51 protein-coding genes (2 of these 51 cut by a window edge) are annotated in these 56,902 nt (G+C 67.5%); 41 read left to right on the top strand and 10 right to left on the bottom strand.

The window, feature by feature from the left end:
• Positions 1–934, bottom strand: the 5' portion of a protein-coding gene (locus ABUE31_RS15330; protein WP_367724528.1) for an RNA polymerase sigma factor. It extends 350 nt beyond the left edge of the window; only the first 934 of its 1,284 coding nucleotides appear in the window; it begins with the start codon at positions 932–934; its stop codon lies beyond the left edge, outside the window.
• Entirely contained in the window at positions 931–1,305 is a 375-nt protein-coding gene (locus ABUE31_RS15325) for a YciI family protein (RefSeq protein ID WP_367724527.1), read from the bottom strand. The genes ABUE31_RS15330 and ABUE31_RS15325 overlap by 4 nt, the downstream gene beginning before the upstream one ends.
• 194 nt (positions 1,306–1,499) lie before the next feature.
• On the opposite strand from ABUE31_RS15325, the gene pcaF reads away from it, so the two are divergent.
• From pcaF to ABUE31_RS15310, 3 genes are all read left to right on the top strand, one after another.
• Complete coding sequence (pcaF, locus tag ABUE31_RS15320; RefSeq protein WP_367724526.1) at positions 1,500–2,702, top strand: 3-oxoadipyl-CoA thiolase; 1,203 nt, start codon at positions 1,500–1,502, stop codon at positions 2,700–2,702.
• Between the two features lie 345 nt (positions 2,703–3,047).
• Complete coding sequence (locus ABUE31_RS15315) at positions 3,048–5,030, top strand: hypothetical protein (protein WP_367724525.1); 1,983 nt, start codon at positions 3,048–3,050, stop codon at positions 5,028–5,030.
• Between the two features lie 11 nt (positions 5,031–5,041).
• A complete protein-coding gene (locus tag ABUE31_RS15310; RefSeq protein WP_367724524.1) occupies positions 5,042–8,725 on the top strand; it encodes a DUF7929 domain-containing protein in 3,684 nt (1,227 codons plus the stop codon).
• A gap of 73 nt (positions 8,726–8,798) precedes the next feature.
• Here the strand turns inward: ABUE31_RS15310 and nagA are convergent, their stop codons facing one another.
• Genes nagA through ABUE31_RS15290 form a run of 4 tightly spaced genes read right to left on the bottom strand, consistent with a single transcriptional unit; the run spans position 8,799 to position 12,631 of the window.
• A complete protein-coding gene (gene nagA / locus ABUE31_RS15305; RefSeq protein WP_367724523.1) occupies positions 8,799–9,950 on the bottom strand; it encodes an N-acetylglucosamine-6-phosphate deacetylase in 1,152 nt (383 codons plus the stop codon).
• Complete coding sequence (locus ABUE31_RS15300) at positions 9,947–10,957, bottom strand: SIS domain-containing protein (protein WP_367724637.1); 1,011 nt, start codon at positions 10,955–10,957, stop codon at positions 9,947–9,949. The genes nagA and ABUE31_RS15300 overlap by 4 nt, the downstream gene beginning before the upstream one ends.
• Positions 10,958–10,968: 11 nt before the next feature.
• Positions 10,969–11,754 (bottom strand): GntR family transcriptional regulator, encoded by a 786-nt coding sequence (locus ABUE31_RS15295; protein ID WP_367724522.1) that lies wholly within the window; start codon positions 11,752–11,754, stop codon positions 10,969–10,971.
• Positions 11,747–12,631 carry a glucosamine kinase nucleotide-binding domain-containing protein gene (locus ABUE31_RS15290; protein WP_367724521.1) on the bottom strand — a complete coding sequence of 295 codons (885 nt, stop codon included), beginning with the start codon at positions 12,629–12,631 and terminating at the stop codon, positions 11,747–11,749. Before ABUE31_RS15290 ends, ABUE31_RS15295 begins: the two co-directional genes overlap by 8 nt.
• Before the next feature lie 199 nt (positions 12,632–12,830).
• Here ABUE31_RS15290 and ABUE31_RS15285 point away from each other — a divergent pair, with 199 nt between their 5' ends.
• The 12 genes from ABUE31_RS15285 (at position 12,831) to ABUE31_RS15230 (ending at position 24,677) form a co-directional block, all read left to right on the top strand.
• Positions 12,831–13,751 carry an N-acetylmuramic acid 6-phosphate etherase gene (locus tag ABUE31_RS15285; protein ID WP_367724520.1) on the top strand — a complete coding sequence of 307 codons (921 nt, stop codon included), beginning with the start codon at positions 12,831–12,833 and terminating at the stop codon, positions 13,749–13,751.
• Positions 13,752–13,806: 55 nt separating this feature from the next.
• The gene (locus ABUE31_RS15280) at positions 13,807–15,066 is read left to right on the top strand and encodes an ABC transporter substrate-binding protein (protein ID WP_367724519.1); all 1,260 of its coding nucleotides are present in this window, start codon (positions 13,807–13,809) and stop codon (positions 15,064–15,066) included.
• Positions 15,067–15,316: 250 nt separating this feature from the next.
• Positions 15,317–16,240, top strand: a complete 924-nt coding sequence (locus ABUE31_RS15275; RefSeq protein ID WP_367724518.1) for a carbohydrate ABC transporter permease — start codon at positions 15,317–15,319, stop codon at positions 16,238–16,240.
• A 10-nt stretch (positions 16,241–16,250) separates the two neighbouring features.
• Complete coding sequence (locus ABUE31_RS15270) at positions 16,251–17,090, top strand: carbohydrate ABC transporter permease (RefSeq protein ID WP_367724517.1); 840 nt, start codon at positions 16,251–16,253, stop codon at positions 17,088–17,090.
• A gap of 31 nt (positions 17,091–17,121) precedes the next feature.
• Entirely contained in the window at positions 17,122–18,123 is a 1,002-nt protein-coding gene (locus tag ABUE31_RS15265) for an ABC transporter ATP-binding protein (RefSeq protein ID WP_367724516.1), read from the top strand.
• A 50-nt stretch (positions 18,124–18,173) separates the two neighbouring features.
• Positions 18,174–19,391, top strand: a complete 1,218-nt coding sequence (locus ABUE31_RS15260; RefSeq protein WP_367724636.1) for an adenylate/guanylate cyclase domain-containing protein — start codon at positions 18,174–18,176, stop codon at positions 19,389–19,391.
• A gap of 120 nt (positions 19,392–19,511) precedes the next feature.
• Positions 19,512–20,105, top strand: coding sequence for an urease accessory protein UreE (gene ureE / locus ABUE31_RS15255; RefSeq protein ID WP_367724515.1), 594 nt, complete (start codon positions 19,512–19,514; stop codon positions 20,103–20,105).
• Entirely contained in the window at positions 20,098–20,760 is a 663-nt protein-coding gene (locus tag ABUE31_RS15250) for an urease accessory protein UreF (RefSeq protein WP_367724635.1), read from the top strand. The genes ureE and ABUE31_RS15250 overlap by 8 nt, the downstream gene beginning before the upstream one ends.
• Complete coding sequence (locus ABUE31_RS15245; RefSeq protein WP_367724514.1) at positions 20,757–21,197, top strand: DUF3995 domain-containing protein; 441 nt, start codon at positions 20,757–20,759, stop codon at positions 21,195–21,197. The genes ABUE31_RS15250 and ABUE31_RS15245 overlap by 4 nt, the downstream gene beginning before the upstream one ends.
• The gene (gene ureG / locus ABUE31_RS15240; RefSeq protein ID WP_367724513.1) at positions 21,194–21,829 is read left to right on the top strand and encodes an urease accessory protein UreG; all 636 of its coding nucleotides are present in this window, start codon (positions 21,194–21,196) and stop codon (positions 21,827–21,829) included. The genes ABUE31_RS15245 and ureG overlap by 4 nt, the downstream gene beginning before the upstream one ends.
• 114 nt (positions 21,830–21,943) lie before the next feature.
• A complete protein-coding gene (locus tag ABUE31_RS15235; protein ID WP_367724512.1) occupies positions 21,944–22,714 on the top strand; it encodes a class II aldolase and adducin N-terminal domain-containing protein in 771 nt (256 codons plus the stop codon).
• 301 nt (positions 22,715–23,015) lie between these two features.
• A complete protein-coding gene (locus ABUE31_RS15230) occupies positions 23,016–24,677 on the top strand; it encodes a hypothetical protein (RefSeq protein WP_367724511.1) in 1,662 nt (553 codons plus the stop codon).
• A 47-nt stretch (positions 24,678–24,724) separates the two neighbouring features.
• Here the strand turns inward: ABUE31_RS15230 and ABUE31_RS15225 are convergent, their stop codons facing one another.
• Positions 24,725–25,360: an HAD family hydrolase gene (locus tag ABUE31_RS15225; RefSeq protein WP_367724510.1), complete on the bottom strand. Its 636-nt coding sequence runs from the start codon at positions 25,358–25,360 to the stop codon at positions 24,725–24,727.
• 254 nt (positions 25,361–25,614) lie between these two features.
• On the opposite strand from ABUE31_RS15225, the gene ABUE31_RS15220 reads away from it, so the two are divergent.
• Positions 25,615–26,580 carry a sugar-binding transcriptional regulator gene (locus tag ABUE31_RS15220; protein WP_367724509.1) on the top strand — a complete coding sequence of 322 codons (966 nt, stop codon included), beginning with the start codon at positions 25,615–25,617 and terminating at the stop codon, positions 26,578–26,580.
• Between the two features lie 36 nt (positions 26,581–26,616).
• Here the strand turns inward: ABUE31_RS15220 and ABUE31_RS15215 are convergent, their stop codons facing one another.
• Entirely contained in the window at positions 26,617–26,826 is a 210-nt protein-coding gene (locus ABUE31_RS15215) for a hypothetical protein (RefSeq protein WP_367724508.1), read from the bottom strand.
• A 102-nt stretch (positions 26,827–26,928) separates the two neighbouring features.
• Between ABUE31_RS15215 and ABUE31_RS15210 the strand changes: the two genes are divergently transcribed.
• The gene (locus tag ABUE31_RS15210) at positions 26,929–27,867 is read left to right on the top strand and encodes a LysR substrate-binding domain-containing protein (RefSeq protein WP_367724507.1); all 939 of its coding nucleotides are present in this window, start codon (positions 26,929–26,931) and stop codon (positions 27,865–27,867) included.
• Here the strand turns inward: ABUE31_RS15210 and ABUE31_RS15205 are convergent, their stop codons facing one another.
• The gene (locus tag ABUE31_RS15205; RefSeq protein WP_367724634.1) at positions 27,868–29,496 is read right to left on the bottom strand and encodes an adenylate/guanylate cyclase domain-containing protein; all 1,629 of its coding nucleotides are present in this window, start codon (positions 29,494–29,496) and stop codon (positions 27,868–27,870) included. It lies immediately after the preceding gene.
• 319 nt (positions 29,497–29,815) lie between these two features.
• On the opposite strand from ABUE31_RS15205, the gene ABUE31_RS15200 reads away from it, so the two are divergent.
• From ABUE31_RS15200 to ABUE31_RS15115, 18 genes are all read left to right on the top strand, one after another.
• Positions 29,816–31,126, top strand: a complete 1,311-nt coding sequence (locus ABUE31_RS15200; protein ID WP_367724506.1) for an ABC transporter substrate-binding protein — start codon at positions 29,816–29,818, stop codon at positions 31,124–31,126.
• 244 nt (positions 31,127–31,370) lie between these two features.
• Entirely contained in the window at positions 31,371–32,243 is an 873-nt protein-coding gene (locus ABUE31_RS15195) for a carbohydrate ABC transporter permease (protein ID WP_367724505.1), read from the top strand.
• A gap of 9 nt (positions 32,244–32,252) precedes the next feature.
• Complete coding sequence (locus ABUE31_RS15190) at positions 32,253–33,077, top strand: carbohydrate ABC transporter permease (protein WP_367724504.1); 825 nt, start codon at positions 32,253–32,255, stop codon at positions 33,075–33,077.
• A 14-nt stretch (positions 33,078–33,091) separates the two neighbouring features.
• Positions 33,092–34,093, top strand: coding sequence for an ABC transporter ATP-binding protein (locus ABUE31_RS15185; protein WP_367724502.1), 1,002 nt, complete (start codon positions 33,092–33,094; stop codon positions 34,091–34,093).
• Entirely contained in the window at positions 34,090–34,860 is a 771-nt protein-coding gene (locus ABUE31_RS15180) for an L-iditol 2-dehydrogenase (RefSeq protein ID WP_367724501.1), read from the top strand. The genes ABUE31_RS15185 and ABUE31_RS15180 overlap by 4 nt, the downstream gene beginning before the upstream one ends.
• A 4-nt stretch (positions 34,861–34,864) precedes the next feature.
• A complete protein-coding gene (locus ABUE31_RS15175; RefSeq protein WP_367724500.1) occupies positions 34,865–35,656 on the top strand; it encodes an SDR family NAD(P)-dependent oxidoreductase in 792 nt (263 codons plus the stop codon).
• An 11-nt stretch (positions 35,657–35,667) separates the two neighbouring features.
• Positions 35,668–37,143, top strand: coding sequence for a mannitol dehydrogenase family protein (locus ABUE31_RS15170; protein ID WP_367724499.1), 1,476 nt, complete (start codon positions 35,668–35,670; stop codon positions 37,141–37,143).
• A 19-nt stretch (positions 37,144–37,162) separates the two neighbouring features.
• Complete coding sequence (locus ABUE31_RS15165) at positions 37,163–37,858, top strand: HAD family hydrolase (RefSeq protein ID WP_367724498.1); 696 nt, start codon at positions 37,163–37,165, stop codon at positions 37,856–37,858.
• Complete coding sequence (locus ABUE31_RS15160) at positions 37,858–39,441, top strand: FGGY-family carbohydrate kinase (protein ID WP_367724497.1); 1,584 nt, start codon at positions 37,858–37,860, stop codon at positions 39,439–39,441. The genes ABUE31_RS15165 and ABUE31_RS15160 overlap by 1 nt, the downstream gene beginning before the upstream one ends.
• Before the next feature lie 195 nt (positions 39,442–39,636).
• Entirely contained in the window at positions 39,637–41,034 is a 1,398-nt protein-coding gene (locus tag ABUE31_RS15155) for an MATE family efflux transporter (protein WP_367724496.1), read from the top strand.
• A 124-nt stretch (positions 41,035–41,158) separates the two neighbouring features.
• Positions 41,159–41,632: a hypothetical protein gene (locus ABUE31_RS15150; protein ID WP_367724495.1), complete on the top strand. Its 474-nt coding sequence runs from the start codon at positions 41,159–41,161 to the stop codon at positions 41,630–41,632.
• A gap of 153 nt (positions 41,633–41,785) precedes the next feature.
• A complete protein-coding gene (gene pncB, locus ABUE31_RS15145; protein WP_367724494.1) occupies positions 41,786–43,090 on the top strand; it encodes a nicotinate phosphoribosyltransferase in 1,305 nt (434 codons plus the stop codon).
• Positions 43,091–43,176: 86 nt separating this feature from the next.
• A complete protein-coding gene (locus tag ABUE31_RS15140) occupies positions 43,177–44,562 on the top strand; it encodes a hypothetical protein (RefSeq protein ID WP_367724493.1) in 1,386 nt (461 codons plus the stop codon).
• A gap of 149 nt (positions 44,563–44,711) precedes the next feature.
• Positions 44,712–46,019 carry an ABC transporter substrate-binding protein gene (locus ABUE31_RS15135; RefSeq protein WP_367724492.1) on the top strand — a complete coding sequence of 436 codons (1,308 nt, stop codon included), beginning with the start codon at positions 44,712–44,714 and terminating at the stop codon, positions 46,017–46,019.
• A 53-nt stretch (positions 46,020–46,072) separates the two neighbouring features.
• Positions 46,073–46,954 (top strand): branched-chain amino acid ABC transporter permease, encoded by an 882-nt coding sequence (locus tag ABUE31_RS15130; protein WP_367724491.1) that lies wholly within the window; start codon positions 46,073–46,075, stop codon positions 46,952–46,954.
• A gap of 10 nt (positions 46,955–46,964) precedes the next feature.
• On the top strand, positions 46,965–47,930 hold the full coding sequence (locus ABUE31_RS15125) for a branched-chain amino acid ABC transporter permease (RefSeq protein ID WP_367724489.1): 966 nt from the start codon (positions 46,965–46,967) through the stop codon (positions 47,928–47,930).
• Positions 47,927–48,670: an ABC transporter ATP-binding protein gene (locus tag ABUE31_RS15120; RefSeq protein WP_367724488.1), complete on the top strand. Its 744-nt coding sequence runs from the start codon at positions 47,927–47,929 to the stop codon at positions 48,668–48,670. The genes ABUE31_RS15125 and ABUE31_RS15120 overlap by 4 nt, the downstream gene beginning before the upstream one ends.
• Positions 48,663–49,370 (top strand): ABC transporter ATP-binding protein, encoded by a 708-nt coding sequence (locus ABUE31_RS15115; protein ID WP_367724487.1) that lies wholly within the window; start codon positions 48,663–48,665, stop codon positions 49,368–49,370. Before ABUE31_RS15120 ends, ABUE31_RS15115 begins: the two co-directional genes overlap by 8 nt.
• Here the strand turns inward: ABUE31_RS15115 and pncA are convergent.
• Complete coding sequence (pncA, locus tag ABUE31_RS15110) at positions 49,352–49,972, bottom strand: bifunctional nicotinamidase/pyrazinamidase (protein WP_367724486.1); 621 nt, start codon at positions 49,970–49,972, stop codon at positions 49,352–49,354. The two genes, ABUE31_RS15115 and pncA, sit on opposite strands and share 19 nt — an antisense overlap.
• Positions 49,973–50,202: 230 nt before the next feature.
• Between pncA and ABUE31_RS15105 the strand changes: the two genes are divergently transcribed.
• The 6 genes in view from ABUE31_RS15105 to ABUE31_RS15080 are tightly spaced (at most 13 nt apart) and all read left to right on the top strand, a layout consistent with a single transcriptional unit that may run on beyond the window.
• Positions 50,203–51,063 carry an FAD binding domain-containing protein gene (locus ABUE31_RS15105; RefSeq protein WP_367724485.1) on the top strand — a complete coding sequence of 287 codons (861 nt, stop codon included), beginning with the start codon at positions 50,203–50,205 and terminating at the stop codon, positions 51,061–51,063.
• Positions 51,060–53,810 carry a molybdopterin-dependent oxidoreductase gene (locus ABUE31_RS15100; RefSeq protein WP_367724484.1) on the top strand — a complete coding sequence of 917 codons (2,751 nt, stop codon included), beginning with the start codon at positions 51,060–51,062 and terminating at the stop codon, positions 53,808–53,810. The genes ABUE31_RS15105 and ABUE31_RS15100 overlap by 4 nt, the downstream gene beginning before the upstream one ends.
• Positions 53,807–55,345, top strand: coding sequence for a 6-hydroxynicotinate reductase (locus ABUE31_RS15095; protein WP_367724483.1), 1,539 nt, complete (start codon positions 53,807–53,809; stop codon positions 55,343–55,345). The genes ABUE31_RS15100 and ABUE31_RS15095 overlap by 4 nt, the downstream gene beginning before the upstream one ends.
• Positions 55,345–56,274, top strand: a complete 930-nt coding sequence (locus ABUE31_RS15090) for a UPF0280 family protein (protein ID WP_367724482.1) — start codon at positions 55,345–55,347, stop codon at positions 56,272–56,274. The genes ABUE31_RS15095 and ABUE31_RS15090 overlap by 1 nt, the downstream gene beginning before the upstream one ends.
• Positions 56,267–56,851, top strand: coding sequence for an amino acid synthesis family protein (locus ABUE31_RS15085; RefSeq protein WP_367724481.1), 585 nt, complete (start codon positions 56,267–56,269; stop codon positions 56,849–56,851). Before ABUE31_RS15090 ends, ABUE31_RS15085 begins: the two co-directional genes overlap by 8 nt.
• A 13-nt stretch (positions 56,852–56,864) precedes the next feature.
• A protein-coding gene (locus tag ABUE31_RS15080) for a MarR family winged helix-turn-helix transcriptional regulator (RefSeq protein WP_367724480.1) crosses the window boundary here: on the top strand, positions 56,865–56,902 show its start. 418 nt of this gene lie beyond the right edge of the window; only the first 38 of its 456 coding nucleotides appear in the window; it begins with the start codon at positions 56,865–56,867; the stop codon falls past the right edge of the window.

Here is a 56,902-nt window from a genome sequence, read left to right as displayed (position 1 = left end):
CGGTATCCTCGGCCCGGGCCGCGCGGGCATGCAGCGCCGCGATCGCCGCCTGGATCTGGTAGGGTCCCGGGGCGCGGTGACGCATCGCCTTGTCGACCAGGGCGAGCCCCTCGGCGATGTCGTTGGCATTCCACGTCGCGCGGTCCTGGTCCTCGAGCAGGATCACCGAGCCGTCCGCGTCGAACCGCGCGTCGGCGCGCGCATGCTGCAGGAGGAGCAGCGCCGTCAGTCCCATGATTTCCGGTTCGGCGGGAAACAGGCGCAGCAGCAGCCGGGCCAGCCTGATCGCCTCGTCGCACAGCGGCAGGCGCATCGCGACGTCGCCGCCACTTGCCGAATAGCCCTCGTTGAAGACGAGGTAGATCATGGCCGCGACGGCGGCGAACCGCTCCGAGCGCTCGACCGGACCGGGCACGTCGAACGGCACGCCGGCATTGGCGATCTTCGCCTTGGCGCGGGTGATGCGCTGCTCCATGGCGCTTTCGCCGACGAGGAAGGCGCGGGCGATCTGCCTGACCGTCAGCCCGGACACGATGCGCAGCGCGAGCGCGATCTGCTGCGTTGCCGGCAGGTCCGGGTGGCAGCAGATGAACAGCAGCCGCAGGATATCGTCGCGGTAGTCCGCCCCGTCCAGCCGGTCGGCCATCGCGTCTTCCGCGTCGTCCAGGTCCGACAGCACCCTTTCGTCGGGCAGCGGCGCGTCCTTCGAGCGCCGTCTCACCCCGTCGATCGCACTGTTGCGGCCGACGAAGATCAGCCAGGCGGTCGGGTCGCGCGGCGGGCCGTTGCGCGGCCAGGTCCTGAGCGCACGCAGGCTGGCGTCCTGGAAGGCTTCCTCCGCCGTGTCGAGGTCGCGGAAGTAGCGCAGCAGCGCCGCAATCGCGCGGGGCCTCGCTCCGGCGAGCAGGGGACCTATCCAGGCGACATCGGTCATAGTGTGGGCGCGACGGGATTGAGGAGGCCGACCGGTCGGATCTCGTACGAGCCGCTGGCAGGATTGGCCTCGGAGAGTTCGCGCGCGAAGGCGACGGCCTCGTCGAGGTTCGCGCAGTCGATGGTGTAGAAGCCGAGCAGTTGTTCCTTGGTCTCGGCGAAGGGGCCGTCGAGGATCAGAGTCTCGTTCCCGGTCTTCCGCAGGGTCGTCGCCGCCGTCGTCGGCAGGAGCCTTGCGACCGGGCCGAGCCGGCCGGCTTGCGCATAGCGCTTCTGGATGGCGACGAGGTTGGCGATGACCTCGTCGTCCTTCTCCTTGCTCCAGGCGGCGACGGCATCTTCGGAAGCATAGCAGAGGACGGCATAGATCATGTGTCGGGTCTCCTTCATCGAGGACGAAAGAGTTAGGGCAACCCCGACAGGGCGTCGACAACAATTCGTCCTTCAGGCCGGCGAGCCTGTCCGAGACCGGACGCAACGGGACTTGCCGGCGTGCCCCCGGTGGCGCATGAGGGGGCACTGGAACCGCCGGACGACAGCCGGCCAGCCCCGGCAAGGACAGGATCATGCCCGAAGCATTCATCTGCGACTACATCCGCACGCCGATCGGCCGTTTCGGCGGTGCCCTCTCGCCAGTCCGGACGGATGACCTGGCAGCGATCCCCCTCAAGGCGCTGCTCGCCCGCAACGCCGGCGTGGACTGGGCCGCCGTCGACGATGTCGTCTACGGCTGCGCCAACCAGGCGGGAGAGGACAATCGCAACGTCGCGCGAATGGCGCTCCTGCTCGCCGGCCTGCCGAAGGACGTGCCGGGTTCGACGGTCAATCGCCTGTGCGGCTCGGGCATGGATGCGCTGACCATCGCCGCGCGCGCCATCAGGGCAGGCGAGGCCGAACTGATGATCGCCGGCGGCGTGGAGAGCATGTCGCGCGCGCCGTTCGTGATGCCGAAGGCGGATGCGGCGTTCTCGCGGCACGCCGAGATCCACGACACCACCATCGGCTGGCGTTTCGTGAACCCGCTGATGAAGCGGCAGTACGGCATCGATTCCATGCCGGAGACCGGAGAGAACGTGGCCGACCAGTTTTCGGTCTCGCGCGCCGACCAGGACGCCTTTGCCGTGCGGAGCCAGGCCAGGGCGGCCGCCGCGCAGGAAAACGGCCGGCTGGCGAAGGAAATCGTGCCGGTGACCATCCCCCAGCGAAAGGGCGAACCGGTCATCGTCGAAAAGGACGAGCATCCGCGCGCCACCAGCCTGGAGGCGCTGGCCAGGCTGCCGACGCCGTTCCGCGAAGGCGGCACGGTGACGGCCGGCAATGCATCGGGCGTCAATGACGGCGCGGCCGCTCTCATCGTCGCCTCCGAAGCCGCGGCCGGCAAATACGGACTGACGCCGATCGCCAGGATTCTCGGCGGCGCGGCGGCGGGCGTCGAGCCGCGCATCATGGGCATCGGCCCGGCGCCGGCAACGCGCAAGCTCTGCGCGCGGCTCGGGATCAAGCCCGCCGACTTCGACGTGATCGAGCTCAACGAGGCTTTTGCCTCGCAGGGCATCGCCGTGCTGCGCGAACTCGGCATCGCGGAGGACGCCGGGCATGTGAACCCCAACGGCGGTGCAATCGCGCTCGGCCATCCGCTCGGCATGTCGGGCGCGCGCATTTCCGGAACGGCGGCGCTGGAGCTCAGGGAGCGCGGCGGCAAGCTCGCGCTGGCCACGATGTGCATCGGCGTCGGCCAGGGCATCGCGCTTGCACTGGAGCGTGCATAGAGCCGTCAGCATCTTCGACGACATTGTGATGAACCTTTCCTCCTTCCGGCGCGACTGACGCCAAGGCGCCGCAATGGTGCGGCCCGGAATGGAGAAGGAAAGCCCATGACCAGACACACATTGTCGGGGTCAGCGGGAACATCCGGCATCCGGCGCGGGGGCCATCGGCCCGGCGCGGCGGATGCCGTCCCGATTCAATTGACCCAACGTAACGCACGGCCTATGCTCCCTTCGAGGGGTTCCGCAAGGAACTCAAAGGGCGAAAGTGCCGGCGCCGTGCGCTTAGCTCCTTGCCGCGCGTACCTGCAGGCAGTTTCGCCGACCCGCATGGGGAGGATGAGCATCATGCCACGCAGCCGCGGCGACCTGCGTTCGCTTGTTTGCAACCTGAAAATCGAAGGTCTCAGTGCAAGGCTGGCAGGCGGCAGCGCCCTGCTTGCGCTCGCGCTCGGCGCAAGCATGCTTGCGGCCGTGCCGGCGCGCGCGCAGGAAGGCCAGATCATCAATCCCGGCGCCATGGCCGTTACCGGTTTTTCCGGGACGATCATCCCCGGGATCGAGGAAGGCCTGCCTCCGGGCGTCGATCCGGTCGACGAGACCTTCATCGACACGCAGCGCGCGACGCTGCGCATCTTCGACGTGTCGGCGCTCGGCGGTCCGCCGTCGGGTCAACTGGTCTACACGCCGCAGCCCTTCGAGGTGCTGGCCAACCAGATCGGCCAGGTCTTTGCGCTGACCTATGACGACGGCGTACGCGACGGAACGCCTTCCGGCGTACCGGACCTCTTCGCCGGCGCGACCTCCCTGCACGGCATCCGCATTGTCACGCCCGACGCCGACGGCGACGGACGGCCGGAGCGGGAGCGCCGCGGCAAGGCAGGCGCCACCTTCATGGACGGGCAGTTCGCCGAGGCGAATGGCGGCTCGCCTGGCGCGATCTGGCGGATAGACGGCCAGACCGGCGCCGTGTCGCTGTTCACCACGATCGAGGGCAACAGCGGCCCCGGCATCGGCGACGTCAGCTTCGACAAGGTGCACCGCCAGTTCTTCGCCTCCGATCTCGACACCGGCCTCATCCACCGCATCGCGGCGGACGGAACGGTGCTCGACGCCTTCGACCATGGTGTCGACGGCCGGCCGACGCGGGGCCTCGCCGCCGTCGCCGACGATGGCGCGGTGATGGACATCCAGGGCGCCGCCTTCGACAGCGAGAACCCCGACACCTGGGGCATCACGCCGGAGGAGCGCGCCGTCTGGGGCGTCGGCGTGCATGGCGGCCGCGTCTACTACGCCGTCGGCGAGAAGGCCGAGATATGGTCGATCGGGATCGCGCCCGACGGCGACTTCGCGGGCGACCCGCGCTGGGAGCTGACGGTCGACGCGGAGGAGGATCTCGCCGTCACCGACATCGCGTTCGACGGCCAGGGCTTCATGTACCTGGCGCAGCGCGGCGAGATCGAGAACCGCTACGACTACTCGCAGTTCGCCGATTCCGGCGACGGCGAGGTGCTGCGCTACTGGCGCGAGAGCCCGGACGATCCGGCCACCGAATCGATCTGGGTGCCGGTGCCGCAGAAATACGCCATCGGCTTCCCGGAAGGGCATCGCCAGGCGGCCGGCGGTCTCGACCTGCAATACGGCTATGACAGCGAGGGATATTTCAATCCCAACGCCTGCTCGGCCACGCTGGTCGCCACCGGCGACAAGCTGCGTGACAATCCGGCGCTCGCCGACCAGCTCGCCGCGGGCGGACCGCTCGCTGTGCACGGCGTGCAGATCAACTCGACAATGCTGGTGCGGCCGCAGAACGAACCGCCCTTCGGGTCGTGGTTCGTCGACTTCGACGGGTTCTTCGAGGACCCGGAAGTCGAAGGCCATGTCGGCGACGTCGAGGTCTGGCGTCCCTGCGAAGGGCGCGCCGGTTACTATGACGGCATCCCCTATCCCGGCGACTATCCGGATCCGTACTGGCCTCCGGGCTTCCCGCCTCCGGGCAACTTTCCACCCTGCATCGACGTCGATGCGGTCGAGTACTACTGCACGCCGGCCGGGCTCGAGGCCGACATCTACCTCCGTGACGTTGCGGGCATCGGCGGCGACTCGATCAAGGCCGATTCCAGGACGCCGGGCGTTTTCGTCAGTCCGCTTCAGCAGACCCAGCCTCCGGGCGCTCCTTTCACCATCGGAATGAGCGGCTTCTTCCCGGGCGACAGGGTTGATGTCGGCCTCTGCTTCTACCGGCAGTCCGACGCGGACGCTGGCGGCTACTATCCTTGCTGCAAGGTTGTGGTCCCGCTCGATACGCCCTTCGAAAGCTGCGAGCCGTGAGGGAGGATGAGATGAACGCTCTTCACCATTCGCCGCTCGCGACGAGCGCAAACGCAACGTTCATGGAGACGATCATGCAACCCCTGTCATTCGCCAGGCGCCCGGCGCGCTGGCTGATGGCGGCCGGGCTCGCGCTCGCCGCCATGCAAGGCGTGCCGGCTGCGATGGCGCAACCGGCCGACGAGGGCCTCGACGTCGATCACGGCCCGACGGTCCATCCCGAACCGGGCGAGGCCGAACCGTTCTTCTGGAAGACCGGCGAGCAGCGCGACTGCGACTATGTCGTCTATCGCCTGCGCTTCGGCGCCCAGGGTGATCCGGCCAAGTTCCTCGACCCGGCCTTCACGGCCAATCTGCAGAATGTCCGGATGGACTTCCGCGACACGCTTCCGGCCGGCCTCGAGATCGTCGATGTCCAGGCATCCGGTGACGGCACCGACGCCGTCGGCGGCCCGTTGCCGACACCGACCGTCTCGACGGTCGCCAATCCGAACGACACGGCGGAGATCACCGACTTCCGCCTGACCACTGCCGACCTCGACGCCTCGGGCGAGCCCGACCGTCGCTACATCGACATCGTCATCACCGCGAAGATCGACCAGGCGGCGTTTCCGGCGCCGACGATGGTCGACAACCAGGGCTTCGTGACGATCACTCTCGGCCCTGACATCGGTTCGAAGGAGGTGCCCTCGCACGATCCGGCGCTGCCCGACGATGGCGACTTCGAGACCGGCGAGCCGACCTCGATCCTTATCGACGTCACCGACTGCGAACCGCCGCCTCCGCCTCCGCCGCCTCCCCCGGGTGGTGGCGAGGAGTGCTTCAAGGTCGAGATCGGCGAAGTCGACTGCGTTCCCGGTGGCGGCGCCTACATCTACCACATGCCTGTCGGCCCCGAGCTTGGCGGCAAGTGGGTGCAGGTGAGGACCACCACGCCCGGCATCGATGTCGCGCCGATGGCGCAGCTCGTGCCGATCGGCGGCGGGGTGCTCAACTGGACCATCACCGGCGGCCTGCCGGGCGATGTCATCCACCTCATCGTCACCGGCATCGAAACCTATGCCCGGCCTGCCGACGGCGTCGGACTCTGCTGCACGCAGGTTGTCGACATCGTCATTCCGGAGGATCTCGAATGCCCGCCGGAACGCGGCGAACCCGACATCGAGGTGCTCAAGCGGGCCGACGACGCCTTCTGCCTGCCTGAAGGCCCCTGCAACTTCACCATCCGGGTCACCAATGTCGGTGACGCCCCCTACAACGGGCCGATCGTGCTCGAAGAAGTGACGACGCCCGGCAACGCGCCGGTGGTTTCGGGGCCGAACGCGCCCTGGGCCTGCCCGCCGATGGTCAGCCCGATGGTCTGTACGCACCCTGCCACGACTCTCAACCCCGGCGAGTTTGTCGATCTCAAGCTCGGCTTCGCGCCCGGACCCGGTTGGGAAGCGCCCTATATCGGCAACTGCGCGGAGTATGACTACACGGCAAGCGGCTTCCCGGAAGTCTTCGGCTCGACCGAGAACGACAGGGATTGCGCGCGCATCCCGATCTGCCTCCCGGGCGATCCGAGATGCAACCCGCCGGTCGATGACAAGCGGCCCGACCTCCGTCTCGACAAGGAGGCGACGTCGCTGTCCTGTACGGCCGATGGCGTCTGCCATTTCGTCATCCGCATCTTCAACAACAGCGACGAAAACTATGTCGGTCCGCTGACGGTGATCGACACCTATCCTACGGGTGCGCCGGTCTCCTCGTCATTCGAGCCGACGCCGCCGTGGGTCTGCGGTCCGGACGGTCCGGCGCAGTTCCGCTGCGACAACGCTGGCGTTGTGATCCCTCCGGGCGGGTTCCTGGCGATCACCGTGACGGCGGTCGTTTCGGACAACTATCCGGGCGACCTCATCCGCAACTGCGCGGAAGTGCAGCCCATCCCGGACGAGACGGACCTCACCAACAACCGGGACTGCGCCGAAATGCGCATTCCCAACCGCGAGCCCGGCCAGCCGGCGCTGCGCATCCTGAAGACCTGCGAACAGGCCACGGCTCTCGGAGCTCCGGTGTCCTGCCGCATCACCGTCGTCAGCGTCGGCACCACCGCGCCGACCGGCCCGGTTCGCGTCCATGACGCGGCTACGGTCATCGGCTCGGGAACGCCTGTCCAGATCCTCACCGTCACGCCCGACGGCGCGGAGTGGACCTGCGGTCCGGTTCCGGCCAACACGCTGTCGTGCGAAATCCCTGGGGCGGTCATGACCCCCGGCACCAGCCGCCACTTCGACGTGACGGTGCAGGCGCCGACCTATGGCCGTTTCGAGAACTGCGCACGCGGCAACTGGGGGCCGGCCCCCGGCAATGACATCGTCTATCCGTTCGGCGAGGCCTGCGCGGAAGGCGGTGGCAATACCTCCGTCAACGTCGAGAAGACCGGCGACACGGAGTGCCGCATGGGCGAACCCTGCACGTTCGAGATCACGTTCGACGGCGGCGAGACCGGCTTCTCCGGCCCTGTCCGCATCGGCGATGCGATCGGCGTGGAGGGCCTCGGCCGTCTCGAGGGTGTGGAAATCGTCTCGATCGAGCCGCCGTTCGGCTGTTCGCCCGAGCCGACCACGCTGCCTATGTCCTGCGTCACCGACCTGACGCTGGGCGCCGGCGAATCCCGGGTCCACCACGTGACCGTGATCATTCCGGAGGGTGGCGCGCTGGCCAACGCGAAGGAACCGCTTTCGGCGCGCAATTGCGTCGGCGTGGTTCCGCCGAATACGCCGGTCGCCACCGCCGAACGGATGATGTCGGAAGCCCCGACGACGACCGGGCGGCCCAATGACGTGCCTTATGCGTGCCATCCCTTCACCATCTCCAACCCGGTGCAGGAATGCTCGCCCGGCTTCGTCATGAACGACGCTGGCCGCTGCGTGTGCCCGCAGGGCACGACCTACCGCAACGGGCAGTGCCGTCCGGTCGATGACGGCACGCCGCCCCCGCCGCCGCCTCCGCCGCCGCCGGTGGAGGAGTGCAGGCTGCTGCCGGGCCAGATCCGGACCCAGGACGGGCGCTGTGTCTGTCCGCGTGGGACGAGCCTGGTGCGCGGCGAATGCCGTCGGGACGAACCGGTGCAGTGCCGTCTGCTGCCGGGCCAGATCCGGACCAACGACGGGCGTTGCGTCTGCCCGCGGGGAACCCGCCTTGAGAAGGGCGAGTGCCGCAAGGTGGAGCCCCCGCAGTGCCGTCTGCTTCCGGGCCAGATCCGGACCAATGACGGGCGTTGCGTCTGCCCACGCGGTACCCGTCTTGAGAAGGGCGAGTGCCGCAAGGTGGAGCCCCCGCAGTGCCGTCTGCTTCCCGGCCAGATCCGGACCAATGACGGGCGTTGCGTCTGCCCACGCGGTACCCGTCTTGAGAAGGGCGAGTGCCGCAAGGTGGAGCCTCCGCAGTGCCGTCTGCTGCCGGGTCAGATCCGGACCAAGGACGGACGTTGCGTCTGCCCGCGGGGAACAAGCCTCGTCAACGGCGAGTGCCGCAAGCGGCAGGTCGAGTGCCCGAGAGGGACCATCCTGCGCAACGGCCGCTGCGTGAAGATCGAGGTTGAGCGTTGCCCGCGCGGCACGGTCGGCACGCCGCCGAACTGCCGCAAGCTGCAGATCAACCCGAACCTTCCCCAGTTGCTGGACCCCAAGCAGAGACAGACGATCCAGTAGGGACGACGTCTCGATGACAAAGGCCCCGCCGGTTCGCCGGCGGGGCCTCTTCTTTGCGGTATGCCGGTCTGCGTCAGGCCGGGTGTGTCCGGCTCCCGCCGATCCAGACGCTGCGGACCTCCAGGTCGTCCGACAGCGCAATCACGTCGGCGGCGGAGCCGCGCGCCAGGCGGCCCACCGGTCGGCCTATGATGCCAGCCGGATAGAGCGACGCCATGCGTAGGGTCTCGTCGAGACTGAGGCCGATCGTGCGATGCATGAAGCGGACGGCCGAGATCATGTCGAGGTCTGCGCCGGCGAGCGTGCCGTCGGCGAGCGTCAGCCTTCCGTCCTTGCGGTGGATGGTGCGCCCGTTCAGCGTGAAGCTGGTCATGTCCGTGCCGATCGTCGCCATGGCGTCGGTGACGAGCACGATGCGCCCGGGGCCGCGCTTGCCGCGCACGGCGATGGCGACGGTCGACGGATCGACATGGATGCCGTCGGCGATCAGTCCGGCCGACAGCCTGCCGTCGTCGAGCGCCGCGCCGGCCATGCCCGGCTCGCGATTGCCGATCTGGCTCATCGCGTTGAAAAGGTGCGTGGCCATGGCGGCGCCGGCCTCGGCATAGGCGCGCGCGGTGGCGCAGGTCGCGTCGGTATGTCCGAGGCTGACGACGACGCCCGCCCGGGTCAGCGCCGCAACCTGCTCAGGCGTGACCGATTCCGGGGCAACGGTCGTCAGCAGCGCGGGCAGGTTCGCGCGCGCCCTGATCAGCAGGGCAAGGTCGGCCTCCGTCATCGGCCGGATAAGCTTCGGGTCGTGCGCGCCCTTGCGGGCGATGGAAAGATGCGGCCCCTCGAGATGAAGGCCGGCGAAACCCGGCACCTTGCGGCGTGCGGCCTCGACGCCCGCCGCGATCGTCTCGGCGGTGATCTCGGGCGTGTCGGTAATCAGCGTCGGCAACAGGCCGGTGGTCCCGAACGGCGCATGCGCCCGGCAGATCGTCTCGATGCCGCCGACGTCGGGATGGTCGTTGAGCATCACGCCGCCGCCGCCGTTGACCTGGAGGTCGACGAAGCCGGGCACGAGCATCGCGCCCGCGTCGGAGACGGCAATGCTCTCCGGTATCTGTGTCCGCGGGACGACCGCCTCGACGGTGTCGCCATGGATGACGAGGGCGGCGTCCTTGTGCCAGCCTTCGCCGTCGAAGATGCGTTTTGCCGCGAGGGCGAGATCGGCGCTCATATCGTCTCCGTCACCTTGCGCAGGTTCGGCGGCTGGTCCGGATTGAGGCCGCGCTGCCTGGCGAACGCCTCCACGAAGCCGTAGAAGGACACGATCAGCGGCAGGGGATCGGTGAGCGGATGTCCGGTCGCCGCAAAGGGTAGCTTTGCCGCCTTCTCGGCCAGCGCCGACGTGATGAACGTCGATGCGCCCTTGCCGGTGAGAAGGTCGGCGGCCTCGGCCATCGACCGCTCCGACGCGTCGCGCGCCGCCAGCGCCACCACCGGGAAACCCGGCCCGACCAGCGCGAGGGGCCCGTGCATCACCTCGGCCGCGCTGTAGGCCTCGGCGTGCATGGAGCAGGTCTCCTTGAATTTCAGCGCCGCCTCGTTGGCGATCGCGGCCGACGGGCCTCTGCCGAGGAAGAACAGGGAGTTCTCGCCGGTCAGCGCCTTGGCGATGCCCATCCAGTCGCAGTCGACGGCGTTGCGAAGATGCTGCGGCAGGTTGCGCAAGGCCGCGTGCAGGGCGTCGTCGCCTGTCCAGTGCGCGAGCAGCAGCAGTCCGGCGACGGCCGAGTTGACGAAGCTTTTCGTGGCGGCGACGCTTTTCTCCTCGCCGGCCAGGATGTCGATTGCGTGGTCCGAGGCTTCGGCGAGCGGCGAACCGGCCGTGTTCGTGATCGCGATCGTCAGCGCGCCGCCGGCCCGCGCGGCCTGTGCCATTGCGACGATGTCGGGGCTCTTGCCCGACTGCGAGATGGTCAGGCAGGCGGTGCCGCCGACCTTCAGCTTCGCGCCGTAGATCGACGCGATGGACGGACCGACGGACGCAACGGGCACGCCGGCGGTCAGCTCCGTCGCGTATTTCAGGAAGGATGCTGCGTGATCCGACGAGCCGCGCGCAACCGTCGTCACAACGGGTGGCGAGAGCGCTCGCAGCTGGCGACCGGCCGCGGCGATCACGCCGTCGCCGGCGTCGAGCAGCCGCGCCGCTGCGTCGGGGATCTCCAGGATTTCCTGGCGCATATAGGTATCGGTCACGCTTGGTCTTTTCCTTCGGCCGTGTCGGCGAGCCTGAGCTCGACGACGAAATCATAGGCGTCGCCCCGGTAGACGGAGCGGGTGAACTCGACGACCTTGCCGGTCGCCAGATAGGAGATGCGCTCGATGTTCAGGCTCGCCGATCCGGGCGAGGCGCCGAGCAGCCGGGCTTCGGCTTCGCTCAGGTTCTTGGCCGAAAGCCGCTGGATCGCCCGCACGGGCCGGTGTGCGGTTTTCTCGAGCGCGGCATAGAGTGAATCGCCGATCGCCTCGGGGTCGGGCAGGATCGTGGCCGAAAGCGAGGCGCGTTCGATGGCGAGCGGCGTGTCGTCGGCGATGCGCAGGCGCGCCACCCGGGCGACCCGTTCGCTGGGCGAGAGACCGAGCGTCATCATTTCTTCGGGCGAGGGCGTATAGAGGCCGCGGTCGAGCCACTCGGAGCGCACCGTCATGCCGCGCCGCGCCATGTCCTCGGTGAACGACGTGAGGCGCGACAGCGGCTGCTCGACGCGGTTGACGCGCGGCGCGACGAAGGTGCCGGAGCCGTGCCGCTGCACTAGGATGCCGCCGCGCACCAGATCCTGCACGGCCTTGCGCACGGTGACGCGCGAAACGTCCGCCCTGATCGCGATATCGCGCTCGGAGGGCAGTGCGTCGCCGGGTCCGACGATGCCGGCATTCACGGCGTCCTCGATGCTCTTCCTCAACTGTACGTAGAGGGGCGCGCCCTTCTGCTGCGCGTTGCGCACTGCCTGGAAGATGCGCTCGGCCGCGTCAGACATCGGCGCGTTCCGTCCCGCCGAAGAGCCGGGCCGCCATTGCGACCGCACCGCCGAGCGCGTCGGTTCGGGGCTCCCTGAGCAGCGCCTGGTAACGCGGCGAGAGCCGTTTTGCATGCAGCGGCGCCAGCCCGCCGAGCAGGCAGAGCGGCATGCCCTCGTCGAGGTCGAGCGCCGCGAGCGACGCCTCGACGGCGGCCACCGCGCGCGCCAGGATCATCTCCGCAACCGGATCCCCCCTGGAGGCGTACTCGAAGACCTTGGGGGCGAACCCGCCGTAGTCGCCGGGGGATGCATTGATCGTGAACTCGACGACATCCTGCGGGTCGCCGCGGAATACGGCGAGGATCTCTGCGGTCAGGGGCGAGGCCGGCCTGATCCCGTCATGGGCCAGCAGCGTTTCCTCCAGCAGGTCGCGGCCGATGCGCCCGCCGCTGCCCTGGTCGCCGACCTGGAAACCCCATCCACCGACTGCGCGCGCCTTGCCGTTGCGGCGCACCAGATAGGCCGTGCCGGTGCCGAGGATCGCGATGGCGCCGTCGCGGCCTTCGCCGACGGCTCCATCGAGGGCGATCAGCGCGTCGTTGACCACGCGGCTCTGCGCGAAGGGAAGGATTGTTTCGAGTTGCTGCGCATAGGTGCCGACATTGGTGCCGGCAAGCCCCAGGACGGCGCCGGTGGAGGTGATCAGCGCAGGGTCGTGGCCGGCTTCCTTGAAGGCCTGCGTCGCCGCGTCCACGATGTTTTCCCGCGCACGTGAAAGGTCGGTTCGGATATTGGCCGGGCCGGCCTTGCCGCGCCCGACGATCTGGCCGGCCGCAGTCGCCAGCGCCGCCCGGCAACCGGTTCCGCCGCCATCGATGCCGACTACGAATTTCACGGGAAATCCTCCATGAAGAGGATAATACCAATAAAATACCAATAGCCAAGCCTTATTTTAGCGCTGGGGCAATCATGTGTCGTACTTTATTGAATTTGCTCGAATATTGCCCGATTGAATCGGTTGAAATCGACCAACTCGTTGACGGCGCTGGACAAGTGGTATTTTTTTGGTATTGTCGCCGAAGAGGAGGTGGCTGATGGCCGAAAAGCGGACGGAAGCGCTGCACGCGAATGCTGGAGGGCTGGACGAGCGCGAACCTGGCGCCGTGCTTGGCATTCTGGCAGACGCCCAGATCGAGGCGGCCGGTGCCGTCAAGGGCGCCATTCCCGCCATCGCCGCAGCCGCTTCGCTTGTCGCGGAAACGCTCGCCTCCGGCGGCCGGCTCGCCTATGCGGCGGCCGGTAGCTCTGGCCTCATGGCGCTGGCCGACGCGCTAGAACTTCCGGGCACCTACGGCATATCACGCGACCGCATCGTGATCCTGTTTGCCGGCGGCGCGGCGGCGTTGAACGACATGGCCGGTGCGCCCGAGGACGACGCGGCCGGGGCCGCCCGCGAGGTGGCCGATGCCGCGCTTGGCGCCGGCGACTGCCTGATCGCTCTTTCCGCCAGCGGCTCGACGCCCTATGCGCTGGGCGCGCTCAAGGCAGCGGCGGATCGTGGCGTGCGCACCATCGCCATCGCCAACAATGCCGGCTCGGAGCTGCTTTCGTTCGCTGAGATCCCGGTTCTGCTTTCCACCCCACCCGAGGTCATTGCCGGTTCGACCCGCATGGGCGCCGGCACGGCGCAGAAGATCGCGCTCAACATGATGTCCACGCTGGCCGGGGTCCATCTCGGCCATGTCCATGACGGCTACATGGTCAACCTTTTCGCCGACAACGCCAAGCTTCGCGGCCGCGCCGCGCGCATGGTCGCGTCGGTGACGGGCTGCGACGAAGCGACGGCGCTTGCCGCGCTCGGACAGACGGAAGGACGGGTCAAGCCGGCCGTCCTGATCGCAGCGGGCGCGGCGGACGCCGCCGCGGCCGAAGGACTGCTCGACAAGGCTGGCCGCAGGCTGCGTCCCGCTCCGTCGAGGCTGCATACTCTAGAGGGAAGCGGATCCAGGCCCTAGGCCGAACCCGCAGCCGCCAAAAGGAACCTGAGAAAGGTCAACAGGGAGACTGAAGATGACACGTGTTACGCTTACGGCTCTGCTTCTCGGCACGAGCATCCTGGGCACCGCCGGCATGGCCTTCGCCCAGGACACGACCCTCACCATCGAGAGCTGGCGCAACGATGACCTGCCGATCTGGCAGGAGAAGCTGATCCCAGCCTTCGAGGCCAAGAACCCCGGCATCAAGGTCGTGTTCTCGCCGTCCGCGCCGACCGAGTACAACGCCGCTCTGAACGCCAAGCTCGACGCCGGCTCGGCGGGCGATCTCATCACCTGCCGTCCGTTCGACGCGTCGCTCGAACTCTTCAACAAGGGCCATCTCGCCAGCCTGAACGACCTTGCCGGCATGGAGAACTTCTCCGACGTCGCCAAGTCCGCCTGGCAGACCGACGACGGCGCCACCACCTTCTGCGTGCCGATGGCGTCGGTCATCCACGGCTTCATCTACAACAAGGACGCCTTCGACCAGCTCGGCATCGCCGTGCCGACGACGGAAGCCGAGTTCTTCGCCGCGCTCGACAAGATCAAGGAAGACGGCACCTATATCCCGATGGCGATGGGCACCAAGGATCTCTGGGAAGCCGCGACCATGGGCTACCAGAACATCGGCCCGACGTACTGGAAGGGCGAGGAAGGCCGTCTGGCGCTGATCAAGGGCGAGCAGAAGCTGACCGACCCGCAGTGGGTCGAGCCGTTCGCCACGCTCGCCAAGTGGAAAGACTATCTCGGCGACGGCTTCGAGGCGCAATCCTATCCCGATAGCCAGAATCTCTTCACGCTCGGCCGCGCCGCGATCTACCCCTCGGGCTCGTGGGAGATCTCGGTGTTCAACCCGCAGGCGCAGTTCAAGATGGGCGCCTTCGCACCGCCGGTCAGGAATGCCGGCGACGCCTGCTACATTTCCGACCACAACGACATCGGCATCGGCCTGAACGCCAAGAGCGCCAATGCGGACGCGGCGAAGACCTTCCTCACCTGGGTTGCCTCGCCGGAATTCGCCTCCATCTACGCCAACGCGCTGCCGGGCTTCTTCAGCCTGAACTCCGCTCCCGTTCAGATGGAAGACCCCTTGGCGCAGGAGTTCGTCTCCTGGCGCGAGAAGTGCAAGCCGACCATCCGCTCGACCTACCAGATCCTGTCGCGCGGCACGCCGAACCTGGAAAACGAGACCTGGGTCAAGTCGGCCAACGTGATCAACGGCACGGAGACGCCGGAAGCCGCTGCGGCCGAACTGCAGAAGGGCCTCGACAGCTGGTACAAGCCGGCTAACTGACGATCCAGCCCGGGCCCTCCCCTTCGGGGGAGGGTTTTCTGGACTGAACGGGCGCGGGCATTGCCGCCCGCCCCCAATTTCGATTGCCGGCGCCGCCCCTCACCCTTACCCTCTCCTCTTGAAGTTCGGGGACGACGGGGCGCCGCCGTCGTGGCCTTTGTTCATCTCCCCGCCTCGTCGAAGCTGACGTCAGGCGGGCGAGGCGCAGTTTCTGACGATTGACGAAACCGGGAAGGCGCGAGAGACGCGCATGGCGACCGAAGCAAGAAAACCCGTCCGCTGGCATATCGCCGCGTTCCTCGCGCCGGCGGTGCTGGTCTACACGGCGGTGATGATCATCCCTCTTTTCGGCACGCTGCAGCTGTCGCTGTTCAACGCCGAGAACCAGCAGCGCTACTTCGCGGGCCTGCAGAACTTCCGCACGCTGTTCGGCGATCCGCGGTGGTCGGCCTCCTTCTGGAACGCGCTCTGGAACAACACCTGGTTCTTCATCATCCACATGGTGGTGCAGAACCCGATCGGCATCGCGCTGGCCGCCCTGCTGTCCAGTCCGCGACTGCGCTTCTCGGCCTTCTACCGCACCGCCATCTTCATCCCGACGATCCTCTCCTTCGTCATCGTCGGCTTCGCCTGGAAGCTCATCCTGTCGCCGCTCTGGGGCGTCGCGCCGAACCTGCTCGACCTTGTCGGGCTGAAAAGCCTGTTCACGCCCTGGCTCGGCAAGGAGGCGTATGCGCTGACCACGCTCGGCCTGATCTCGGTCTGGCAGTTCGTCGGCATCCCGATGATGCTGATCTACGCCGCCCTGCTGTCCATCCCCGACGAGGTCATCGAAGCAGCCGAGATGGACGGCATCACCGGCATGGCGCAGTTCTGGAAGATCAAGCTGCCGCTGATCCTGCCCTCGATCGGCATCATTTCGATCCTCACCTTCGTCGGCAATTTCAACGCCTTCGACCTGATCTATTCGGCGCAAGGCGCGCTCGCCGGGCCGAACTACTCGACCGACATCCTCGGTACCTTCCTCTACCGCACCTTCTTCGGCTTCCAGCTGCAGGCCGGCGACCCCTACATGGGTTCGACCATCGCCTCGATGATGTTCCTGATCATCCTGACTGGCGTCTGCATCTACCTGTTCACCATCCAGACGCGCCTGCGTCGGTACCAGTTCTGAGGGGGACAGGATGAGCCGCGCGACCTCCTCGCTTCCCCGCACGATCGGCGCCCATGCCGCGCTCATCGCCTACACGGCGATCGCGCTGTTCCCGGTCGTTGTCATCGTCATCAACTCGTTCAAGTCGCGCAATGCGATCTTCCGCACGCCGCTGTCGCCGCCGACGCCCGAGACCTTCGATCTCATCGGCTACACGACGGTGCTCAACCAGGGCGACTTCTTCCTCTATTTCCAGAACAGCCTGATCGTCACCGTTGCCTCGCTGTTCTTCGTGCTGCTGTTCGGGGCCATGGCGGCCTTCGCGCTCTCGGAGTACCGCTTTCGCGGCAACACGATGATGGGCCTCTACCTGGCGCTCGGCATCATGATCCCGATCCGCCTCGGCACCGTCGCCATCCTGCAGCTGATGGTGGCAAGCGGCCTGGTCAACACGCTGACGGCGCTCGTCCTCGTCTACACCGCACAGGGCTTGCCGCTCGCCGTCTTCATCCTGTCCGAGTTCATGAAGCAGGTGTCCGGCGACCTGAAGAACGCCGGCCGCATCGACGGGCTCAGCGAATACCGCATCTTCTTCCGCCTCGTGCTGCCGCTCGTGCGCCCGGCAATGGCGACGGTCGCGGTCTTTACAATGATCCCCATCTGGAACGACCTCTGGTTCCCGCTGATCCTCGCGCCGTCGGAGGCGACGAAGACGATCACCCTCGGCGCCCAGCTCTTCATCGGCCAGTACGTGACCAACTGGAACGCGGTGCTGGCGGCACTGTCGCTGGCCATCCTGCCGGTCTTGGTCCTCTACCTCATCTTCTCGCGTCAACTGATCCGCGGCATCACCTCCGGCGCCGTGAAATGAACGTTCCCGACAACAAAGAGCGGAGGCCGGTTTGGGCTCGCTGACCATCGACAACGTGAAGAAGAGCTTCGGCAAGGTCGACGTGCTGAAGGGCATCGACCTCGAGGTGAAGGACGGCGAATTTGTCGTCTTCGTCGGCCCGTCCGGCTGCGGCAAGTCCACGCTGCTCAGGATCGTGGCGGGGCTGGAGGACACGACGTCGGGCCGTGTGATGATCGACGGAGCCGACGTCACCGTGACGCCGCCGGCCAACCGCGGCATCGCCATGGTGTTCCAGACCTACGCGCTCTATCCGCATCTGACGGTCCGCGCCAATATGAGCCTCGGCCTGAAGCAGATCGGCACGCCCGCCCAAGAGATCGAAAAGCGGGTCGCCGCTGCCTCGGCCATGCTGTCGCTCGAGCCCTATCTGGAGCGCCGCCCGGCCGAGCTTTCGGGCGGCCAGCGCCAGCGCGTCGCGATCGGCCGCGCCGTGGTGCGCGAGCCGAAGCTGTTCCTTTTCGACGAGCCGCTGTCGAACCTCGATGCGGCGCTGCGCGTCAACACGCGCCTCGAAATCGCCCAGCTCCACCGCCGGCTGAAGGCGACGATGATCTACGTCACGCACGACCAGGTCGAGGCGATGACGCTGGCCGACAAGATCGTCGTCCTGAACGCCGGGCGCATCGAGCAGGTCGGCGCGCCGATGGACCTCTACAACAAGCCGGCGAACGAGTTCGTCGCCGGCTTCATCGGCTCGCCGAAGATGAACTTCATCGACGCGGCGAAGCTCGGGGAAGCGCAGGCCAAGACGGTCGGCGTCAGGCCCGAGCACCTGACGGTCGATACCGCATCCGGCGCGTGGAAGGGAACAGTCGTCCATGCCGAGCACCTCGGCGCCGATACCAATCTCTATGTGGATACGGAGATGGCGGGCCTGCTCACCGTGCGCATCTTCGGCGTCTACGATGCCGAGCCCGGTTCAACGCTCTACGTGACGCCCGATCCCGCCCGGACCTACCGTTTCGACGCCGACGGCCGCAGGCTGGCTTGAACGAAAATCTCCTCCATCGCATCCTGCGCGGGCCGGCTGCGAGGAACACGATGAACGACCCCGACATTGCCTCGATCACCGCATGGACTGTGGAGCGCGGGCTTGCCGGCGACGGCGAGATCGCCCTGCTCCATGGCTTCTGCGAACGCTGTGCGGCCGCCGGCCTGCCGGTCACGCGCGCCATCGCCATCATCGACACGCTTCACCCGGTCTACGAGGGGCGCGTCTTCTACTGGAGCGGCGACCGGCCTCTCGACACGCCGATGTCGCAATACGAGCCGAACAGCGGAGGCGACGGCGAGCCCGGCTGGCTGACCAGCCCCTTCTACCAGATGTTCAACAGCGGCGAGGGCGAAATGCGACGCCGGCTGCATCTCGGCGAGACGGCGGACTTCGCCGTGCTGGAGGACCTGCGACAGGAGGGCCAGACGGACTGGTTCGCCATGGTGCAGCGTTTCGACAAGGCGACCGCCATCGGCGAGATGGACTGTTTCATGTCGCGCTGGACCACGGCCCAGCCCGGCGGATTTTCCGATGCCGATATCACGGCGCTCCGCCGTCTGGTTCCCACGCTTGGCCTCGCCATCAAGTCGGCCTCGCTTGCCCGCGTCGCCCAATCGCTGGTGGAGGCCTATCTCGGCCGCGATCCCGGCCGCCGCGTGCTCAAGGGCAAGGTCTCGAGGGGCGCCGCCGAGCGCATCAATGCGGTGATCTGGTTCTCGGATCTGCAGGGCTACACCGCGCTCACCGAGCGCATCGGCAGCGACGAAATCATTCCGCTGCTGAACGACTATGCCGAGATCGTCATCACCTCGGTACACGCCGCCGGCGGCGATGTTCTGAAGCTGATGGCCGACGGCGTGCTCGCCATCTTCACCGCCGGCGACCCGGCGGCCGCCTGCGCCGCCGCGCTCGCCGCCGAAGCCAGCATGCGGCTGAAGCACGACGAGTTGAACGACCGGCGCGCGGCCGCCGGCCGTCCGGTTTCGTCGATCTATCTCGGCCTGCACATCGGCGACGTCTTCTACGGCAACATCGGCAGCAAGGACCGGCTTGATTTCACGGTCGTCGGCCAGGCCGTCAACGAGGCGAGCCGCATCGCCTCGATGTGCCGGTCGGTCGATCGCGAAGTGCTGTTCTCCTCCGCATTCAGGGAGTTCCTGCCGGAACCCGAACAGCACCGGCTCGTCTCGGTCGGGCGCTACGCGCTGCGCGGTGTCAGCCGGCCGGAGGAATTGTTCACCATCGATCCCGAGCGGCGCGGCTGACGCGCGCGGCCGCCGCCCTTGGGGCAGTTGCGACTCCGTGACACAATCGGCCGCGCGCACTTGGCAAGCCCCGGCAAATGCGCGCATGATCGTCCCGGAACAAGGACGACCGGACCCCGCATGAAGCTCTCCATGAACACCGATTTCACGAAATTTCCGCGTGCGGTATCGGTCGCGCCGGCCGGAAGCGCGGCAGGTCAGCCCGCCGGCAGGGCCGTGCTCGCCCATGACGAGCGGCATCTGCGCCGGCGCGCGATCGAACTCGTCGACGGCGCCAAGGTTCTGGTCGACCTGCCCGAAGCGGTGATGCTGGCCGACGGCGACCGGCTCGTGCTGGAGGACGGCGGGGAGGTCGAGATCGCGGCGGCGCCGGAAGAACTCTACGATGTCCGCGCCCGCGATTCCGTCCACCTTGCCGAACTCGCCTGGCACATCGGCAACCGGCATCTTGCAGCCGCGATATCGGCTGGTCGCATTCTCATCCTGCGCGACCACGTCATCAAGGCGATGCTCGAGGGGCTGGGCGCGACGGTCAGCGACGTCGTCGAGCCGTTCTCGCCGGTGCGCGGGGCCTATTCCGGCCATGCGCACGGGCATGACCACCATGGCCACGATCATCACGACCACCATCACGACCACCACCATGGCCATGGCGAGCGCGACGCTTACGGGCGCCTGCCCGGCGACCCGCACTACGGCCACAATCATGCCTGAAGCGGCGGCCACGCAGCTTCGTCTGATGGCCTTCCTCTCGCCGGCCTTCCCGGTCGGCGGCTTCTCCTACAGCCATGGCCTTGAGCGGGCCGCGCATGACGGCCGCCTGCCGGACGCCGAGGCACTGCGCGAATGGCTCTCCGACCTGATCGCCTTCGGTTCCGGCTGGAACGATGCCGTCCTGTTCGCCGAGGCGCATCGTCGTGCACGGGACGGCGACCTGCATGAACTCGCCCAACTCGCCGAGGCGCTGGCCGGATCGGCGGAACGCCATCGCGAGTCCATGCTGCAGGGCGCAGCCTTCGTCGCCGCCGCGTGCGCCTGGCCCCATGCGGTGCTCGACCGGCTGCCCGCCGACTGCCCCTATTGTGTCGCGGCAGGAGCGATCCTCGGTGCGCATGGCGTTGCGCTCGAAGCCGCGCTCGCCGCATGGCTCCAGGCGTTCTCGATAAATCTCATCCAGGCGGCGATCCGTCTCGGCGTCACCGGCCAGCAGGGCGCGATGGCCGTCGTCGCGGCGCTGGAGCCTGTGACGCTCGACGCGGCGCGGCGCGCGAATGGGTCCACGCTGGACGACCTCGGCTCCGCGTCGCTTTTGTCCGAGATCGCGGCGATGAAGCATGAGACGCAATCCTCGAGGCTGTTCCGCTCATGACCGCGTTGGCCGTGGCGCTCGCTTGCGTGCTGCTGGTTCTCGCCGGATTGCATGCCTATTGGGGGCTGGGCGGCATCTGGCCAGGAAACGACGCCGCCTCCTGCGCGCGCACCGTCGCCGGTTTTCAAGGGGTCGACGCCATGCCCGGTCCGATTGCCAGCTTTGCCGTCGCCGCTGCGCTCTGCTTTTCGGCGACCGTGGCGCTCGTGCTCGGCGGCGTGATCGCAAGCCCATTTCCGTTCTTCGTCCTCGGCCCGGCGGCGCTCTTCATCACGCTGGTGTTCCTCGGACGAGGCGTTGTCGGCTTCACTCCGGCCTGGCGGCGCCTGACGCCCGAAATGCCATTCGCCCGCCTCGACAGGTTCTACTATTCGCCGTTGTGCCTGCTCATCGGCGCGGCGTTCTTCACGCTTGGCATCAGGGGATTTTCCGCATGACATCGAAGAACGGTCCACTTCGTATCGGCATCGGAGGCCCCGTCGGCTCCGGCAAGACGACGCTCACCGAAAAGCTCTGCAAGGCGCTGAGCGGCCGCTATTCCATCGCCGTCGTCACCAACGACATCTACACCCGCGAGGACGCGATGATGCTCGCCCGCCTCCAGGCGCTGCCCGAGGAGCGCATCATGGGCGTCGAGACCGGCGGCTGCCCGCACACAGCAATCCGCGAGGACGCCTCGATCAACCTCCAGGCGATCGCCGAGATGAACAGGAAGTTCCCCGACCTCGACATCGTCTTCATCGAATCCGGCGGGGACAACCTTGCCGCCACCTTCTCGCCGGACCTTGCCGACCTGACCCTCTACGTCATCTCGGTCTGCCAGGGCGAGGAGATCCCGAGGAAGGGGGGGCCGGGCATCACGCGCTCCGACTACCTCGTCATCAACAAGAGCGACCTCGCGCCCTATGTGAACGTCAACCTCGACGTGATGGAGCGTGACGCCGCGCGCCAGCGGGGCAAGCGTCCCTTCGGCTTCACCGATCTCTCGCGCGGCAAGGGCCTCGACGAAGTCATCGGCTTCATCGTCGAAAATGGCGGGCTGGCCGCGCCGCGCGAGGCCGCCGAATAGAGGCCGTCCACAGCCGTCCCGCGCCGTCGCCGAACGCGCGTATCAGGCTATCGAATCCAGTTGCCCCGGCGCTGAAGCCTGGGGCATCCTCGACCCAACACGGAGGAACGCGTCATGACCGTCGCCCATCTGAAGTCAGGCAAGCTCACCAACATGCCCTTCCACGAGGAGCGGGTCGATCTCGCGGCGGCGTTTCGCTGGACCGCCAGGCTGAACATGCACGAGGCGGTGGCGAACCACTTCTCGCTGTCGGTCAGCGACGACGGCACGAAGTTTCTGATGAACCCGAACCAGGTCCATTTCTCGCGTGTGCGTGCGAGCGACCTGCTGATGATCGACGCCAACGATCCCGAGACGTTGTCCGGCCCGAACGCCCCCGACCCGACGGCCTGGGGGCTGCATGGCTCGATCCACCGCGCCGTGCCGCATGCGCGCTGCGTCATGCACGTGCATTCGGTGCATGCCACCGTGCTGGCATCGCTTGCCGATTCCAGGCTCCCGCCGGTCGACCAGAACTCGACCATGTTCTATGGCCCGCGCCAGGTGATCGACGGCAACTATGGCGGGCTTGCCTTCGAGGAGGAGGGCGAACGCTGCGCCAAGCTGCTCGCCGACCCCCGCGTCCAGGTCATGATCATGGGCAACCACGGCATCCTGGTCATCGGCCAGAGCGTCGCGGAAACCTTCAACCGCATGTACTATTTCGAGCGCGCCGCCGAGACCTACATCAAGGCGCTGTGGACCGGCCGTCCGCTGCGCATGCTCTCCGACGAGATCGCCGAGAGGACGGCCGCCGAACTCGACAACTATCCGGGACAGGCCGACCGTCACCTTGCCGAGCTCAAGGCCATCCTCGACGAGCAAGAGCCGGCCTACCGGAACTGAGAATTCCGGCCCGGGGACGTACCGACCCACCGGAGTGTATTCCCGATTGGCCGTGAGCCTTGCCGTGTAGCGCGGCGGTTATCCCTGACTTTTCAATGCTCGCTCCGATTTGGCAGCGGCGAGCGCATCGGTTCGCAAGAATTTTAGCGATTATCCGCATGTTGACATGAAATCCCGTTACGGGTGATCGTCTCCACGTTGCTCATCGTTGGCGAAGATTTCTTCGCCTGCATCTGGCATTTCTGACCGGAACGTCATCTTTTTGGGGGCGATACTGGCAGACGACGAGGATACGCATCCGATGACGGACAGGCCGGTACTGAAGGACTTCGGCAATACGATCGAGGTCCGGACCCTTGACGACTACGCCACGGGCGGTGGCTACGACGCACTCAAGTTCACGCGCTCGGCCAGCGCGCTCGAGCCGGTGAGCCCCCAAAGGGGCGGCCGCGACTTCGGCTACTGCAAGGTCTGGGCGGCGATGTCGGCACGCCAGTTGATGGACGAACTGGCGGCGGAGCTAGATCTGCGCGCCGCCTATCTCGGCGCCGAGGCCGGGGTTGCCGCCAGGCTGGTCAACTCCTTCAGCTACAACGAGACGTCCTTCGTCATCATCGCCAAGCAGACGGTCGAGGCAGGCAACCTGACGATCGCCAACGATACGGCGGCCCTGCATCTGTCCAAGGAAGCGCGCGAGAAGCTCGCAAACGACCTCGACGGGTTCCACCGCAAGTTCGGCGGCTACTACTGCCACACGGTGGTTCTGGGTGGCGAGGTCTATGTCGCCTACCAGTGCACCATGTCGACCAAGGCCCGGGCGCAGGACGTCAGCGCCGAGATCAGCGGCACCTATCCGGACCTCGGCTCGCTGATGGTCAAGGTCTCGAAGGTGATGAGCGAAACCAGCTCGGAGTCCCAGTGGCGGATGACGGCGCAAACGCTGGGCGCCGGCGGAACGCTCGATCCCTTCGATCCTGAAAAGCCGGAGACGGTGCGGGCGGCCGTCATGAAGTTCCTCAGGGATTTCGAGGCGAACGTCCGCAAGAACCCGCAGCCCTATTACGGCCGCTACGACGGATACTGGCGCTTCTTCGACGAGGCTGCCGACCTCAAGGGGCGGGTCTATGAAACGAGCCTGATTGTCGATGCGCTGAGCGACTGGGCAACCGGCTACGCCGACGTGCTGGCGACGATCCATGCCTTCCTCGATCCCGCCAACCGCGAGGGCTATCACGTCGACAGCGAAAGCCGGACCAGGCTGCTCGCCATGGAGCGCGAGATCCTTGCCGCCTGGAAGATACTGAAGGGTCGCTATTCGGTGATGGAGATGTTCGGCGACTTCGTGCCGCCGGAGCAGATCGAGGGCATCGGCGACCACCCGCCGGCGGGCTACCGCGAGGCGGTCGAGGCGATGCGCACCCAGTTGCGCACGCAGATGTTCCATGGCCAGCGGGTCTACATGCGCTTCCCGGCGAGCGCGCTCAATGTCGGCAAGGCCAGCATGACCATTCCTGCCGAAGAGCAGGGCGAGGAGATCCCCGGCAAGACCGGCCTCGACGGCGAGTCCTGGCCCTATGTCAGGCTCTCGGCTTCCCAGAAGCAGACCTACATCCTGCGCCCGGTGAACAAGAAGGACGGCGACCAGCTGTGCCACGGCGACAAGGTCAGGATCGAGCAGGTGGAGCCGGCCTACAAGGGGCAGCAGCTCTACATGCCGGACAGGTGGCGGGTCTGCACCGTCTGGACGGCGATCTACAAGGGAACCGAAAGCAAGAAGTACGAGTGGACGGTCACCATCGACGGCTGCGCCGACGCGACCCGCGTGGTGTCGACTGACGATACGATTCGCCTGACCAACATGAACGATGCGAACTGGTTCATGTGCCCGGTCTGGACCGACTACCTCGGCGTGACCAAAGACGTCGGCGACGACTGGAAGATGAATTTCGCCCACAGTCCCTGACCGGCGGGCAGTCGTGGACGGTCAGGTCCAGAGCCGGGGCGGCAGGTTCAGAGCATGCCGAGCAGCTGTCTCACGTCCTCGGCGGTGCTGGCGACATGCGCGCCGTCCGGCCCGGTCGCCGGCCGTTCCGGCCAGAAGATCGTCCGCATGCCCGCCGCCAGCCCGGCGCGCGAGCCGGTCGCGCTGTCCTCCATCACGACCGTGTCCGCCGGGTCGATGCCGGTCAGCCACGCGGCGCGCAGATAGGGCTCGGGGTGCGGTTTGCCTTCCTGCACGTCGTTGCGGGTAATGCTTTTGATGCCCGGCTCGACGATGCCGATCGCCCGCATGTTCGCCTCGACGATGAGGCGGTCCGAATTCGAGACGATGGCCTGCACCACGCCCATGCGCTGCAGGTCGCGGAAGATCTCGAGCGCGCCCGGGCGCTGCTGCAGGCGTGGCGCGTGCTGGAGGTAGTGGCTGTACTTGCGCCGGATCCAGTCGTCGTAGGGCAGCGTCAGGCCGAATTCGTCGCGCATCATTTCGTAGACCGGCCATGCCGCGATGCCGAGCACGCGTTCGTGCAGGTCCGGCGGCGGCGCGATGCCGACGCTCCTCATCGCCGTCACCAGCGCCTCGTCGTGCAGCGGCTCGCTGTCGATCAGCGTTCCGTCCATGTCCCAGTAGACTGCCTTGGGGGTCATTGCGGCTCCCTTCCTGTCCCCCTCCTTCTGCACATTCTTCCGGTAAAATCGATGACCAATATGATGCGTCGCGCCATGACCCCGGATTTTGTCGCGACAGGATCGTCGAGGATCGTTCCGCTGGCGGGTTTTCGGCGCAGGAAACGTGTGTTTCGCCTGCGTGCTGGAAATGAACATTTGCCCGACCGATCAGACAATTGCACATCGCGGAATTCCCTGTAAGACTGCGCCCGCGCTGAACAGGCTTGGGATCGATGAGCATTCGTCAGGACACTGCTGCGGCCAACCCGCGACTGGACGACGCCGCGCGCGCCGGCTGGCTCTACTACGTTGCAGGCAACACGCAGGACCAGATCGCCACGAAACTCGGCATCTCCAGGCAGTCGGCCCAGCGGCTGGTTTCGCTCGCGGTGTCCGAGGGGCTGATCAAGGTCCGTGTCGACCATCCGATCGCCAAGTGCCTCGATCTCGCGGCGCGGCTCGGAGCGCGCTTCGCGCTCGATTTCATCGAGGTCGTCCCGAGCGATCCAGGGTCCTCGTCGACCACCATCGGCGTGGCGCAGGCCGCCGCCGCCGAGATCGAGAAGCGGCTCAGGGCGGAGACGCCGCTGGTGATGGCGATCGGCACCGGGCGGACGCTGAAGGCGGCCATCGAGCAGTTGCCGCAGATGGACTGCCCGCAGCACAAGATCGTCTCGCTCACCGGCAACATCGCACCGGACGGCTCCGCCGCCTTCTACAACGTGATCTTCTCCATGGCGGACCGCATCAAGGCGCGCGCCTTCCCGATGCCGCTGCCGGTCATCGCCTCCTCGGCCGAGGAGCGCGCCATGCTGCTCAGCCAGCCGATGATACAGCCGACGCTCGAGCTTGCGGCCCGCGCCGACGTCACATTCGTCGGCATCGGCGATCTTGGGCCGAAGGCGCCGCTCTACGAGGACGGCTTCATCACCGAGGCGGAGCTGAAGGCGATTCAGAAGGCGGGCGGCGTCGCCGAGATTGTCGGCTGGGTGTTCGACCGCGAAGGCAGGCTGATCGAAGGCGCCACCAACGACCGCGTCGCGTCGGCGCCGCTGCCGTCGCGCGAGCGCTCGCTGGTGGTCGCGCTGGCCATGGGCGAGAACAAGCTGCCCGGCATCGCTGCCGCGGTCACCCGCCGGCTGGTCAATGGCCTGGTCACCGACGAGCGCACGGCGTCCGCCCTCCTGGCGGCCGGCTGAGCATTTCTGCCGGTTGGCCTAATTCAGCAGCGTGCCTTATGACGCATGGGGAAAATGCATCTCCGGCCGGTGTGCGCGTCCGTCACCCCGGGCGACATCCCGGGAACGTGCGCCGCCGTCGGCGAGCCCGAGGTCGCGACGCAGGTGGTCGGGCATCTCGTCGATATCCAAACGCTTGATACGAAACCCAGAGAACGCGGCAAACACGCGTCGAGCAACGGCTGAGGCAGGGTTGGCGTAGCTCATCGTTCTCTCCTTGGTCGGTCGTTTTCCCTGCGCCTCATATGCTGCTTCCGCAGCTTGTCCGCCAATTGAACCTGGCATAGCATGCATAAGGGAGATTTATGCATGAAACTGCCGCCGCTCGCTGCCATTCGCGCCTTCGAGGCTGCCGCCAGGCTGTCGTCCTTCACGCGGGCGGCGGAGGAACTGGCGATGACGCAGGCCGCCGTCAGCTACCAGATCAAGGTGCTTGAGGAGCGCGTCGGCCAGCCGCTCTTCGTCCGTCGGGCCCGCCACGTCGAACTCACCGAGACGGGCCGTGTGCTTTCGGCCGGTGCGTCCGAGGCGCTGCGCATCCTTGCGGAAAGCTACGAACAGGCGCGAACCGGCGGACAGGGCACCTTGTCGATCAGCACGATCCCGACTTTCGCCGCCAACTGGCTGGCGCTGCGCATGGGTTCGTTCCAGGTCGCCCATCCGGCGATCGCGGTGCGGTTGGAAACGTCCGACCGGGTGGTCGATCTCGCGCAGGACAACATCGATGTCGGCATCCGGACGGGCGCCACGGGCGAATGGCAGGGGCTCGCCGCGCATCGCCTGTTCCTGGCCGACTTCACGCCGATGCTGAGCCCGTCGCTCGCCGCCACGATCGGCGGCGTCAGGGAGCCCGCCGATCTGCTCCGGCTCCCGATCGTCGACGCCGGCGATCCCTGGTGGGCGATGTGGTTCGACCTTGCAGGCATCGACGCGCGCGAAAACCTGGCGGCGAGGACGCGCAGCCAGCTGAATTCGCAGGCTTTCGAGGGGCGGGCGGCCGTGGCCGGCGTCGGCGTCGGGATCCTGACCCGCGCGCTGTTCACCGCGGAACTCGATAGTGGCAGCCTGGTCCAGCCGTTCGACATCGTCGGCAACGACGGCCACGCCTACTGGCTGGTCTACCAGCAGGCCCGCCGCAACACGCCGAAGATCAGGGCGTTTCGCGAATGGATGCTGAGGGAGATAGGCGCGATGTCGGGGCGATCGGCCGGCGCAGACCTGGCTGGCCCTTTGGCCGCTGGCCGGTGATCAGGCCACCGCGCGTGCGTCCGTCAGGCCCGACGCGAATGCTGCGCCCTGCGGCACCACATGCACGTGCAGCGGCCGTCTGCTGCCGCGGATCGCGATCTCGCGCGCCTCGTAGTCGGAGAAGTCGAGCCCTGAAAGCGACGCGACCGCGTCCGAGACGACGATCGCGGCGTTGAACTCCTTGGCCGCGGATTCCAGCCGGCTTGCCACGTTCACGGTGTCGCCGATCGCGGTGACATGCATGGCGCCGCCGTATCCCATCGCGCCGACGATGGCCGGGCCGGCATGGATGCCGATCGCGACGCGGAGCGGGGCCGGGATCTCGGCGGCGAGTTCCTCGCTCAGCCGGTCGAGCTCGGCCAGGATGGCGGCCGATGCGGCCAGCGCCTGCCGGCAGGCTTCCGCGGTCGATCCGTTGAGGCCGAACAGCGCCATCGCGCCGTCGCCGATGAACTTGTCGAGCGTCCCGCCCGACTGTTCCACCGCCTTGCCGACGATCGCGAAATAGCGGTTGAGCAGGAAGACGATGTCGTAGGGCAGTCTGTGGTCGGCGAGCGCGGTGAAGCTTCTGATGTCGCAGAACAGCACGGCGATCTCCTGCTCGCGGCCAGGCGTCGTCGGGCGCAGGCCCGTGGTCAGGGCCCGCTCGCGGTCGGCGGCCAGCAGCGGTAGGACCGTCAGTTGCGCCGTCGGCCTGAGCTGGCAGGCGAGGCGCACTTCCGGGATGGCGTGGATGCGGGTCAGCGTCGCGCATTCGAGAGGACTCGGCGGCGGCAGGGTCTCGACGCCCGCGGTCACGCGGATGCGGCAGGTCGAGCAGCGGCCCTTGCCGCCGCAGACGGCATAGTGGGGAATGCCGCCGATGCGGCTCGCCTCGAGCACGCTGGTGCCGCGGGGCACCCGCACGACCTGCCCGCCTTCGTAGCGGACTTCGACCAGGTTGCGCCGGGCCATGACCTGGCGCAGCGCGCGCAGCGCGAGCGTTCCGGCGACAGCGGCGATCGCCACGGCATAGACGGTTGTCAGGAGAAGATCCTTGGCTGCAAGTGCCGCCCAGATGCGCTCGAGCGCGGCGTCGTCCGGCACAGGCGGCAGCGGCAGGCTCTGGACCACCTTGCCGGCGTCGGCGAAGCCGAGCAGCGCCAGCACCGGAACCAGCACCGCGGCGATCAGCAGGAAGGGCGCCGCGGTCGCATACCAGGGCCGGAAGCGCAGCCAGAAATGCAGGCCGAGGCAGCCATGCGCCCAGATGACGAGCAGCGCCAAGACCTGCTTGACGCCCGTCGCCGGTGAATCGATCCACAGCGCCCGCACCACGAACTCATAGTCGATCTCGGTGCCGGTCATCGACCCGTAGACCCGCGTTCCGATGACGTGCTCGGCGACCAGCAGCGGGATCAGGAGCCCGAGCACGACCTGCGCCGCCTCCTTGGCGGGCATGCGCAGGGTCCGCTTGAGATAGAGGGTGCGCAGCACCAGCACGAAGTGGACGGCGGCAGCGCCATAGAGAAGCACGGAGCCCACCGGCGTACGCCACGGTTCGGTCAGCCATTCGAGGCCCGCGTCGGCCGCCTCGATCGAGAACAGGTTCAGCGCGACGTTGGCCATGTGCATCGTCACGAAGAGCATCAGCGTAAGGCCCGACGCCAGCCTGGCCGTGCGCAGGGCTTGTTCCGGCACGCGCCCGCTGCGTGGCCGTGGTGAGGCGGGCGTCTGTGGCGCGGAAGTGGTCTCGGCCGGGGCGTCGTTCGTCATGGCTGCAGCTTGGCAGGGTCGCGGCACCGCATCAATGCCCTGCAGGGGGACGCTTCGTACACGCCGCGGCGACGAAGGGGCGGTTCGGTGCTGCGGCGCAACATCGAATCCGGCTTGACAGCTTTGCGGCTTGTGCGAATAAATGCCCATAACCAAGGCAAATGCTCACTTGGTTCCATGGGAGGTATTCTGGATGAAACTCAAGACGCTCATCGTGAGCCTGTGCTCGGCCAGCGCGCTTGCATTCGCCGCGCATGCCGAGACCATCACCATCGCCACCGTCAACAACGGCGACATGATCCGCATGCAGAAGCTGACGGACGACTTCGCCGCCAAGAACCCCGGCATCGAACTGAACTGGGTGACGCTCGAAGAGAACGTGCTGCGCGAGCGGGTGACCACCGACATCGCCACCAAGGGCGGCCAGTACGACGTGATGACCATCGGCACCTACGAGGTCCCGATCTGGGCGAAGCAGCAATGGCTGCTGCCGCTCGACAATCTCGGCGCCGACTACGATGCCGCCGACATCATCCCGGCGATTGCCGGCGGTCTCTCCGCGGACGGCAAGCTCTATGCCGCGCCGTTCTACGGCGAGAGTTCCTTCGTCATGTACCGCAAGGACCTGATGGAGAAGGCCGGGCTGACGATGCCCGACGCGCCGACCTGGGAGTTCATAGGCGAGGCCGCGCGAAAGATGACCGACCGCGCCAACGACATCAACGGCGTCTGCCTGCGCGGCAAGGCCGGCTGGGGCGAGAACATGGCCTTCCTCACCGCCATGTCGAATTCCTTCGGCGCGCGCTGGTTCGACGAGAACTGGCAGCCGCAGTTCGACCAGCCCGAGTGGAAGAACACGCTCGACACCTACGTGAAGCTGATGAACGACGCCGGCCCGTCGGGCGCCTCGTCCAACGGCTTCAACGAGAACCTGGCGCTGTTCCAGCAGGGCAAGTGCGGCATGTGGATCGACGCCACCGTCGCCGCATCCTTCGTCTCCGACCCGAAGAACTCGACCGTCGCCGACAAGGTCGGCTATGCGCTGGCGCCGGACAACGGCCTCGGCAAGCGCGGCAACTGGCTGTGGGCGTGGTCGCTGGCTATCCCGGCCGGCACGCAGAAGGCTGAAGCGGCAGAGAAGTTCGTGTCCTGGGCCACCAACAAGGCCTATCTCGAACTCGTCGCCTCGAAGGAGGGCTGGGCCAACGTTCCTCCCGGAACGCGCACCTCGCTCTACGAGAACCCGGAGTACCAGAAGGCGGCCCCCTTCGCGAAGATGACGCTGGACTCGATCAACTCCGCCGATCCGACCAAGCCGACCGTGAAGCCGGTGCCCTATGTCGGCGTGCAGTTCGTGGCGATCCCCGAGTTCCAGGGCCTCGGGACGACGGTCGGGCAGCTCTTCTCGGCGGCGCTCGCCGGGCAGATGAGCGTCGACGACGCGCTCGCCCAGGCCCAGTCGGTCGCCGTGCGCGAAATGACCAGGGCCGGCTACATCAAGTAGCCCACAACGAAAAGGCATCCTCCCGATGCCTGCCGTCCGGGGCCCCTGTCCCCGGACGGCGATTTCCAGGACAGCATCCTCCTCCCGCGTCGGCGGGTGGAGGCGACCGGCAGACGGTGAGGAACGCAGCCCTGCGGGCCGTTGAGACCGTTCCTCGCCCTTGCCCTCTCCCCGTGGAGCGGGGAGGCGCATGCATCGCAGGCGCCAGTCGGCGCCGGGCGACCCGACCTGAGGGGAGGAGATCATGGCTACTCGACAGACCCGGACGCTGGCGCGCTTCATGATGGCGCCGTCGGTCATGCTGCTGCTGTTCTGGATGATCGTTCCGCTGGCGATGACGCTGTGGTTCTCGTTCCAGAACTACAATCTGCTGAACCCCGGAAACGTCAGTTTCGCCGGTCTGTTCAACTACAAGTTCTTCTACACGGACCCGGCCTTCTTCCAGTCGATCTGGAACACTCTGGTTCTGGTGGTGGGCGTGCTGCTGATCACGGTGGTCGGCGGCATCCTCCTGGCGCTGCTGCTCGACCAGCCGATCTTCGGCCAGGGCATCGTGCGCATCCTGGTCATTTCGCCCTTCTTCGTCATGCCGCCGGTGGCCGCGCTGGTCTGGAAGAACATGATCATGCATCCGGGATACGGCGTGTTCGCCGACATCGCGAAGTTCTTCGGCGCGCAGCCCGTCGACTGGTTCGCCCAGTTTCCGCTGCTGTCGATCGTCATCATCGTGGCGTGGCAGTGGCTGCCTTTCGCCACGCTGATCCTGCTGACCGCGCTGCAGTCGCTCGACGGCGAGCAGAAGGAAGCCGCCGAGATGGATGGCGCCAATTTCGTCAACCGTTTCATCTACCTGACGCTGCCGCATCTGGCCCGCGCCATCACGGTGGTCATCCTGATCCAGACGATCTTCCTGCTTGGCGTCTACGCCGAGATCCTGGTCACCACCAATGGCGGGCCGGGCTACGCCTCCACCAACCTGCCGTTCCTGATCTATCGCACCGCGCTGCTCGGCTACGACGTCGGCGGGGCATCGGCGGGCGGTGTCATCGCAATCGTGCTCGCCAACATCGTCGCCATCTTCCTGATGCGCGCGGTCGGCAAGAACCTGGACCGGTAGGAGGGGACCATGGCACGCGCCGTATCGACACGCAGCAAGGTCGGCTGGACGATCGCCGCCTGGGTGGTCGCGCTGATCATCTTTTTCCCGATCCTCTACACGGTGATCACCTCGCTGAAGAGCGAGCCGGAAGCGATCGCCGGCTTCAACCTCATTCCGTCCTTCACACTCGAGAACTACGTCGAGGTGCAGACCCAGCGCGACTACTTCAGGCCGTTCATGAACTCGGTGATCATCGCGGTCGGCTCCACCATGCTCGGCGTCGTCATCGCCGTGCCGGCCGCCTGGTCAATGGCTTTCTCGCCGACCCACCGCACCAAGGACATCCTGATGTGGATGCTGTCGACGAAGATGATGCCGGCTGCCGCCGTGCTGGTGCCGATCTACCTTCTCTTCCGCGATTTCGGCCTGCTCGACAGCCGCATCGGCCTGACGCTGATGCTGATGCTGATCAACCTGCCGATCGTAGTCTGGATGCTCTACACCTACTTCCGCGAGATACCGGGCGAGATCCTCGAGGCCGCGCGCATGGACGGCGCGACGCTGTGGGGCGAGATCTGGTACGTGCTGACCCCGATGGCGGTGCCGGGCATCGCCTCGACGATGCTGCTCAACATCATCCTTGCATGGAACGAGGCGTTCTGGACGATCCGCCTCACCACCACCAACGCCGCGCCGCTGACCGCGTTCATCGCCTCGTTCTCCAGCCCGCAGGGGCTGTTCTGGGCGAAGCTTTCGGCGGCCTCGACGCTCGCCATCGCGCCGATCCTGATCATGGGCTGGTTCTCCCAGAGACAGCTGGTGCGCGGCCTGACATTCGGCGCAGTTAAGTAGTTCGGGAGGGGAAAATGGGCCAGATAACGCTGAAGAACGTGTCGAAGTCCTTCGGGGCGACGACCATCATCCCCGACATCGACCTCGAGATCGAGGACGGCGAGTTCGTCGTCTTCGTCGGTCCGTCCGGCTGCGGCAAGTCCACGCTGCTGAGACTGATCGCCGGCCTTGAGGACACCAGCGGCGGCACCATCCTGATCGACGGGCGCGACGTGACCGGCGAGGCGCCGGCGAAACGCAAGCTCGCCATGGTGTTCCAGTCCTACGCGCTCTACCCGCATATGACGGTCGCCAGGAACATCGCCTTCCCGCTGAAGATGGCCGGCGAAAGCCCCGACGTGATCGAGAAGAAGGTGGCCGACGCGGCGCGGGTGCTCAACCTGACCAACTATCTGGAGCGGCGGCCCGGCCAGCTCTCGGGCGGCCAGCGCCAGCGCGTCGCCATCGGCCGCGCCATCGTGCGCCAGCCCTCGGCCTTCCTGTTCGACGAGCCGCTGTCGAACCTCGACGCGGCCTTGCGCGGCACGATGCGGCTGGAAATCTCTGAGCTGCACAACCAGCTCAAGACGACCATGATCTACGTCACCCACGACCAGGTCGAGGCGATGACGATGGCCGACAAGATCGTCGTTCTCAATGCCGGCAACATCGAGCAGGTGGGCTCTCCGCTCGAACTCTACCGCTCGCCGCGCAACCTGTTCGTCGCCGGCTTCATAGGCTCGCCGCGCATGAACCTGATCGAGGGGAAGACGGCTGCGGAGCACGGCGCCAAGACGGTCGGCATCAGGCCCGAACATCTTTCGGTCTCGACCACCGAGGGCGCCTGGAAGGCCACGGTGGGCGTCGCCGAACATCTTGGTTCGGACACCTTCCTGCATGTCCATTCGGATGGCGTTGGGCCGCTGACCGTCCGCGCCGATGGCGAGATAGGCGCACACCATGGCGACACCGTCTGGCTGACGCCCGATCCGTCGAAGATCCATCGCTTCGGCGCCGACGGGATCGCGCTGCAATGAGATTGGCGGGCAAGTCGGCGCTGATCACGGGTGCGGCGCGCGGCATCGGCAAGGCCTTTGCCGAGGCCTATGTGCGCGAAGGCGCCACGGTCGCGATCGGCGACATCAATGCCGAGGCCGCCGAAGAGGCCGCGCGCGCGATCGGACCGGCCGCCTACGCGGTGCATCTCGACGTGACCGACCAGGCCTCGATCGACCACGCGATCGAAGCCGTCGAGGCCAGGGCCGGCGGGCTCGACATCGTCGTCAACAATGCGGCGCTGTTCGACGCCGCCCCGATCGTCGAGATCAGCCGTGCCAGCTACGACAGGCTGTTCTCCGTCAACGTAGCGGGCTGCCTGTTCACGCTGCAGGCCGCGGCCCGGTCGATGATCGCGCGGGGGCGGGGCGGCAAGATCATCAACATGGCCAGCCAGGCCGGTCGTCGCGGCGAGGCGCTGGTGGCGGTGTATTGCGCGACCAAGGCGGCGGTCATCTCGCTCACCCAGTCGGCGGGGCTGGACCTCATCAGGCACGGGATCAACGTCAACGCGATCGCGCCGGGCGTCGTCGATGGCGAGCACTGGGACGGCGTCGATGCGCTGTTCGCCCGGTATGAGGGTCTGAAGCCCGGCGAGAAGAAGAAGCAGGTCGGCGCGGCGGTGCCCTACGGCCGCATGGGCACGCCCGCGGACCTGACCGGCATGGCGATCTTTCTGGCGAGTGCGGAAGCCGACTACGTGGTCGCGCAGACCTACAATGTCGACGGTGGAAACTGGATGAGTTGAGGCGATGGATCTCGGTTTGAGGGACAAGGTGGCGGTGATCACCGGCGGCAGCGTCGGCATCGGCCTTGGCGCGGCGAAGGCCTTCGCCCGCGAAGGCGCGCATGTCCTGATCGCCGCGCGCGACCGTGATCGCGTCGAGGCCGAGGCGGCGACAATCGCGCGCGACTTCGGCGTCACGGCGATCGGCCATGCCTGCGACGTCGCGACCGCTGACGGCTGCGCCAGCCTCGTCGACCGGGCGGCCGGCGACTTCGGCGGCTGCGACATTCTCGTCAACAACGCCGGGACCGGTTCCAACGAGACCATCCTCGAGGCCCCCGACGAGAAATGGCAGGCCTATTGGGACCTGCACGTCATGGCCGCCGTCCGGCTCGCCCGCGGGCTGGCGCCGCAGATGAAGGCGCGGGGCGGCGGCGCCATTCTCAACAATGCTTCGATCTGCGCGGCCCAACCGCTCTGGTACGAACCCGTCTATAACGTCACCAAGGCGGCGCTGGTGATGCTGTCCAAGAACCTCGCCAACGAGCTCGTTCCGTTCAACATCCGCGTCAACGCGGTGAACCCGGGCCTGATCCTGACGCCCGACTGGATCAAGACCGCCAGGCAATTGTCGGCGCCGACCGGCGGCGACTGGCAGGGCTACCTGCAGTCGGTGGCCGACGAGCACGCGCCGATAAAGCGCTTCGGCACCGTTGAGGAGCTTGCCGACTTCTTCGTCTTCCTCTGCTCCGAAAGGGCGAGCTACGCGGTCGGCGCGACCTACTTCGTCGACGGCGGCATGCTGCGCACGATCTGAAAGGACAGGCCATGGCCGTTTCGCTTTCGCTCGCAAACCTTGCCAAGCTCCCGCCGGACGTGGCGAGGCCCGGCTACGAACGCAACGCGCTCAAGGCCGGCATCCTGCATTTCGGCGTCGGCAATTTCCACCGCGCCCATCTCCAGGTCTATCTCGACCGGCTGATGAACGGCGGCCGCGATCTCGACTTCGCGGTGCTCGGCGCCGGCGTCACGCCTTATGACCTGAGGATGCGCGACGCGCTGGCCGGGCAGGACTGGCTGACGACCGTGGTGGAACAGTCGGCGGACAGGTCGGCGGCGCGGGTGACCGGCGTGATGACGGGCTTCGTGCCGCCGATGGACGGTCGCGCCATCGTCGCGGCGCTGTCCGATCCCGCCATCCGCATCGTCTCGCTCACCGTCACCGAGGGCGGCTATTTCGTGAACCCGTCGACCGGCCGGTTCGATCCCGGGCACCCGGCGATCGTCGCCGATGCGCGCGACGCTGGCGAACCGAAGACCGTGTTCGGCCTCATCCTTGCCGGCCTGAAGGCGCGCAGGGCCGCCGGCGTCGCGCCCTTTACGGTCATGTCCTGCGACAATGTCCCCCACAACGGCAAGGTCTGCCGCGATGCGGTCGCCGGCCTGGCGGCCGCGCAGGATCCCGCCTTCGCCGACTGGGTTCGCGGCAATGTCGCCTTTCCGAACGCGATGGTTGATCGGATCGCGCCCGCCACTTCGGACCGCGAGCGCGCCATCACGCGCGATGCGTTCGGCATCGAGGACGCATGGCCGGTCTTCTGCGAGGACTTCATCCAGTGGGTGGTCGAGGACGATTTTCCGGCCGGCCGGCCCGCCTTCGAGGAGGTCGGCGCGGAGTTCGTCACCGACGTCACGCCGTGGGAGATGATGAAAATCCGCATCCTCAACGGCGGCCATGCCATCATTGCCTATCCATCCGGGCTTATGGACATCCACTTCGTCCACGAGGGCATGGAGGATCCGCTGGTTCGCGCGTTCCTGCAGAAGGTCGAGCGCGAGGAGGTGATTCCCGTCGTGCCGCCGGTGCCTGGGACCGATCTCGACGGCTACTTCCGCAAGGTCGAGGAGCGTTGCCTGAACCCGAAGATCGGCGACACGATCCGCCGTCTCTGCCTCGACGGCTCGAACCGGCAGCCGAAATTCATCATCCCCACAATCGCCGACAGGCTGAAGGCCGGACACGGCATCGAAGGCCTGGCGCTCGCGTCGGCGCTGTGGTGCCGCTATTGCGCCGGGACTACTGACAGCGGCGCGGTGATCGAGCCCAACGATCCGAATTGGGAGCGCCTGGCGGCGGCCGCCGCCGCGGCCAGGTCCGAACCGTCGGCGTGGCTCGGCATGCGCGACATCTACGGCGATGTCGGCGAAAGTGCCGTCTTCGCAGCGGCCTTCGCGCGCCACCTCGTAGCCTTGTGGGCCGGAGGCGCGCGCGCGACGCTGCAGCGCTACCTCACCGGGGCCTGACGCGGCCTCGCCAAGACGCATGCCGGCCGCACCGAAACTCGTCATCTTCGACTGCGACGGCGTCCTGGTCGATTCGGAGACGATCTCGGTGGGCGTGCTCGCCGAGTTCGTGCGCGCGGCGGGCACGGCGATCGGCGACGGCGACGCCTACCGCCTCTTCCTCGGCCGCAGCGTCGACGCGGTGCGCGCCGCGCTGGTCAGCGACTTCGGCCTCAGGCTCGCCCCGGCGCAATTCGACGCTATCCGCAACGAAACCTATCGGCGTTTCCGAGCCGCGCTGAAGCCCATGCCGGGCGTTGCCGAGGCGCTTGCACGGCTGCCGGCCCGACGCTGCGTGGCGTCGTCGAGCAGCCCGGACCGCGTGCGGCTCGCACTGTCGCTCACGGGCCTGCTGGAAATGCTCCAGCCGCATATATACAGTGCGTCGATGGTAGCGAGAGGCAAGCCGGCGCCCGATCTGTTTCTCCATGCGGCGAAGGAGATGGGCGTGCGGCAGGAGGATTGCGTCGTCGTGGAGGACAGTCCGGCAGGGATCGATGCGGCGAAGCGCGCGGGCATGCGCGTGTTCGCCTTCACCGGCGGCTCGCATGCCGATGCGGCCGGACTGGCAGACGCGCTCGAGGCGCTTCGTCCCGACGCGATGTTTGCCGACATGAGCCTTCTTCCCGGCATGCTGGTCGCGCCGCGCGTGCCGAAGGGTGGGCGCGCCGTTTGATGGACACCTATGTCTGCGCCGTCGATGTCGGGACGGGAAGCGCGCGCGCCGGCGTGTTCGACCGCACCGGAAGGGTCCTCGGCCGCGCCGAACATCCGATCCTGATGCACCGGCCCAGGGCCGACCATGCCGAGCACGATTCCGAAGACATCTGGGCCGCAGTCTGCCATGCCGTGCGCGGCGCTCTCGCCAGGTCGGGTGTCGCTGCGCAGGACATTGCCGGCATATGCTTCGACGCGACGTGCTCGATCGTTGTGCGTGGTCGCGACGGCGGGCAGGTCAGCGTATCGACCACCGGCGAGACGCGCTGGGACACCATCGTCTGGCTGGACCACCGGGCGCTGGCAGAGGCCGACGAATGCACCGCAACCGCTCACCGTGTCATAGACTATCTCGGCGGCGTGATGTCGCCGGAGATGGCTTCGCCCAAGCTGATGTGGCTGAAGCGCCGGCTGCCGGAAAGCTGGCGGCAGGCAGGCGCGATCTTCGACCTCGCGGACTACCTCGCCTGGCGCGCCTCGGGCACGCCGGCCCGCTCGCAGAACACGCTGACCTGCAAGTGGACCTATCTCGCGCACGAGACGTCCGGCTGGCAGCGCGACTTCCTTGCCGCCGTCGGGCTGGACGACCTGCTTGAGCGCGCCGGACTGCCTGACGTTGCCAGTCCGGTCGGCTCCGATCTCGGTACGCTGACGCCGCAAGCCGCGGCCGATCTCGGGTTGACCGAGACGTGCCGCGTCGCGACCGGCGTGATCGACGCCTATGCCGGCGCACTCGGCACGCTCGGCGGCCTGGCGGCTTCCCCGGATGGGCTGAACCGGCACCTGGCGCTGATTGCCGGTACATCGAGCTGCGTCATGGCGATGTCGAGGGAGCAGCGTCCCTTCGTCGGCGGCTGGGGGCCCTATTGGGGCGCCGGGCTGCCCGGCTTCTGGATCGCCGAGGGCGGCCAGTCGGCGACCGGCGCACTGCTCGACCACGTCATCCGCCTGCACGGCGCCGGCGGGGAGCCGACAGCGGCACGGCATCGCGAGATCGCGGACCGCATCATGGCGCTGCGAGCCGAGGAAGGGCTGGATCTCGCCGGGCGGCTGCATGTGCTGCCCGACTTTCACGGCAATCGCTCGCCGCTTGCCGACCCGCATGCGCTCGGCGTCGTTAGCGGGCTCACGCTCGACGCTTCGTTCGACGCGCTGTGCCGGCTGTACTGGCGTACGGCTGTCGCCATCGCGCTTGGCGTCCGCCACATCCTCGATACGCTGAATTCCGGCGGCTTCGTCATCGACACGCTGCACGTCACCGGCGGCCACACCAAGAACCCTCTGCTGATGGAACTCTACGCCGACGCGGTCGGCTGCACCGTGGTCGAGCCGCTCGCCGACGAAGCGGTGCTGACGGGAACGGCAGCCCTTGCCGCGGCCGGAGCCGGCCTCTTCCCCGATGTCGCCAGCGCCTGCGCGGCGATGCGCCAGCCGGTGCGCGAACGCCGGCCCAATCCGGCGGGGGCGGAGCGCTTCGGACGCGACTACCGCGTCTTCCTCGAGATGCACCGCCAGCGGCGGGCCCTGGAGGCGCTGGCCTAGCGCCTACGATCGCCCCAAGGATCGGCCCGCCTGGCCGCACTCCGCTGGCATAGCCGTTGGCCCGGCCCAGCCACTTGCCATTGCCATTCTTATCGGCCAGAAGGCTCGGTTCCGGCGCGGGTTCTTGTGCCGGCTCGAAGCGGTTTCCGGCATCGTTGTTTCGGCCGACGCACCGCGAATGGACAAGGCGAAGACATGTCTGCGATCGACACCGTGGCGACGGTCCCGGAAACGCCATGGCGCGGCGAGATACGCGCAATGCTGCAGCTGGCCTGGCCGATGGTGCTCACAAACCTCGGCCAGACGGCCATGACGGCGACCGACGTGCTGATGATGGGCCGGCTCGGGCCGGATGCGCTCGCCGCGGGATCGCTCGGCGCAAACCTCTACTTCATGCCGATGATCTTCGGGCTTGGCCTGATGACGGCGGCGTCGCCGATGATCGCCACCGAACTCGGGCGCAAGCGCCACTCCGTGCGCGACGTGCGCCGCACTGTCCGGCAGGGCCTATGGCTTTCGGTCATGGTTTCGATCCCGATCTGGCTGTTCCTGTGGCACACCGAGGCGATCCTGGTCGCGATGGGGCAGGAGCCACGGCTGGCGACGCTCGCCGGCAGCTACGTGCGGGCCATGATGTGGGCCAGCATGCCGTTCTACGGCTACCTGGTGCTGCGTTCCTTCATCTCGGCGCTGGAACGGCCGCGCTGGGCGTTGATCATCGTGTTCGGGGCGGTCGGCTTCAACGTGCTCGCCAACTGGTGCCTGATGTTCGGCAATCTCGGCTTCCCGGCGCTCGGCCTGCCGGGCTCCGGCTGGGCCACCACGCTGTCGTCGCTGCTGATGTTCGCCGGAATGGCTGCAGTCGTGATGTTCGAGAGGCGGTTCAGGCGATACCGGCTGTTCGGGCGGTTCTGGCGTCCCGACTGGCCGCGTCTCAAGGCGTTCCTCAAGCTCGGCATGCCGATCGCGGCGCTGCTGCTGTTCGAGGTGTCGATCTTCAACGCGTCCTCCTTCCTGATGGGCCTGATCAGCGCCGCCTCGATCGCCGCCTACGCGATCGCCATCCAGCTTGCATCGCTGTCGTTCATGGTCCCTCTCGGCCTGGCGCAGGCGGTGACGGTGCGCGTCGGCCGGGCGCATGGCGCCGGCGATCTCGACGCCGTGACGCGGGCGGGCTGGACCGCCTATGCGATGGGCGTCGGTTTCATGGCGCTGATGGCGACGGCGATGATCCTGCTGCCCTATCAGCTGATTTCGGCGTTCATCGACCTCGACGCGCCGGCGAACGCCGAAGTGGTCGGGCTGGCGGTAGGCTTCCTCGCAATGGCCGGCCTGTTCCAGGTCGTCGACGGCGCGCAGGCCGTCGCGGGCGGCATGCTTCGCGGCCTCCACGACACCACGGTCCCGATGATCTATGCGCTGATCGGCTACTGGGGCGTCGGCCTGCCGCTCGGCATTGCGCTCGCCTTCCCTGGCGGGCTCGAAGGCACGGGCATCTGGATCGGGCTTTCGGTCGGTCTTGCGGTCGTGGCGGTCCTGATGCTGGTGCGCTGGCTCCGGCGCGACAGGCTCGGCCTGACCCGGGTCCGGTAACCCTGTCGCACGGACGCTCTGGCCTGAGTGTGCGCTCCGCTCTATCTTCGCTGGCGGATGCGCATCCGTGTTGTGGAGCGGACTGATGGGATCGACCTTTTCGAGCATGTGCGCCGGCGCCATGGTGGCGGCGCTCGCCTGTTTCGCTGCCACGCCGGCCGGCGCTGTGCCGGCGATGCCGCAGCGCCTGCCGGATGCCGCCGGGTATTTGCTCCCGGTGGTGAGTTCGACCATCGTGCGGCGCGATGGCGCTCAGGACGGCGGCGGCGCATGGAAGAAGCGCAGGCACCGGCGCAACCATCACGACGGCGAGGGCGCCGGAAGAGGTTATCGGGGCGATAGCCATTCCGCGCGGCGCGGCGATGACAGCCGCGCCAAACTCTATCGGCCGCGGGCCACGCAGAAATTCGCCTATGACGCCTACGGCAACCTGCGCGTCTATGACGGCGACGGCTGGGACGCCGACGACAACCGTCGCGGTCGCCATAGCGCCGAACACAGGCACCGGCAGCCCCGGATCGAGTATCGCGGTCCCGGCTATCGCAAACCCTCCCGCGAGCTCCGCAGGATTCTGACGACCGTCCCGGACCTGCCGTGAAGGCAGACCGCGGCGCATCCGGGCGCGCCTGATCGACGGTCCCGCCGCAACGATCGCCGCAGGGGGGCGACGCAGTCACCCGCGCGCGCAGGAAAAATCGATGTTATAGGCTTTGGGCCGCCGCGGCAGCTTCGCGCGGCAGAGGAGCAGTGAATGGCCAAGACCGATATCGCGCGGCGTGTCTACAACCACACCTGGAAGCTCGACCCGATCGTGCGCAGCCTGCTCGACACGGATTTCTACAAGCTGCTCATGCTGCAGATGATCTGGGGCATGTACCCCAAGGTCGACGCGACCTTCTCGCTGATCAACCGCGCAAAGTCGGTACGCCTTGCCGATGAGATCGACGAACAGGAGCTGCGCGACCAGCTCGACCATGCGCGCACGCTGCGCTTCTCCAAGAAGGAGATGATCTGGCTGGGCGGCAACACCTTCTACGGCCGCAAACAGATATTCGAATCGGAGTTCCTCGCCTGGCTCGAGGATTTCCAGCTGCCCGAATACGAACTCGGCAAGCGAAACGGCCAATACGAGCTCTCCTTCCACGGCCCGTGGATGTACACCACGATGTGGGAGATCCCCGCGCTCGCCATCATCAACGAACTGCGCTCGCGCGCCGCGATGAGGAGCTTCGGCCCGTTCGGGCTCGATGTGCTCTATGCGCGCGCCAAGGCCAAGATGTGGGCCAAGACGGAGCGCCTGCGCGCCCTGCCGGGCATCACCATCTCCGATTTCGGCACGCGGCGCCGGCATTCCTTCCTGTGGCAGCGGTGGTGCGTCGAGGCCCTGAAGGAGGGCATCGGCGAGGCCTTCACCGGAACCTCCAACGTGCTGCTCGCCATGGATACCGATCTCGAGGCGCTCGGCACCAACGCGCACGAATTGCCGATGGTGCTGGCCGCGCTCGCCGACAGCAAGAAGGAACTGCGCGCGGCGCCCTACAAGGTGCTGCAGGACTGGCAGCGCTACTACGGCGGTAACCTGCTGATCGTCCTGCCCGACGCCTTCGGAACGGCCGCCTTCCTGCGCGACGCGCCCGACTGGGTCGCCGGCTGGACCGGCTTTCGCCCCGACAGCGCGCCGCCGATCGAGGGCGGCGAGAAGATCCTTTCCTGGTGGCGCGAGAAGGGCGTCGATCCGCGGCAGAAGTTGCTCATCTTCTCCGACGGGCTGGACGTCGACACCATCATCGAGACCTACCGCCACTTCCGCGGCAAGGTGCGCATGTCGTTCGGCTGGGGCACCAACCTCACCAACGATTTCGAGGATTGCGCGCCGGAAGAGGTGACCGGGCTGAACGCAATCTCGCTGGTGTGCAAGGTGACCGAGGCCAACGGGCGTCCTGCGGTGAAGCTGTCGGACAACCCGGCCAAGGCGACCGGAGATCCCCAGGAGATCGAGCGCTACCTGCGGGTCTTCGGTGCGCAGGATCGCGTCGAACAGCTCGTCAGGGTCTGAGCCTGACGTCCCCCGGGGAAATGGCGCCGGCCTCACGCGTCCGCGTTCCGGTCGCGTCTGCCGGCCGCTCGCGCGGATTGCGCGGCTTGTTCGCAGCGCTGCCGGTTGCCCTTGCCCCGGCCGACGCCCTTGCGCACGCCTCCGACCGCGGTCATGTCCTGCTCCTGCCGACTGGCCACTACATTGTCGGCGGGGCGCTGGCGGTGGCGGCGAGTTTCCTGGCGCTGCTCGTGGTGCGACCGGAAGCGCTCGAGCGCCTGGCCGGATTGCGGTTGCGGACCGGCATTTCGTCCGACCGGTTGCGCATGCCCCTCAGCCTTCTCGGCTTCCTCGTTCTTGCAGTGCTGGTCGCAGCCGGCTTCATGGGCAGCCGCGATCCGCTTTCGAACCCGCTCCCGCTCACCGTCTGGACCCTGCTCTGGGTCGGTCTGACCCTCGTCCAGGGCCTGTTCGGCAACGTCTGGGCCCTGATCAACCCCTGGTACGGCCCTTGGCGCATCGCGGTCATGGTTCTCGGAACGCGGGCGTCGGCTCCCTTCCGGCTCCCGGCATGGGTCGGCATGTGGCCGGCCGTGCTCCTGTTCCTCGCCTTCGCCTGGTTCGAGCTCGTCTATCCGGCGCCCGACGATCCGGCGCGCCTGGCCGGCGTCGTCGGCCTCTACTGGCTTTTCAGCTTCGCGATGATGCTCGCCTTCGGCCATGAAGCCTGGAGCGCGCGCGGCGAGTTCCTTTCGGTCTTCTACGGCATCGTCGCGCGTTTCGGCATCGTCGCCGGATCCTCCGGCGGCGGCCTGTCGATCGGCCTGCCCGGAGCGAAGCTCGCCGACACGCCCGCGCTGTCGCCGAGCGGCGCTCTGTTCATCCTGTTTGCCCTGGCGTCGGTATCCTTCGACGGTCTGTCCAAGACATTCGCCTGGTTCGCTCTCAACGGGCTGAACCCGCTCGAATTTCCGGGTCGCACGGCGCTGATCGGAACCAGCAGCGTCGGCCTCGCTGCCGCTTGCGCCGTTCTGGCTGCCGTTTTCTACGGCTGCGTCCTCGCCGGCGAACGGCTGGTCGCCGGGCGGCATGGCCTCGCCACGGCGGCGGGGACGATGGTTTGGTCGATCGTTCCCATCGCGCTCGCCTATCACTTTTCGCACTACCTGACGGTTCTGCTGGTCAATGGCCAGTATGCGCTGGTGGCGTTTTCCGATCCGTTCTCGCTTGGCTGGAACCTGTTCGGCACCGCCTACATGCCTGTCGCGGCCGCCGTCGTGGCGGGGTCCGAGGCGGCCTGGGTCATCTGGAACGCGCAGGCGGCGGCAATCGTCGGCGGCCACGTGCTCGCGGTCCTTGTCGCGCACATGCTTGCTTTCCGTCTGCATGGCACGGCGCGCGCCGCTGCGCTCAGCCAGTTGCCGCTGACCCTTTTGATGATCGCCTACACAGTCTTCGGCCTCTGGCTCCTGTCCACGCCCACCGCCGCCTGAGGCGTCCGGTGACGCGGCGGCAGCATTGCAGTTGCCAGCTTCCAGGATTGGTGATTTAGTTTCTGTACAAACGATTTTTGCGCCGCTGCCGGAACCCGGCGGGAAGGCGCCAGCCAACGACCAAGAACAAGCAAACCAGGGGAACCGGCATGACAAAAGATCGCGAAACCAGCTCCATTCTCCGCAGCAAGATCAGCCGCCGCGGCGCGCTGAAGGGCCTCGGCGCGGCAGCGGCCGGCCTTGCCGCCGGCCCGGGCTTCGTCCGCTATGCGCAGGCGCAAAGCTCGGCGCCCATCAAGATCGGCTTCCAGGCTCACCGTACCGGCATCGGCGCCGCCTACGGGCGCTGGTACGAGAAGACGACCAATGCCGCGATCAAGGCGATCAACGCCGCCGGCGGCATCAACGGCAGGCAGGTCGAGATCATCGTGGAGGACGACGGCACCGATCCCGGCCGCGGCGCGGAAATCGTCGGCAAGTTCGCCACCCAGCACAAGGTCGATGTTGCCTACGGTACGCTGTTCTCGCATGTCGTCATCGGCTCGGCCCCGACGGCGGGCGAACTCAAGCTGCCCTATTTCGTTGTCTCCGAGGGACACCATGTCGCCTCGACCAAGCTGAACCGCTACGTCTTCCAGCCCGGCATCACCGACGTGAAGAGCCAGATCCAGGCGATGGCGCCGTGGATCGCGGCCAATGCCGGCAAGAAGGTGACGCAGATCTTCCCGGACTTCGCCTTTGGCTACGATCACCGCGACTACCTGCCGCCGGCGCTAAAGGCGCAGGGCGCCGACGTCATCGCGCAGATCGCCATCCCGCCGACGGAGAGCAGCTTCACCAAGTACCTCCCGCAGATCCCGTCCGACACCGACGTGATCTACCACGTCATGGTCGGGCCCGCCGTGCTGACCTTCGTCAAGGAACTCGGCGAGTTCTACGGCTCGAGCCGGCCGCAGTTGTTCGGCTTCATCGACAGTCTCGAGGCCGTCGACATCAACAGCCCCGGGCTGGAATTCCTCGACGGCAGCCATTTCTGGGAGGGGTCGCCGCGTTACGCGCAGCCCGACGATTCGGCGGCGCAGCAGGCCTATCGCGCGGCCGTCGGCATCGACGAGAACGGCGCATCGGTCGATGATCCGAAGGATGTCTCGACGGCCGCCCACATGTTCGGCTGCTGGGAAACGCTCTACGTCATCAAGAAGGCCATGGAGGACGCCGGCTACCAGGGCCCCGACGACCGCGCAAAGCTCGTCGAGGCGACCGAGGCGCTCACCGAGTTCGCCGAAGGCCCCGAGCACCCGCAGGGCCCGAAGACCTTCAACGGCAAGATTCACCAGTGCTTCGGCGTCCAGAACATCTCCAAGGTCGAGGGCGGCAAGCTGAATGTCGTCCACAAGACCTCGATCGAGGACGGGCTCTACGAGCCGGAAGGCGATTACACGACCCAGCCGCTGTGAGAAGGGGCGCAGCTTCCTGCCGCCCTCCCCGCGGGGAGGGCAGGCGCATCTGAATGGCATTCGGACCCCACCTCCTTCTCGCCACGCTTGAGGGGCTGGTCACCTCGGCGGTGCTGGCCCTGATGGCGCTCGGCCTGTCGCTGGTGTTCGGCGTGATGCGCGTCGTCAACGTCGCGCATGGCGAGTTCTTCATGCTGGGCGCGGTGCTTGCCTGGGCGATCGCCTCGGCGCTCGGCGGCCATCCGGCGATTGGCTTCTTCGCGGCGCTGGTGATCTCGCCGGTCATCGTCGGCGCCATCGCCCTCGTCGCCGACCGCGTCGTGCTGAAGCGGCTGAACTACAATCCCGAGGCGACCATCGTCGCCACGATCGGCATGCTCTACATCATCCAGCAGGCGGCGCTCAGCCTCTACGGCCCCGAGGCGCGGCCGGTGGAGGCGCCGTTCAACTACCGCATCCTGCTGCCGTGGTTCGGCTATTCCGGCTACAAGCTTGCGGTCATCGTCGCCTCGATCCTGCTGCTGCTGGCCACCTGGTTCGTGCTCTCGCGAACCAGGATCGGCATGGTCATGCGCGCCACCCAGTATGACAGCGAGACCGCGCAGGCCTTCGGCATACCGGTCGGCCGGGTCTATGCCGGGGTGTTCGCGGCCGGCGCCATGCTTGCGGCGGTTGCCGCCGTGCTCATCGTGCCGATCAGCCAGGCCCACTATCTGATGGGGCGCGACCCTCTGCTGCTTTCCTTCATCGTCGTCATCATCGGCGGGCTGGGCAGCCTGCGCGGCACGGTGCTCGCCGCGCTGCTGATCGGCGTGTCGGACGGCATCATCTCGGTCTTCTTCTCGCCGACGCTGGCCAAGATCATAGCCACCTTCGCGGTCGCCATGGTGCTGGTGTTCCGCCCGCAAGGCCTGTTCGGAACGAGTTCCCGATGACGGAGGCGCAATGAGACCGGATCACGGTTCCGGCAAGGCCATTGCGCTGCATGCGGTCGTCATCGCAGTGCTGTTCGCCCTGAACTTCGCCCTTCCCGAATACCATCACGGCGTGCTCGCGCGGGTTCTCGTGCTCGCCGTCTTTGCGATGGGCTACAATCTTCTGTTCGGCTATGCCGGGCTGCTCAGCCTTGGCCACGCCATGTTCTTCGGCGCCGGCCTCTACGCCGCCGGTCTGACCATGTACCACCTGGACTGGGGGGTGCCGGCCGCCTTCCTGGCCGGCCTTGCCGCAGGCGCCGTGCTGGCGTTCTGCGTCGGCATGCTGGCGCTGCGCACCACCGGCGTCGCCTTCATGATCGTCACCATGATGTTCGCGCAGGTCGCCTACCTGCTCGTCTACTATTTCGGCGAATGGACCCGCGGCGACGAAGGCCTTGTCATCCAGCAGCATGAGCGCGTCATCGGAATCGGCGGCCTGCAGTTCGACCTGACCGATCCGTCGGTGCGCTACCTGGCGGCGCTCGCCTTGTTCTCGATCGTGCTGGTGGTGACGTTCGCGGCGGTGCGCTCGTCGTTCGGGCGGGTGCTCGTTGCGATCCGCGAGAACGAGGAGCGCACGCGGATGCTGGGCTACGACACCTTCGCCAACAAGCTGGCGGCAATGGTCGCCTCGGGCGCCATCTGTGCGTCGGCGGGCGCCGCCTACGTCATTCTGTTCGGCTATGTCGGCTCGACGCTTGCGTCGGTCCAGTACTCCATCCTGCCGCTGCTGTGGGTCCTTCTCGGCGGCGCGGCGACCATCCTGGGTCCGCTCCTCGGCACCTTGTTCATGTACTATGCGGTCGATATCGCCAGCGCCTACACGTCGGCCCACATGCTCGTCGTCGGCGTGGTCCTGATCCTGCTGGTGCTGTATTTCCCGAAAGGCATCCTCGGCACAATCCGCGACCGCTTCGCGAGGTGGCTGCCGTGACGCCGCTGCTGACCACCAGGGGGCTTGCCCGCCACTATGGCGGACTGAAGGCCGTCGACGGCGTCGACTTCTCGGTCGTTCCCGGCGAGATCCGCGCCATCATCGGCCCCAACGGCGCCGGCAAGACCACCTTCGTCAGCCTGATCTGCGGGCGCGTCGCGCCTTCGGCGGGGATGATCGTCTTCGACGGCAACGACGTCACCAACCTGCCGCCGCACCGGCGCGTCAGGCTGGGCATCGCCTACACGTTCCAGATCACCAGCGTCTTTGCCAACCTGACGGCCTACGACAACGTCGCGCTGCCGGTGCAGCGCACCTTGACCGACGGACGCCGGCATGGCGCGGTGCATGCCGGCGTCATGTCCGCGCTCGAACGCGTCGGCCTGGCCGGTCGCGAACACGACGTCGCCGGCACGCTGTCCTACGGGCACCAGCGGCTTCTCGAGGTCGCGATGGGCCTCGCGCTGAAACCCCGGCTGCTGATCCTCGACGAGCCGACCCAGGGCTTGTCCGATGGCGAGATCGAGAATTTCATCACCCTCGTGCGCGAGATCGCCCGCGACGCGACGGTGCTGCTGATCGAGCACAACATGCCCGTCGTCATGGAACTCGCCGACCGCATCACGGTGATGAACGGCGGCCGCATCCTCGCCGAAGGCACGCCCCAGCAGATCCGGGCCAACGCGGACGTGCAGCACGCCTATCTCGGCACGCCCGAGGAGGAGGGCGCCGATGGCTGACGCGCTGACTATCGCCGGCGTCGACTGCTTCTACGGCGAGACGCAGATCCTGCACGGGCTGGACCTCGCCCTTCGCGATGGCGAGGTGCATTGCCTTCTGGGCCGCAACGGCGCCGGCAAGACGACGGCGCTGAAATGCATCATGGGCCTCGTGCCCGCACGTTCGGGCTCGATCCGGTTGGGTGGAACCGAACTGACCGTGCTGCCGCCGCACGAGGTGCCGAAGGCCGGCGTCGCCTATGTGCCGCAGGGACGTCGGCTGTTCGCCGAGATGACGGTGGCCGAGAACATCGAGATCGGCCTGATGGCCAGGGGCCGGGGAAGGGCGGTGCGCGAGGCCGTGCTCGAGCTCTTCCCGGTCCTGCGCGAGCGCCTGAGGCAGCGGTCGGGAACGCTGTCGGGCGGCGAGCAGCAGATGCTCGCCATGGCCCGTGCGCTCTGCCTGGAGCCGAAGGTGCTGCTGCTCGACGAGCCGACCGAGGGTCTGATGCCGTCGATGATTGCCAGGATCCGCGAGACCGTCGCCAAGCTGCGCGAGCGCGGCGTCTCGACGATCCTTGTCGAGCAGCGCGTCGATGCCGTGCGATCGGTCGCCGACCGGGTATCCTTCATCGAGGGCGGCAGGGTGCGCGAGACGGTCGATGTCGGCCGCCTGACCGAGGATCCCGACCTCGTGAAGCGTTATGTCGGCGTGAGCTGACCCTCGACCAGCTTGACGCCGGCAGCCTGCATCTCCGAGGTCATGGCGGCCATCGAGCCGCCGAGATCTATGCCGCGGCATGCGTCGAGGCGGATCGTCGTGACGAAGCCCCTGCCGACAGAATCCAGCGCGGAATAGGCGACGCAGAAATCGGTGGCGAGACCTGCGATGGTCACAGAGCGGATGCCGCGCTCGCGCAGGTAGCCGGCGAGCCCCGTCGGCGTCCTGTGGTCGTTCTCGAAGAAGGCCGAGTAGCTGTCGATCGCGTGGCGGAACCCCTTGCGGATGATGAGTTCCGCCTTGTCGTGCCGGAAGTCGGGGTGGAAGTCGGCGCCGTGCGAGCCCTGCACGCAATGGTCCGGCCATAGCGTCTGCGGCCCGTAGGGCATCTCGACGGTTTCGAAGGGGCTGCGTCCGGGGTGGCTCGACGCGAAGCTCGAATGGTGCGCCGGGTGCCAGTCCTGCGTCAGGATGACATGCTCGAAATCGTCGACCAGCCTGTTGATGATGGGAACGATCTGATGGCCGCCTGCCACCGCAAGCGCACCGCCAGGGCAGAAATCGTTCTGCAGGTCGACGACGATCAATGCCTCGGATGCCATGAAATTCTCCTTGCCCGGGAACGCTGCCCGGCGCGAAGTTTGTCCGTAAGAAGGCTGGCGTCAATCGTTTTCTGGCCGCGCGGCGGCGCGTCCTGCTGAAAACCCGCGCCAACCGCCCTTGGGTTTGCTTTGACATTCGCAAGCCGGCTGATATCATTTGCATACGAACGAATTTGTCCAGCAATTCCGCTGGCGACACAGGCTGGCCGAGACGAGCCGCGAGGCATTGCGTGATCCGTTACGCGAAACCCAGGACGCTTGACGAGGCGCTGGCGCTGCTAGGCGAGGCGCGGTGGCGGATCTTGGCCGGCTGCACGGACTTCTACCCCGCGCTCGGCAACCGGCCGCTCACCGAAAACGTGCTCGACATTAACGGGTTGGACGCGCTTCGCGGCTTCTCCGAGACGCAGTCGCACCTGGTCATCGGTGCGCGCACGACGTGGTCTGCGATCGTCGCAGAGCCGCTGCCGGCTGCCTTCGACGCGCTCAAGCAGGCAGCCCGCGAGGTCGGCTCGGTGCAGATCCAGAACGTCGCCACGATCGCGGGCAACCTCTGCAACGCCTCCCCCGCTGCCGACGGCGTGCCGGCGCTGATGGCGCTCGACGCGGAAGTCGAACTGGCGTCGCTGGCGGGCAGGCGTTTGCTGCCGCTCGGCGACTTCATCCTCGGCAACCGGCGCACGGCGCTTGCGCCGGGCGAGATGCTCACAGCGATCCACGTTCCAAGGGCGTCGACCGGCGGCGCATCGTGCTTCCACAAGCTCGGCGCGCGGCGCTACCTCGTCATCTCCATCGCCATGGCCGCCGCCCGGCTGGCGGTTGCCGCGGACGGAACGATCGCGAAGGCCGCCGTCGCCGTCGGTGCCTGCTCGGCCGTCGCGCAGAGGCTTCCGGCGCTTGAAGCGGCTCTGGTGGGATTGCCCGCCGGCCCGGAGGTCGAGCGCGCGGTGGAGGCGGCCGACCTCTCCGACTTGTCGCCGATCGACGACGTCCGGGCCAGTGCGGACTATCGCCGCGCCGCGGCGCGCGAGATCGTGCAGCGCGCGCTGGCCGGCGCCTTCCCCGGGTCCGCAACGCAGGTCGCAGCATGAACTCGCAGGGCGGTCACCACATCGCATTCGACGTCAACGGTGCCGCCGTCTCGGTGTCCGCGCATCCGGTCGCCCGGCTCTCCGCGGTGCTGCGCGACGAACTCGGGCTGACCGGAACCAAGGTCGGCTGCGACGCCGGCGACTGCGGCGCCTGCACCGTGCTGGTCGACGGCGAGCCGGCCTGTGCCTGCCTGGTGCCGGCTGCTTCGGTCGAAGGGCGCAGCGTGCGCACGGTCGAAGGCCTTGCCAACGGCCATTTGTCCGCGCTTCAGGCCTCGTTCCTGGAGCATGGGGCGGCGCAGTGCGGCATCTGCACGCCGGGCTTCCTGATGGCCGCGACCGGCCTTCTGGAAAGGAACCCGCGGCCGTCAAAGGCCGAGGTGAATGATGCGCTGGGCGGCGTGCTCTGCCGCTGCACGGGCTACCACAAGATCGTCGCCGCCGTGATGGACGCATGGCGGCACCATCATGGCTTCGACCGCCGGCTGCCGGCGCGTGGCGAGGCGGTCGGCGCCTCGGCGGTGCGCCTCGATGGCGTGCCCAAGGTGACGGGCGCCGAACGGTTCGGGGCCGACGGATTTCCCGCCGACGCGGTTGCGGTGCTGGTCGTCCGCTCGCCGCACCATAGCGCGCGGTTCAGCCTCGGCGACATCGAGGCCTGGCGAAGCGCCAGTCCGGGCATTGTCGCCGTATTCACGGCGGCCGACATCCCCGGCCAGAACCGTTTCGGCGTCATTCCGCCCTTCGCCGACCAGCCGGCGCTGGCCGAGCGCAGGGTGCGGTTCCGCGGCGAGGCGGTGGCGCTGGTGGCGGGGGAACCGGCCGCGGTGGCGGCACTCGACATGACGGACTTTCCCGTTGCCTGGAGCGAGGAACCGCATGCGCTGCTGCCTGGCGACGCGCAGCGCCAGGATGCGGCGCTGCTGCACGAAAGCCGCCCCGGCAATCTGCTGACCAGCGGCTACGTGGCGCGCGGAGACGCCGAAGCGGCGCTCGCCGGTGCTGCCCATGTGGTGTCGGGCGCCTACGAGACCTCCTATGTCGAGCACGCCTATATCGAGCCCGAGGCAGGCTTCGCCCGGATGGACGGCGACACGCTGGTGATCTCGGCCTGCACGCAGGCGCCGCACATGGATCGTGACGACACGGCGCAGGTGCTCGGCCTGCCGCCCGAGAAAGTGCGCATCCTTCCGGCGGCGACCGGCGGCGGTTTCGGCTCGAAGATCGACGTGTCGCTGCAGCCGCTGATCGGGCTGGTCGCGCTGAAGACGGGGCGACCGGCCGCGCTCGCCTACACGCGCTCGGAATCGATGGCGTCGACGACAAAGCGCCATCCGGCGTCGATGACGGCGACCATCGGCGCGGATGCCGAAGGCCGAGTCGTCGGCATGGTTTTCGACGGCGCGTTCAACACCGGTCCCTATGCGAGCTTCGGCCCCACCGTGGCCAACCGGGTGCCGGTGCATGCGTCCGGTCCCTACAGGACGCCCAACTATCGAGCCGAGGGCCGCGCGATCCACACCAACGGGCCGATTGCCGGCGCCTTCCGAGGCTTCGGCGTGCCGCAGGCGACGATCATGCAGGAAACCCTGTACGACACGCTTGCCGGGAAGCTCGGCATGGACCGGCTCGCCTTCCGGCTGAAGAACGCGCTTCGCGACGGTGACGAGACCGTCACCGGGCAGCGCCTGGAAAGCGGCGTCGGCATCGCCGCCTGCCTGGATGCGCTGAAACCGCACTGGCAGCGGGCGCTCGCCGATGCCGAAGCCTTCAATGCGACGCACGCGAAGTGCAAGCGTGGCGTCGGCGTGGCCTCCTGCTGGTACGGCTGCGGCAACACCTCGATCGCCAATCCGTCGACCATCAAGGCCGGCGTCACGCGCGACGGGGCCGTGATGCTCCACCAGGGCGCGGTCGACATCGGCCAGGGTTCGAACACGGTGATCGCGCAGATCTTCGCCGACGCGCTCGGCGTCGCGCTGGCCGAGGTCACGCTGGTCGGCGCCGACACGGCGCTGACGCCGGATGCCGGGAAGACCTCGGCATCCCGCCAGACCTTCATCTCGGGCAAGGCTGCCGAAAAGGCCGCGAAGGTGCTGCGCGAGGCGATCCTGCGCTTCGCCAACGTCTCGCCCGGCGCGACGATGGAATTCTCCGCCGGCAGGCTCGCAGTCCGCGAGGGCGAGGCGACCAGGACCATCGATCTTGCGCATCTGCCGGCCGACGACGACGGCTACGTGTTCGCCGCCGAGGAGACCTACGATCCGCCGACCCTGCCGCTCGATGCGAACGGCCAGGGCAAGCCATACGCCGTCTACGGCTGGGGCGCGCAGGTCGCCGAGGTGGAAGTCGACATGGCGCTGGGCACGGTGACGCCGGTCAAGATCACGGCGGCGCACGATGTCGGCCGGGCGATCAATCCGCTGCTGGTCGAAGGCCAGATCGAGGGCGGCATTGCCCAGGGCATAGGCATGGCTCTGATGGAGGAGTACGTGCCCGGCCGCACGGAAAATCTGCACGACTACCTCATCCCGACGGTCGGCGACATTCCGCTGGTCGAATCGATCCTCGTCGAGGTGCCCGACCCCGAAGGCCCGTATGGAGCCAAGGGGCTGGGCGAGCATGTCCTGATCCCGACCGCTCCGGCGATACTGAACGCGATCCGCCATGCCACCGGCGTTCTGGTGACCAGGGTTCCGGCGACGCCGAGCCGGGTGCTGGCGGCGATTCAGGAGGGGCAGGGATGAGCGAACTCTCCGAACGGTTTGAAACCCACGAGGCTGGCGAGAAGCAGGTCGCCGAGAAGATCCGCTGCGACGCCTGTCCGGTCATGTGCTACATCGCCGATGGCCGCTCCGGCGCCTGCGACCGCTACGGCAATGTCGGCGGCCGCATCGTCAGGCTGGACCCGCTGACCGTCCTCGAACAGCGCGCCGCCTCGGGGGGCGAAGCGGTCGCCTTCGACGCCGGGCAGGCGGGGGGCGGCGAACTGGTCAACACCGGCAGCCGCTTCGTCACGGCGATCGGCGCGGGCACCACCTATCCCGACTACAAGCCGGCGCCCTTCATCGTCAGCCAGGAGGTCGAGGGCGTCGACCTTGTCACCGTCGTGACCGAGGGCATCTTCTCCTATTGCGGCGTCAAGGTGAAGATCGACACTGACCGCCACATCGGCCCCGAAACGGCGACGGTGCGCGCCGGCGGCGAGGCGGTCGGCCACGTCACCACCGGCGAATACGGCTCGCAGATGCTGTCGCTCGGCGGCGTCCATCACCTCACCGGCGGCTCGAAGTCCGAGGGACGCGTCACCTGCGACACGCTGCTGAACCTGTGCAACAAGCAACCCGTGGAACTGGCCATCGACGGCGGCGCCACGGTCGTCGTCCAGGCCGGCAAGGCGCCGGTCATCGACGGCAAGCAGGAGAACCGCATGCGCGTCGGCTGTGGTTCGGCGACCATCGGCATGTTCGCGACGCAGTGGCGCGGGCTGGTCGACGAAGTCGTCGTCGTCGACGACCACATCACCGGCGTGGTTTCGGAACACCAGGCCGGCAAGGTCCTCGGCTGGGAGGACACGGGCATCAAGATCGTCGGCCGGCGCTCGACCCCCGGCCGCTACTTCAAGGTATCGGAGCCTGGCCTCGGCTGGGGCGGCACGACGATTTCGGACCCGCTGTCGATCCTCGGCGACTGGAACCCGAAGAAGGGCGCGCGCCCCGGCATGTCACTTCTGATGGTGTCGACCACGGGCGAGCAGTTCGCCTATTACGAGCTCGACCAGGCGCTGAAGCCGGTCGCGATGCCGTTCCCGGAACGCCTCAGGAAGTCCGTAGAACTGATCGAGGAAAACTGCGAGCCGGCGCTGTGCACCGTTCTCTTCGTCGGCGGTGCGGGCGGTTCGCTGCGGGCCGGTGTGGTCGAAAACCCGGTCCGGCTGACGCGTTCGGTCCAGGGCCTCGGGACCTATGTCACGGTCGGCGGTGCGCCGGTCTATGTCTGGCCGGGTGGAGGCATCACGCTGATGGTCGACGTGTCGCGCGTGCCCGACAACGCCTTCGGCTACGTGCCGACGCCGGCGCTTGTGGCTCCGATCGAGTTCACGCTGCGCAGGGACGACTATGTGGCGCTCGGTGGCCATGCCGCGGAGATACGCAGCCTCGACGACATCGTCGCCTCGGGCGGCGAATACCTGAACCCTCGCGAAAACCGCGCGGCGTCAGGAGAAAATCCCTGGCCGCCGCTGGCGCAGCTGCGGCGCCTCGGCGCCGAGGGAGCCGCCTGATGAACGGCCCCCAGGAGGCGATGATCGGACGTCGGCTGCATCTCAACCACGGCCCGATCGACCTGGTCATCGAGGCGTTCGGCGAAACGGACGCGACTGCCGCCGCCTACGCCCGGGCGTCGGCGCGGTTCAGCACCATTTTGTCCGAACTCGTCGAGGAACTGCCGGCGTTGCGCGAACCCTCGGGGTCGCGCCCGCGGCCGTTCCGTGGCTCGACCGCGTGCCGGATGGAGGCCGCGGTCAGCCCGCTCGCACGCAACGGTTTCATCACGCCGATGGCTGCGGTGGCGGGGTCCGTCGCCGACGAAATTCTCGCGACGATGATGTCCGCCGGGATCGACCGGGCCTATGTCAACAATGGCGGCGACTGCGCGCTGTTCCTCTCCGCGGGGCAGGTGATGCAACTGGCGGTGGCCGGGACGGGTCGGGGCATGGCCGATCGGATCGCCGTCCGCGCCGACGATCCGGTGCGCGGCGTCGCGACCAGCGGCTGGCGCGGGCGCAGCTTTTCGCTTGGCATCGCCGATGCGGTGACGGTCCTCGCACGCTCGGCGGCCGCCGCCGATGCCGCCGCGACCATCGTCGCCAACGCGGTCGACCTGCCGGGTCATCAGGCGATACGCCGCGAGCCGGCGAACGCGATGGCGCCCGACACGGACCTTGGCGACAGGCTGGTGACCACCGGTGTCGGGCCGCTCGCGGAACATGAAGCAGCGCAGGCGCTGGAGCGCGGGCTGGCCGTCGCCGAAACCCTGCGCGAGCGTGGGCTGATCGAGGCCGCGGGGCTGTTTCTCGCCGGCGACGTGCGCCTCTGCGGTGGCGCGTTCGAGAATGTGGGCGCGCCGGGCGATTTGGCTGCCGGCCTGCCATCGCCGCGAGAAGTCCCGCTTGCGCGGCCGGCACACCATCTGGAGACACAACATGCCTGAATTCACGATCCGCAAGATCTCGGTGATCGCGGAAGAGATTCACCACGACGGCGGGCCGGCGCCCGCCCAGCCACGGCGTCGGGCGGCCGCGCTGGCGGTCGTGCGCAACCCCTTTGCCGGACGCTACGCCGAGGAACTGCAGGGCGCGATGGACGATCTGAAGCCGCTTGGGCGGCTGCTGACGGAACGGCTGATCGCGGCGCTGGGCGGCGACCTCGCTGCAATCGACGGCTATGGCAAGGGCGCCATCGTCGGCACTGCCGGCGAACTGGAGCATGGCGCGCTCTGGCACGTGCCGGGCGGCTACGCGATGCGCGAAAGGCTGGGGGCTTCCAAGGCGATCGTGCCGTCTGCCATGAAGCTCGGCGGTTTCGGGGCGAGCCTCGACGTGCCGCTCGGCCACGCCAACGCCGCCTATGTCCGCAGCCACTTCGACGCCATCACCGTGTGCGACCCCGAAGGCCCGCGGCCGGACGAGATCCTGTTTGCGCTCGCCATGTCCATCGGCGGCCGCATACACTCGCGCATGGGCGGGCTGGAGGTCGGTCAGGTCAAGGGGGAGGACGGATTGCGATGACGCGGACGCGACCATGACCGGCGAGAGCAACCTGCTCAAGCTGGTCGACGC

It is taken from the genome of Mesorhizobium marinum (genome assembly GCF_040813675.1).
Classification (GTDB): domain Bacteria; phylum Pseudomonadota; class Alphaproteobacteria; order Rhizobiales; family Rhizobiaceae; genus Mesorhizobium_K; species Mesorhizobium_K marinum.
Note: the sequence above shows the minus strand (reverse complement) of the source record. Positions and strands in the feature narration are given on the sequence as shown.

What these genes read in the sequence shown, in the direction of transcription:
- ABUE31_RS15170 (WP_367724499.1), top strand. Translation starts at nt 35,668, where the DNA reads ATGGCCGTTTCGCTTTCGCTCGCAAACCTTGCCAAGCTCCCGCCGGAC.
- ABUE31_RS15250 (WP_367724635.1), top strand. Translation starts at nt 20,098, where the DNA reads ATGCCTGAAGCGGCGGCCACGCAGCTTCGTCTGATGGCCTTCCTCTCG.
- ABUE31_RS15220 (WP_367724509.1), top strand. Translation starts at nt 25,615, where the DNA reads ATGAGCATTCGTCAGGACACTGCTGCGGCCAACCCGCGACTGGACGAC.
- ABUE31_RS15195 (WP_367724505.1), top strand. Translation starts at nt 31,371, where the DNA reads ATGGCTACTCGACAGACCCGGACGCTGGCGCGCTTCATGATGGCGCCG.
- ABUE31_RS15315 (WP_367724525.1), top strand. Translation starts at nt 3,048, where the DNA reads ATGCCACGCAGCCGCGGCGACCTGCGTTCGCTTGTTTGCAACCTGAAA.
- pcaF (WP_367724526.1), top strand. Translation starts at nt 1,500, where the DNA reads ATGCCCGAAGCATTCATCTGCGACTACATCCGCACGCCGATCGGCCGT.
- ABUE31_RS15310 (WP_367724524.1), top strand. Translation starts at nt 5,042, where the DNA reads ATGAACGCTCTTCACCATTCGCCGCTCGCGACGAGCGCAAACGCAACG.
- ABUE31_RS15125 (WP_367724489.1), top strand. Translation starts at nt 46,965, where the DNA reads ATGAGACCGGATCACGGTTCCGGCAAGGCCATTGCGCTGCATGCGGTC.
- ABUE31_RS15135 (WP_367724492.1), top strand. Translation starts at nt 44,712, where the DNA reads ATGACAAAAGATCGCGAAACCAGCTCCATTCTCCGCAGCAAGATCAGC.
- ureE (WP_367724515.1), top strand. Translation starts at nt 19,512, where the DNA reads ATGAAGCTCTCCATGAACACCGATTTCACGAAATTTCCGCGTGCGGTA.
- pncA (WP_367724486.1), bottom strand. Translation starts at nt 49,972, where the DNA reads ATGGCATCCGAGGCATTGATCGTCGTCGACCTGCAGAACGATTTCTGC.
- ABUE31_RS15285 (WP_367724520.1), top strand. Translation starts at nt 12,831, where the DNA reads ATGGCCGAAAAGCGGACGGAAGCGCTGCACGCGAATGCTGGAGGGCTG.
- ureG (WP_367724513.1), top strand. Translation starts at nt 21,194, where the DNA reads ATGACATCGAAGAACGGTCCACTTCGTATCGGCATCGGAGGCCCCGTC.
- ABUE31_RS15100 (WP_367724484.1), top strand. Translation starts at nt 51,060, where the DNA reads ATGAACTCGCAGGGCGGTCACCACATCGCATTCGACGTCAACGGTGCC.
- ABUE31_RS15270 (WP_367724517.1), top strand. Translation starts at nt 16,251, where the DNA reads ATGAGCCGCGCGACCTCCTCGCTTCCCCGCACGATCGGCGCCCATGCC.
- ABUE31_RS15295 (WP_367724522.1), bottom strand. Translation starts at nt 11,754, where the DNA reads ATGTCTGACGCGGCCGAGCGCATCTTCCAGGCAGTGCGCAACGCGCAG.
- ABUE31_RS15095 (WP_367724483.1), top strand. Translation starts at nt 53,807, where the DNA reads ATGAGCGAACTCTCCGAACGGTTTGAAACCCACGAGGCTGGCGAGAAG.
- ABUE31_RS15300 (WP_367724637.1), bottom strand. Translation starts at nt 10,957, where the DNA reads ATGCGCCAGGAAATCCTGGAGATCCCCGACGCAGCGGCGCGGCTGCTC.
- ABUE31_RS15235 (WP_367724512.1), top strand. Translation starts at nt 21,944, where the DNA reads ATGACCGTCGCCCATCTGAAGTCAGGCAAGCTCACCAACATGCCCTTC.
- ABUE31_RS15215 (WP_367724508.1), bottom strand. Translation starts at nt 26,826, where the DNA reads ATGAGCTACGCCAACCCTGCCTCAGCCGTTGCTCGACGCGTGTTTGCC.
- pncB (WP_367724494.1), top strand. Translation starts at nt 41,786, where the DNA reads ATGGCCAAGACCGATATCGCGCGGCGTGTCTACAACCACACCTGGAAG.
- ABUE31_RS15175 (WP_367724500.1), top strand. Translation starts at nt 34,865, where the DNA reads ATGGATCTCGGTTTGAGGGACAAGGTGGCGGTGATCACCGGCGGCAGC.
- ABUE31_RS15185 (WP_367724502.1), top strand. Translation starts at nt 33,092, where the DNA reads ATGGGCCAGATAACGCTGAAGAACGTGTCGAAGTCCTTCGGGGCGACG.
- ABUE31_RS15245 (WP_367724514.1), top strand. Translation starts at nt 20,757, where the DNA reads ATGACCGCGTTGGCCGTGGCGCTCGCTTGCGTGCTGCTGGTTCTCGCC.
- ABUE31_RS15325 (WP_367724527.1), bottom strand. Translation starts at nt 1,305, where the DNA reads ATGATCTATGCCGTCCTCTGCTATGCTTCCGAAGATGCCGTCGCCGCC.
- ABUE31_RS15180 (WP_367724501.1), top strand. Translation starts at nt 34,090, where the DNA reads ATGAGATTGGCGGGCAAGTCGGCGCTGATCACGGGTGCGGCGCGCGGC.
- ABUE31_RS15230 (WP_367724511.1), top strand. Translation starts at nt 23,016, where the DNA reads ATGACGGACAGGCCGGTACTGAAGGACTTCGGCAATACGATCGAGGTC.
- ABUE31_RS15280 (WP_367724519.1), top strand. Translation starts at nt 13,807, where the DNA reads ATGACACGTGTTACGCTTACGGCTCTGCTTCTCGGCACGAGCATCCTG.
- ABUE31_RS15210 (WP_367724507.1), top strand. Translation starts at nt 26,929, where the DNA reads ATGAAACTGCCGCCGCTCGCTGCCATTCGCGCCTTCGAGGCTGCCGCC.
- nagA (WP_367724523.1), bottom strand. Translation starts at nt 9,950, where the DNA reads ATGAGCGCCGATCTCGCCCTCGCGGCAAAACGCATCTTCGACGGCGAA.
- ABUE31_RS15115 (WP_367724487.1), top strand. Translation starts at nt 48,663, where the DNA reads ATGGCTGACGCGCTGACTATCGCCGGCGTCGACTGCTTCTACGGCGAG.
- ABUE31_RS15085 (WP_367724481.1), top strand. Translation starts at nt 56,267, where the DNA reads ATGCCTGAATTCACGATCCGCAAGATCTCGGTGATCGCGGAAGAGATT.
- ABUE31_RS15200 (WP_367724506.1), top strand. Translation starts at nt 29,816, where the DNA reads ATGAAACTCAAGACGCTCATCGTGAGCCTGTGCTCGGCCAGCGCGCTT.
- ABUE31_RS15205 (WP_367724634.1), bottom strand. Translation starts at nt 29,496, where the DNA reads ATGCTCTTCGTGACGATGCACATGGCCAACGTCGCGCTGAACCTGTTC.
- ABUE31_RS15160 (WP_367724497.1), top strand. Translation starts at nt 37,858, where the DNA reads ATGGACACCTATGTCTGCGCCGTCGATGTCGGGACGGGAAGCGCGCGC.
- ABUE31_RS15225 (WP_367724510.1), bottom strand. Translation starts at nt 25,360, where the DNA reads ATGACCCCCAAGGCAGTCTACTGGGACATGGACGGAACGCTGATCGAC.
- ABUE31_RS15165 (WP_367724498.1), top strand. Translation starts at nt 37,163, where the DNA reads ATGCCGGCCGCACCGAAACTCGTCATCTTCGACTGCGACGGCGTCCTG.
- ABUE31_RS15155 (WP_367724496.1), top strand. Translation starts at nt 39,637, where the DNA reads ATGTCTGCGATCGACACCGTGGCGACGGTCCCGGAAACGCCATGGCGC.
- ABUE31_RS15090 (WP_367724482.1), top strand. Translation starts at nt 55,345, where the DNA reads ATGAACGGCCCCCAGGAGGCGATGATCGGACGTCGGCTGCATCTCAAC.
- ABUE31_RS15275 (WP_367724518.1), top strand. Translation starts at nt 15,317, where the DNA reads ATGGCGACCGAAGCAAGAAAACCCGTCCGCTGGCATATCGCCGCGTTC.
- ABUE31_RS15260 (WP_367724636.1), top strand. Translation starts at nt 18,174, where the DNA reads ATGAACGACCCCGACATTGCCTCGATCACCGCATGGACTGTGGAGCGC.
- ABUE31_RS15130 (WP_367724491.1), top strand. Translation starts at nt 46,073, where the DNA reads ATGGCATTCGGACCCCACCTCCTTCTCGCCACGCTTGAGGGGCTGGTC.
- ABUE31_RS15190 (WP_367724504.1), top strand. Translation starts at nt 32,253, where the DNA reads ATGGCACGCGCCGTATCGACACGCAGCAAGGTCGGCTGGACGATCGCC.